The 57,671-nt window shown below is 71.0% G+C and carries 46 protein-coding genes and 4 tRNA genes (1 of these 50 running past the window's edge); 34 read left to right on the top strand and 16 right to left on the bottom strand.

The window, feature by feature from the left end:
* The 6 genes from gatC to AB0E98_RS07770 form a co-directional block, all read left to right on the top strand.
* Positions 1-84 carry the 3' end of an Asp-tRNA(Asn)/Glu-tRNA(Gln) amidotransferase subunit GatC gene (gene gatC / locus AB0E98_RS07795; RefSeq protein ID WP_361699689.1) on the top strand. It extends 213 nt beyond the left edge of the window, so the window shows 84 of its 297 coding nt (coding positions 214-297); the start codon falls outside the window, past its left edge; it ends in the stop codon at positions 82-84.
* Entirely contained in the window at positions 81-1,583 is a 1,503-nt protein-coding gene (gatA, locus tag AB0E98_RS07790) for an Asp-tRNA(Asn)/Glu-tRNA(Gln) amidotransferase subunit GatA (RefSeq protein WP_361700517.1), read from the top strand. The genes gatC and gatA overlap by 4 nt, the downstream gene beginning before the upstream one ends.
* The gene (locus AB0E98_RS07785; protein WP_361699687.1) at positions 1,580-1,840 is read left to right on the top strand and encodes a hypothetical protein; all 261 of its coding nucleotides are present in this window, start codon (positions 1,580-1,582) and stop codon (positions 1,838-1,840) included. The genes gatA and AB0E98_RS07785 overlap by 4 nt, the downstream gene beginning before the upstream one ends.
* Positions 1,841-1,865: 25 nt before the next feature.
* Entirely contained in the window at positions 1,866-3,374 is a 1,509-nt protein-coding gene (gene gatB / locus AB0E98_RS07780) for an Asp-tRNA(Asn)/Glu-tRNA(Gln) amidotransferase subunit GatB (protein ID WP_361699685.1), read from the top strand.
* 251 nt (positions 3,375-3,625) lie between these two features.
* Positions 3,626-4,171, top strand: a complete 546-nt coding sequence (locus tag AB0E98_RS07775) for a hypothetical protein (protein WP_361700515.1) — start codon at positions 3,626-3,628, stop codon at positions 4,169-4,171.
* Positions 4,172-4,393: 222 nt separating this feature from the next.
* Positions 4,394-6,691 (top strand): MMPL family transporter, encoded by a 2,298-nt coding sequence (locus AB0E98_RS07770; protein WP_361699683.1) that lies wholly within the window; start codon positions 4,394-4,396, stop codon positions 6,689-6,691.
* 369 nt (positions 6,692-7,060) lie between these two features.
* On the opposite strand, the gene AB0E98_RS07765 is transcribed toward AB0E98_RS07770, so the two are convergent.
* The 3 genes from AB0E98_RS07765 to AB0E98_RS07755 form a co-directional block, all read right to left on the bottom strand.
* Positions 7,061-7,225: a DUF6191 domain-containing protein gene (locus AB0E98_RS07765; RefSeq protein WP_361699680.1), complete on the bottom strand. Its 165-nt coding sequence runs from the start codon at positions 7,223-7,225 to the stop codon at positions 7,061-7,063.
* A 31-nt stretch (positions 7,226-7,256) separates the two neighbouring features.
* A complete protein-coding gene (locus tag AB0E98_RS07760; RefSeq protein ID WP_361700513.1) occupies positions 7,257-8,423 on the bottom strand; it encodes a PQQ-dependent sugar dehydrogenase in 1,167 nt (388 codons plus the stop codon).
* A gap of 76 nt (positions 8,424-8,499) precedes the next feature.
* Positions 8,500-9,510, bottom strand: coding sequence for an aldo/keto reductase (locus AB0E98_RS07755; protein WP_361699678.1), 1,011 nt, complete (start codon positions 9,508-9,510; stop codon positions 8,500-8,502).
* A 73-nt stretch (positions 9,511-9,583) separates the two neighbouring features.
* Here AB0E98_RS07755 and AB0E98_RS07750 point away from each other — a divergent pair, with 73 nt between their 5' ends.
* The 7 genes from AB0E98_RS07750 (at position 9,584) to AB0E98_RS07720 (ending at position 20,439) form a co-directional block, all read left to right on the top strand.
* The gene (locus AB0E98_RS07750; protein ID WP_361699676.1) at positions 9,584-10,546 is read left to right on the top strand and encodes a 2-hydroxyacid dehydrogenase; all 963 of its coding nucleotides are present in this window, start codon (positions 9,584-9,586) and stop codon (positions 10,544-10,546) included.
* Between the two features lie 332 nt (positions 10,547-10,878).
* Positions 10,879-13,800 carry an EAL domain-containing protein gene (locus AB0E98_RS07745; RefSeq protein ID WP_361699674.1) on the top strand — a complete coding sequence of 974 codons (2,922 nt, stop codon included), beginning with the start codon at positions 10,879-10,881 and terminating at the stop codon, positions 13,798-13,800.
* A gap of 220 nt (positions 13,801-14,020) precedes the next feature.
* Entirely contained in the window at positions 14,021-15,910 is a 1,890-nt protein-coding gene (locus tag AB0E98_RS07740) for an acetolactate synthase large subunit (protein ID WP_361699672.1), read from the top strand.
* A 70-nt stretch (positions 15,911-15,980) separates the two neighbouring features.
* The gene (gene ilvN, locus AB0E98_RS07735) at positions 15,981-16,505 is read left to right on the top strand and encodes an acetolactate synthase small subunit (RefSeq protein WP_189451234.1); all 525 of its coding nucleotides are present in this window, start codon (positions 15,981-15,983) and stop codon (positions 16,503-16,505) included.
* A 107-nt stretch (positions 16,506-16,612) separates the two neighbouring features.
* A complete protein-coding gene (gene ilvC, locus AB0E98_RS07730; RefSeq protein ID WP_361699670.1) occupies positions 16,613-17,614 on the top strand; it encodes a ketol-acid reductoisomerase in 1,002 nt (333 codons plus the stop codon).
* A 266-nt stretch (positions 17,615-17,880) separates the two neighbouring features.
* On the top strand, positions 17,881-19,488 hold the full coding sequence (gene serA / locus AB0E98_RS07725) for a phosphoglycerate dehydrogenase (protein ID WP_361699668.1): 1,608 nt from the start codon (positions 17,881-17,883) through the stop codon (positions 19,486-19,488).
* Between the two features lie 123 nt (positions 19,489-19,611).
* On the top strand, positions 19,612-20,439 hold the full coding sequence (locus AB0E98_RS07720) for a GntR family transcriptional regulator (RefSeq protein ID WP_361699666.1): 828 nt from the start codon (positions 19,612-19,614) through the stop codon (positions 20,437-20,439).
* 8 nt (positions 20,440-20,447) lie between these two features.
* Here AB0E98_RS07720 and AB0E98_RS07715 read toward each other — a convergent pair whose 3' ends face one another.
* Positions 20,448-22,001: an MFS transporter gene (locus AB0E98_RS07715; protein WP_361699664.1), complete on the bottom strand. Its 1,554-nt coding sequence runs from the start codon at positions 21,999-22,001 to the stop codon at positions 20,448-20,450.
* A gap of 96 nt (positions 22,002-22,097) precedes the next feature.
* Between AB0E98_RS07715 and AB0E98_RS07710 the strand changes: the two genes are divergently transcribed.
* The 3 genes from AB0E98_RS07710 to AB0E98_RS07700 all read left to right on the top strand — a co-directional run bounded on the left by AB0E98_RS07710 (position 22,098) and on the right by AB0E98_RS07700 (position 24,226).
* Entirely contained in the window at positions 22,098-22,688 is a 591-nt protein-coding gene (locus AB0E98_RS07710) for a TetR/AcrR family transcriptional regulator (RefSeq protein ID WP_361699662.1), read from the top strand.
* Positions 22,689-22,788: 100 nt separating this feature from the next.
* Entirely contained in the window at positions 22,789-23,994 is a 1,206-nt protein-coding gene (locus AB0E98_RS07705; RefSeq protein WP_361699660.1) for a cytochrome P450, read from the top strand.
* A gap of 43 nt (positions 23,995-24,037) precedes the next feature.
* Positions 24,038-24,226 (top strand): ferredoxin, encoded by a 189-nt coding sequence (locus AB0E98_RS07700; protein ID WP_361699658.1) that lies wholly within the window; start codon positions 24,038-24,040, stop codon positions 24,224-24,226.
* Here the strand turns inward: AB0E98_RS07700 and AB0E98_RS07695 are convergent.
* The gene (locus AB0E98_RS07695) at positions 24,223-25,467 is read right to left on the bottom strand and encodes a helix-turn-helix domain-containing protein (RefSeq protein ID WP_361699656.1); all 1,245 of its coding nucleotides are present in this window, start codon (positions 25,465-25,467) and stop codon (positions 24,223-24,225) included. The two genes, AB0E98_RS07700 and AB0E98_RS07695, sit on opposite strands and share 4 nt — an antisense overlap.
* A 179-nt stretch (positions 25,468-25,646) precedes the next feature.
* Here AB0E98_RS07695 and AB0E98_RS07690 point away from each other — a divergent pair, with 179 nt between their 5' ends.
* The 3 genes from AB0E98_RS07690 (at position 25,647) to AB0E98_RS07680 (ending at position 28,712) form a co-directional block, all read left to right on the top strand.
* On the top strand, positions 25,647-26,573 hold the full coding sequence (locus tag AB0E98_RS07690) for a proline dehydrogenase family protein (protein ID WP_361700511.1): 927 nt from the start codon (positions 25,647-25,649) through the stop codon (positions 26,571-26,573).
* Positions 26,574-26,616: 43 nt separating this feature from the next.
* The gene (gene pruA, locus AB0E98_RS07685; protein ID WP_361699654.1) at positions 26,617-28,248 is read left to right on the top strand and encodes an L-glutamate gamma-semialdehyde dehydrogenase; all 1,632 of its coding nucleotides are present in this window, start codon (positions 26,617-26,619) and stop codon (positions 28,246-28,248) included.
* A gap of 311 nt (positions 28,249-28,559) precedes the next feature.
* Positions 28,560-28,712, top strand: coding sequence for a hypothetical protein (locus AB0E98_RS07680; RefSeq protein WP_361699652.1), 153 nt, complete (start codon positions 28,560-28,562; stop codon positions 28,710-28,712).
* Here the strand turns inward: AB0E98_RS07680 and AB0E98_RS07675 are convergent.
* Positions 28,706-30,370, bottom strand: a complete 1,665-nt coding sequence (locus AB0E98_RS07675) for a metallophosphoesterase family protein (protein WP_361699650.1) — start codon at positions 30,368-30,370, stop codon at positions 28,706-28,708. The genes AB0E98_RS07680 and AB0E98_RS07675 overlap by 7 nt on opposite strands.
* Positions 30,371-30,500: 130 nt before the next feature.
* On the opposite strand from AB0E98_RS07675, the gene AB0E98_RS07670 reads away from it, so the two are divergent.
* The 4 genes from AB0E98_RS07670 (at position 30,501) to cimA (ending at position 36,211) form a co-directional block, all read left to right on the top strand.
* Positions 30,501-31,556 (top strand): 3-isopropylmalate dehydrogenase, encoded by a 1,056-nt coding sequence (locus AB0E98_RS07670; protein WP_361699648.1) that lies wholly within the window; start codon positions 30,501-30,503, stop codon positions 31,554-31,556.
* 193 nt (positions 31,557-31,749) lie between these two features.
* Positions 31,750-32,856: a branched-chain amino acid aminotransferase gene (locus AB0E98_RS07665; RefSeq protein ID WP_361699646.1), complete on the top strand. Its 1,107-nt coding sequence runs from the start codon at positions 31,750-31,752 to the stop codon at positions 32,854-32,856.
* A gap of 101 nt (positions 32,857-32,957) precedes the next feature.
* A complete protein-coding gene (locus AB0E98_RS07660; protein WP_361699644.1) occupies positions 32,958-34,295 on the top strand; it encodes an MFS transporter in 1,338 nt (445 codons plus the stop codon).
* A 281-nt stretch (positions 34,296-34,576) separates the two neighbouring features.
* Complete coding sequence (gene cimA / locus AB0E98_RS07655; RefSeq protein WP_361699642.1) at positions 34,577-36,211, top strand: citramalate synthase; 1,635 nt, start codon at positions 34,577-34,579, stop codon at positions 36,209-36,211.
* Positions 36,212-36,349: 138 nt separating this feature from the next.
* On the opposite strand, the gene AB0E98_RS07650 is transcribed toward cimA, so the two are convergent.
* Positions 36,350-36,982, bottom strand: a complete 633-nt coding sequence (locus tag AB0E98_RS07650) for a TetR family transcriptional regulator (RefSeq protein ID WP_361699640.1) — start codon at positions 36,980-36,982, stop codon at positions 36,350-36,352.
* Positions 36,983-37,064: 82 nt separating this feature from the next.
* On the opposite strand from AB0E98_RS07650, the gene AB0E98_RS07645 reads away from it, so the two are divergent.
* Positions 37,065-38,567 (top strand): FAD-dependent monooxygenase, encoded by a 1,503-nt coding sequence (locus tag AB0E98_RS07645; RefSeq protein WP_361699638.1) that lies wholly within the window; start codon positions 37,065-37,067, stop codon positions 38,565-38,567.
* A gap of 12 nt (positions 38,568-38,579) precedes the next feature.
* Here the strand turns inward: AB0E98_RS07645 and AB0E98_RS07640 are convergent, their stop codons facing one another.
* Entirely contained in the window at positions 38,580-39,203 is a 624-nt protein-coding gene (locus AB0E98_RS07640; RefSeq protein WP_361699636.1) for a YceI family protein, read from the bottom strand.
* A gap of 191 nt (positions 39,204-39,394) precedes the next feature.
* Between AB0E98_RS07640 and AB0E98_RS07635 the strand changes: the two genes are divergently transcribed.
* The 3 genes from AB0E98_RS07635 (at position 39,395) to AB0E98_RS07625 (ending at position 43,853) form a co-directional block, all read left to right on the top strand.
* Complete coding sequence (locus AB0E98_RS07635; protein ID WP_361699634.1) at positions 39,395-41,839, top strand: polysaccharide lyase 8 family protein; 2,445 nt, start codon at positions 39,395-39,397, stop codon at positions 41,837-41,839.
* A 198-nt stretch (positions 41,840-42,037) separates the two neighbouring features.
* On the top strand, positions 42,038-43,621 hold the full coding sequence (locus AB0E98_RS07630; RefSeq protein WP_229350509.1) for an acyl-CoA carboxylase subunit beta: 1,584 nt from the start codon (positions 42,038-42,040) through the stop codon (positions 43,619-43,621).
* A gap of 34 nt (positions 43,622-43,655) precedes the next feature.
* A complete protein-coding gene (locus AB0E98_RS07625) occupies positions 43,656-43,853 on the top strand; it encodes an acyl-CoA carboxylase subunit epsilon (RefSeq protein ID WP_361699632.1) in 198 nt (65 codons plus the stop codon).
* Between the two features lie 135 nt (positions 43,854-43,988).
* On the opposite strand, the gene AB0E98_RS07620 is transcribed toward AB0E98_RS07625, so the two are convergent.
* The 8 genes from AB0E98_RS07620 to AB0E98_RS07585 all read right to left on the bottom strand — a co-directional run bounded on the left by AB0E98_RS07620 (position 43,989) and on the right by AB0E98_RS07585 (position 53,909).
* Positions 43,989-44,570 (bottom strand): ATP/GTP-binding protein, encoded by a 582-nt coding sequence (locus AB0E98_RS07620; RefSeq protein ID WP_311615495.1) that lies wholly within the window; start codon positions 44,568-44,570, stop codon positions 43,989-43,991.
* The gene (locus AB0E98_RS07615; protein ID WP_311615496.1) at positions 44,551-45,075 is read right to left on the bottom strand and encodes a DUF742 domain-containing protein; all 525 of its coding nucleotides are present in this window, start codon (positions 45,073-45,075) and stop codon (positions 44,551-44,553) included. Before AB0E98_RS07615 ends, AB0E98_RS07620 begins: the two co-directional genes overlap by 20 nt.
* Before the next feature lie 84 nt (positions 45,076-45,159).
* Complete coding sequence (locus AB0E98_RS07610; protein WP_126918236.1) at positions 45,160-45,573, bottom strand: roadblock/LC7 domain-containing protein; 414 nt, start codon at positions 45,571-45,573, stop codon at positions 45,160-45,162.
* Positions 45,574-45,583: 10 nt separating this feature from the next.
* Complete coding sequence (locus AB0E98_RS07605) at positions 45,584-48,580, bottom strand: nitrate- and nitrite sensing domain-containing protein (RefSeq protein WP_361699629.1); 2,997 nt, start codon at positions 48,578-48,580, stop codon at positions 45,584-45,586.
* A 422-nt stretch (positions 48,581-49,002) separates the two neighbouring features.
* Positions 49,003-49,584 (bottom strand): ATP/GTP-binding protein, encoded by a 582-nt coding sequence (locus AB0E98_RS07600; protein ID WP_311615498.1) that lies wholly within the window; start codon positions 49,582-49,584, stop codon positions 49,003-49,005.
* Positions 49,565-49,972, bottom strand: coding sequence for a DUF742 domain-containing protein (locus tag AB0E98_RS07595; protein ID WP_126916258.1), 408 nt, complete (start codon positions 49,970-49,972; stop codon positions 49,565-49,567). The genes AB0E98_RS07600 and AB0E98_RS07595 overlap by 20 nt, the downstream gene beginning before the upstream one ends.
* 103 nt (positions 49,973-50,075) lie before the next feature.
* Positions 50,076-50,489 carry a roadblock/LC7 domain-containing protein gene (locus AB0E98_RS07590; protein WP_126918237.1) on the bottom strand — a complete coding sequence of 138 codons (414 nt, stop codon included), beginning with the start codon at positions 50,487-50,489 and terminating at the stop codon, positions 50,076-50,078.
* Positions 50,490-50,498: 9 nt separating this feature from the next.
* Positions 50,499-53,909 carry a nitrate- and nitrite sensing domain-containing protein gene (locus AB0E98_RS07585; protein ID WP_361699626.1) on the bottom strand — a complete coding sequence of 1,137 codons (3,411 nt, stop codon included), beginning with the start codon at positions 53,907-53,909 and terminating at the stop codon, positions 50,499-50,501.
* Between the two features lie 495 nt (positions 53,910-54,404).
* Here AB0E98_RS07585 and AB0E98_RS07580 point away from each other — a divergent pair, with 495 nt between their 5' ends.
* The 7 genes from AB0E98_RS07580 to AB0E98_RS07550 all read left to right on the top strand — a co-directional run bounded on the left by AB0E98_RS07580 (position 54,405) and on the right by AB0E98_RS07550 (position 57,668).
* Positions 54,405-54,608 carry a hypothetical protein gene (locus AB0E98_RS07580; protein ID WP_361699624.1) on the top strand — a complete coding sequence of 68 codons (204 nt, stop codon included), beginning with the start codon at positions 54,405-54,407 and terminating at the stop codon, positions 54,606-54,608.
* Between the two features lie 119 nt (positions 54,609-54,727).
* Positions 54,728-55,510, top strand: coding sequence for a fumarylacetoacetate hydrolase family protein (locus AB0E98_RS07575; protein WP_361699622.1), 783 nt, complete (start codon positions 54,728-54,730; stop codon positions 55,508-55,510).
* A complete protein-coding gene (gene gltX, locus AB0E98_RS07570; RefSeq protein WP_361699620.1) occupies positions 55,503-56,978 on the top strand; it encodes a glutamate--tRNA ligase in 1,476 nt (491 codons plus the stop codon). Before AB0E98_RS07575 ends, gltX begins: the two co-directional genes overlap by 8 nt.
* A 222-nt stretch (positions 56,979-57,200) precedes the next feature.
* A tRNA-Gln gene (locus tag AB0E98_RS07565) sits at positions 57,201-57,272 on the top strand.
* Positions 57,273-57,369: 97 nt separating this feature from the next.
* Positions 57,370-57,442: transfer RNA gene (locus AB0E98_RS07560), tRNA-Glu, on the top strand.
* 40 nt (positions 57,443-57,482) lie between these two features.
* A tRNA-Glu gene (locus AB0E98_RS07555) sits at positions 57,483-57,555 on the top strand.
* A 40-nt stretch (positions 57,556-57,595) separates the two neighbouring features.
* Positions 57,596-57,668 (top strand) — tRNA-Glu (locus tag AB0E98_RS07550).
* The last annotated feature ends 3 nt before the right edge of the window (positions 57,669-57,671 follow it).

Raw genomic sequence — 57,671 nt, 5'->3', positions numbered from 1 at the left:
CTGACCCCCCAGGAGGCGCTCTCCGGCGCCCCCGCCCAGGAGCAGCAGCGTTTCAAGGTGCCGCAGATCCTGGGGGAGGACTGACCACGATGGCAGACCTGATCAAGCTCACCGCGGCCGAGATCGCCGAGAAGATCGCCTCTGGCGAGCTCACGGCCGTCGAGGTCACCGAGGCCCACCTGGCCCGTATCGAGGCCGTCGACGAGAAGGTGCACGCCTTCCTCCACGTCGACCGCGAGGGCGCGCTCGCCCAGGCCCGTGAGGTGGACGCCAAACGCGAGCGCGGCGAGAAGCTCGGCCCGCTGGCCGGCGTCCCGCTGGCGCTGAAGGACATCTTCACCACCAAGGGCGTCCCCACCACCGTCGGCTCCAAGATCCTCGAAGGCTGGATCCCGCCGTACGACGCGACGCTCACCAAGCGTCTGAAGGACGCCGACGTCGTCATCCTCGGCAAGACCAACATGGACGAGTTCGCCATGGGGTCCTCCACCGAGAACAGCGCCTACGGCCCCACCGGCAACCCCTGGGACCTCACCAAGATCCCCGGCGGCTCCGGCGGCGGCTCCTCCGCCGCCCTCGCGGCCTTCCAGGCGCCCCTCGCCATCGGCACGGACACCGGCGGCTCCATCCGCCAGCCCGCGTCCGTCACCGGCACCGTCGGCGTCAAGCCCACCTACGGCGCGGTCTCCCGCTACGGCATGGTGGCGTTCTCCTCCTCCCTCGACCAGGGCGGCCCCTGCGCCCGTACGGTCCTGGACGCGGCCCTGCTGCACGAGGTGATCGCCGGCCACGACCCGCTCGACTCCACCTCCATCGACGCCCCGGTCCCGCCGGTCGTCGAGGCGGCGCGGAGCGGCTCCGTCGCCGGTATGCGCGTCGGTGTCGTCAAGCAGTTCCGCGGCGAGGGCTACCAGGCCGGTGTGCTCCAGCGCTTCGACGAGTCCGTCGAGCTCCTCAAGGAGCTGGGCGCCGAGATCGTCGAGCTGGACTGCCCGTCCTTCGACCTCGCGCTGGCCGCGTACTACCTGATCGCGCCGTCCGAGTGCTCCTCCAACCTGGCCCGCTTCGACGCCATGCGCTACGGCCTGCGGGTCGGCGACGACGGCACGAAGTCGGCCGAGGAGGTCACCGCCCTCACCCGTGAGGCCGGCTTCGGCCCCGAGGTCAAGCGCCGCGTGATGCTCGGCACCTACGCGCTCAGCTCCGGCTACTACGACGCGTACTACGGCTCCGCGCAGAAGGTCCGTACGCTCATCACGCGCGACTTCGAAGCGGCGTTCGAGCAGGTCGACGTGATCGTCTCGCCGACCACGCCCACCACCGCCTTCGCGATCGGCGAGCGCGTCGACGACCCGATGGCGATGTACCTCGCCGACCTGTGCACCATCCCGACCAACCTGGCGGGCAACGCGGCCATGTCGCTGCCCTGCGGCCTCGCCCCCGAGGACGGCATGCCGGTCGGTCTCCAGATCATCGCTCCCGCCATGAAGGACGACCGGCTCTACAAGGTCGGTGCCGCGGTCGAGGCCGCGTTCACCGAGCGCTGGGGCCACCCGCTGCTGGAGGAGGCACCGTCGCTGTGAGCATCGAACAGAGCAAGTCGGGCGCGCTGAAGAAGGCCAAGGGCTTCAAGAAGTCCAAGGCCGGCACGTATCTGTCCATCGGCACCACGCTGTTCGGCGCCATCAGCGTCGCCAAGCAGGCCAAGAAGGCGCGCGGCGAGCAGGACACCCTCCAGCTCGTCGACGCGGTGGTCTCCGCCGCCGCCATCGTCACCGGCGTCGCCCTGCTCGTCCGCGAGCTGCGCCGTATGTCCAGCGACGACGTCCTCGCGGGCTGAGCAGGGACTGAGAGGTTAGTTTTCCGTGACCGTCACTGAACTGGTGTCGTACGACGAGGCGCTTGCCACCTACGAGCCCGTCATGGGTCTCGAGGTGCACGTCGAGCTCGGCACCAAGACCAAGATGTTCTGTGGGTGCGCCACCGAGCTGGGCGCCGAGCCCAACTCGCAGACGTGCCCCACCTGCCTCGGCCTGCCCGGCTCCCTCCCGGTCGTCAACGGCATCGCCGTCGAGTCGGCCGTCAAGATCGGTCTCGCGCTGAACTGCGAGATCGCCGAGTGGTGCCGCTTCGCCCGGAAGAATTACTTCTATCCGGACATGCCGAAGAACTTCCAGACCTCCCAGTACGACGAGCCCATCGCCTTCAACGGCTACCTGGACGTCCAGCTGGAGGACGGCGAGATCTTCCGCGTGGAGATCGAGCGCGCCCACATGGAGGAGGACACCGGCAAGTCCACTCACGTGGGCGGTGCCACCGGCCGTATCCACGGCGCGCAGCACTCCCTGCTGGACTACAACCGCGCCGGCATCCCCCTCATCGAGATCGTCACCAAGCCGATCACCGGTGCGGGCGAGCGCGCCCCCGAGGTCGCCAAGGCGTACGTCGCCGAGCTGCGCGAGCTCATCAAGGCGCTCGGCGTCTCCGAGGCCCGTATGGAGATGGGCCAGATGCGCTGCGACGTCAACCTCTCGCTGATGCCCAAGGGCGCCGAGAAGTTCGGCACGCGCTCCGAGACGAAGAACGTCAACTCGCTGCGCTCCGTCGAGCGTGCCGCCCGCTTCGAGATCATGCGGCACGCCGCGGTTCTCAACGACGGCGGCACGATCATCCAGGAGACCCGTCACTTCCACGAGGAGGACGGCTCCACGACGTCGGGCCGGGTCAAGGAGGAGGCGGAGGACTACCGCTACTTCCCCGAGCCGGACCTGGTGCCCGTGGCCCCCGCGCGCGAGTGGGTCGAGGAGCTGCGCAAGGGCCTGCCCGAGCTGCCGCGCGTGCGCCGCAACAGGCTGCGCGAGGAGTGGGGCGTCTCCGAGCACGACATGCAGTCGATCCTCAACGCCGGTGCCGTCGACCTGATCACCGTCACCATCGAGGCGGGCGCGGACGCCACGTCGGCCCGTAAGTGGTGGATGGGCGAGCTGTCGCGCATCGCCAACGAGGAGGGCATCGGCCTCGGCCTGCTGCCGATCACGCCGGCCCAGGTCGCCCGGATCGCCACGCTGATCGCCGAGGGTTCGCTCAACGACAAGCTGGGCCGTGAGGTCATCAAGCACGTCGTCAACGACGAGGGCGAGCCCGACGAGATCATCGAGAAGCGCGGTCTGAAGATCGTCTCCGACGAGGGCGCGCTGGGCACCGCCGTGGACGAGGCCATCGCGGCCAACGCCGGTATCGCGGACAAGATCCGCTCGGGCAAGGTCGCGGCGGCGGGCGCGCTCGTCGGCGCGGTCATGAAGGCCACGCGCGGCCAGGCGGACGCGGCCCGCGTCCGGGAACTGATCCTGGAGAAGCTCGGCGTCGAGGGCTGAGCCCACAGAGCTCTCCCCGCGTCAACGCGTCACGACGGCCGTCCCTCCCCGGAGGGGCGGCCGTCGCCGTGTCCGCTACCGGCGATGGGCCCCCGTTGGCCGGAATTCGCCCGTACGCCCCCCATCGGGCGAAACGGTCCGGCATGATCCCCGTCAGTGGGCCGGTCGGCGTGCCCGCACTCGAGGGCTGGGGGTTCTCCATGCGACGGTCGCGTACCGGACTGGCCGCTTTCCTGCTGGTGGGAGCGGGTATGACGATGGGGGTGGCGCCGGGCGGGACGGCCGTGGCGGCACGGGCCGCCACCCCGCCCGCGGCCGGGTGCGCGGCCGTGGACTGGGGGAGCCTGCCGAAGGACAGCGCCGTCGCCTGGCACAAGCCGCTGCGGGACATCAGAGCCGGCAGCCACGACTGCTACGACCGCGTCGTCTTCGACCTCCTCGGGCCCGGGACCGGCCGCCCGATCGGCTTCCACGTCCGCTACGTCGACCAGTTCCACCAGGACGGCTCGGGCGACGTCATCCCCGTGCGCGGCGGCGCGATCCTCGAGGTCCGCATCGCCGCGCCGAGCTACGACCCCAATACGATGCAGCGGACGTACGACGGGAAGGCCGGGCAGCCGCTGCCGGAGGTGGACCTCGGCGGCTACCGCACCTTCCAGGACACCCGCTTCGGCGCCAGCTTCGAGGGCGACACCCAGGTGGCCGTCGGGGTGCGCGAGCGACTGCCGTTCCGGGTCTTCCAGACCGGGAACCGCCTGGTCGTGGACGTCGCGCACAGCTGGCGCGGCTTCCGCTGACCCGGCCGTCCGGTCTCACCGGTCCGGGCGTAGGAGGGCATAATCCCGGGTCGTATGTGGTATAGCCCACAAAAGAGACAAAGGATCTTTTCCTGCTGTCACAGTGGTCGGCCGGAGGCCCCCTCGGTTGGGGCCTTTGCCAGATCCCCCCTCTGCTCAGCGGTCGACATGCACGGGTCGTCTCTCCCCGGCCAGATCGTCGCGATACCCGGGAAGCAGGTCATGACCTCACTTGCCCGGTGGTGTCTCCGCCGCCGCTTCACCGTCATCGTGCTGTGGCTCGTGGCCCTCGCGGGGACCACCGCCGCGGCGACACTGAGCGGTTCCGCCTACTCGAACGACTACGGCGTTCCCGGCACGGAGTCCTCCCGCGCGACCGCCCTGCTGGAGAAGGCCTTCCCCGGCGAGAGCGGCGACGACAAGATCGTCTGGCACACCGCCCGGGGCACGGTCCGCGCGAACGACGTCCAGCAGCGGATGACCGCGACGCTCCATGAGATCGCCCGGCTGCCCGGGGTGGCCGCCGTCGAGAGCCCGTACGGCAGCGGCGGAGCCACCCGGATCAGCCAGGACCGGCACACCGCCTATGCCTCGGTGACCTTCGTCGCCAAGGGCGGAGAGCCGGACAAGGCCCGGGTGAAGCGGGTCGTGGAGACCGCACGCGCGGCCGCCTCGGACAACCTCCAGGTGGCCCTCGGCGGCAGCGGCGTCGCCGGCACCGAGACCGCGAGCGGCCATCTCAGCGAGATCATCGGCGTGGCGGTCGCGGCCGTGGTGCTCTTCGTCGTCTTCGGCTCGCTCGCCGCGAGCCTGCTGCCCATAGCGACGGCCCTGGTGGGCGTGGGCACCGCCGCCATGGGCACGGTGCTGCTCGGCCATCTGATGAAGGTGGCCGATTTCGCCCCCATGCTGGGCACGCTCATCGGCCTCGGCGTCGGCATCGACTACGCCCTCTTCATCGTCACCCGCCACCGCAAGGGGCTCCGTCAGGGGCTGCCCGTGGCCGTCGCGGCGGAACGGGCGGTCGCCACGACCGGGCGCGCCGTGGTCTTCGCCGGCGGCACCGTGTGCGTGGCGCTGCTGGGCATGCTCATCCTGCGCCTGGGCTTCCTCAACGGCGTGGCGATAGCCGCCTCGCTGACCGTCGTCCTCACCGTCGCCGCCTCCGTCACCCTGCTCCCCGCCCTGCTGGGACTGATAGGCCCCCGGGCCCTCGGCCGCCGAGAGCGCCGCCGCCTCGCCCACGAGGGCCCCCGGACGGAGGAGCACCCCAAGGGCCTGGCCGCCCGCTGGTCCGCCTTCGTCGAGCGCCATCCGAAGCTGCTGGGCGCGGCGGCCGCCGCCGTGATGCTGATCCTGGCCCTCCCGACGCTCTCCCTCCACCTCGGCACCTCCGACCAGGGCAACAACCCGGCGAGCTCCACCACCCGCCAGGCCTACGACATGCTGGGCCGCGGCTTCGGCCCCGGCGTCAACGGGCCGCTGACGCTCGTCGCCCCCCTCGACAGCGCCGCCGACAGCCTCGCCTTCAACAAGCTGCCGGACACCCTCCGCCACACCCCCGGCGTCGCCTCCGTGACCCCCTCGGTCCTCAGCGGCGGCGGTGACACGGGCGTCATCACCGTCGTGCCCACGACGTCCCCGCAGTCCCGTGCCACCAGCGACCTCGTCGACCGGCTCCGGACGACCGTGCTGCCCAAGGCCACCGAGGGCACCGGCCTGGACGTCCGCGTGGGCGGCATGACCGCGGCGTACGACGACTTCGCCGCGGTCATCCTCGGCAAGCTGCCGGTGTTCGTGGGCACCGTGGTGGGGCTGGGCTGTCTGCTGCTCCTGCTGGCCTTCCGCAGCATCGGGATACCGCTGAAGGCCGCCGCGATGAACATCGCGGCCGTGGCCTCCTCCTTCGGCCTGATCGTCGCCCTCTTCCAGTGGGGCTGGGGCAGCGAGCGGCTGGGCCTCGGCGGCGCGGGCCCGATCGAGCCGTTCCTGCCGGTGGTCATGGTCTCGGTGCTGTTCGGGCTGTCGATGGACTACCAGGTGTTCCTGGTCAGCCGGATGTACGAGGAGTGGCTGGCCACCCGGGACAACCGCCGGGCCGTCCGCGTGGGCCTGGCGGAGACCAGCCGGGTGATCAACTCGGCGGCCGTGATCATGATTTCGGTGTTCCTGGCCTTCGTGCTGAGTGGCGACCGGGTGATCGCCATGTTCGGCGTCGGCCTGGCCGCCGCGGTGGCCCTGGACGCCTTCGTCCTGCGGACGCTGCTGGTCCCGGCCCTGATGCACATGCTGGGCGGCGCCAACTGGTGGCTGCCGGCCTGGCTGGAGCGCGCCCTGCCGCGCATCAGCATCGAGCCGCCCGAGCCGGTGCCCGCCTTCGCGGGGTCGGGCGAGGGGTCAGAGCCTGGTGATCACGTACAGGAGATCGATGGGCGGGTCGAAGACGACCTGTCGGCCCTTCTCGATGTGGATGGGCGTCCCGCCGAACGTCGTGCAGGCGAGGACGTCGTAGTCGCCTGAGCTGATCTCCGACACCTTGGTGCCGCTCGCGAAAGAGTGCACGCCCGGGCTGTAGAAGCAGAAGATCGTGGATCCGCTCCGGATTCCGGCCCCGCTCCCGCAGAGGGGCGGGACGTCCCGTACGGGCGCCACCGGGCCCGTACGGGCCCGGTGGTCCACCGGTGTCGCGGACGCCGTCGGCGCGAGCACGACCGTGCCGGCGAAGGCGGCGCCCACGAGCGTCGCCGCGAGGGATCTGCGCATGTGTCTCTCCCCGAACGTTTCCCGGTAGTGCTCCGACGCCTTCGATGGTGGGGAGTGCGGGGGAGCGGCGCACGCGTATTCGGGCGCGGTCGAAACCGCCCGGCGGCGCCCCGGGCGCCCGGCGCGTCAGCCCCGCCGGGCCCGGATGACCACGACGCCGGAGTCGAGGTCTATCGGGCCCTTGGCCGGGTCCGCGTCCCCGGTGTCGTCGCGCGTGAGCTCCAGCCGCTCCCGCTCCTCGTGGGTGTGTTTCCGACCGGGGGTGAAGATCTCCTCGAAGACGCTGAACATGTCGGTCCCTCCGTCGGCCGTCCGGCGACCGTCAGGTCACCTTCAGCCGCAGCAGCCGGTCGTCGTCGGCCGTCGGCCGGCCCCGTCCGTCGGTGTTGCTCGTCGTCAGCCACAGCCCGCCGTCGCCCGTTGGAACAACCGTGCGCAGCCGCCCGTAGTTCCCCTTGAGGAAAACCTTCGGGGCGGCGGCGGGCGCGGCGCCGCGGAGGGGGATCCTCCACAGGCGCTCGCCGCGCAGCCCGGCCATCCACAGGGAGCCCGCCGCGTAGGCGAGCCCGCTGGGGGAGGCGTCGGCGGGCTTCCACTGCTCCACGGGGTCCGTCAGGCCCGCCCTGTGGGCCTTCCCCTCGGCCACGGGCCAGCCGTAGTCGCGGCCCGGTTCGATGAGGTTGAGCTCGTCCCAGGTGTCCTGGCCGAACTCCGAGGCCCACAGCCGTTTGTCCGCGTCCCAGGCCAGGCCCTGCACATTGCGGTGGCCGTAGCTGTAGACGAGCGAGTCCGGGAAGGGGTTGCCGGGGGCCGGGCGGCCATCGGGGGTCATCCGCAGGATCTTGCCGCCGAGCGAACCCTTGTCCTGGGCGGGGTCGCGCTGCCCGGCCTCGCCCGTGCCGGCGTAGAGCATCCCGTCGGGGCCGAACGCGATCCGGCCGCCGTTGTGGATCTGGCCCTTGGGGATGCCGCGCAGGATGGTGTCGGGCGCGCCGAGCCGCTGTCCCTCCGGCCGTTTCTCGTCGACCAGCAGCCGGGCGACGCGATTGTCCGAATCCGTCGTGAAGTAGGCGTAGAGCAGATGGTCGGAGGCGTAGCCGGGGGAGAGGGCCAGGCCCAGCAGCCCGCCCTCGCCCGCCGCCGCGACGCCCGGGACGGTGCCGAGCGGGGTCTGCCGGCCGTCCTTCGCCGCGACCCGCGCGATCCGGCCGGTGTTCCGCGAGCCGACCAGCAGATCGCCGTCCGGCAGCGGGGCCACGCCCCAGGGCGAGTCCAGCTTGCGGGCGACCGTGCGGACGACCTCGGCGGAGCCCTGTGCGGGCGCGGCGGACGCGGTGCCCCCGCCCGCGCCGGAGGGCGAGCCGGCCCCGCCGGAGGGCGAGCCGCCGGAGCAGCCCGTGACGATGAGCAGCGCGGAGACCGTCAGCGCCGCCGTGAGGGCGGCGCGGCGGGGGACGTGACGTGGTCCGGGGAGGCGTCCGACGAACAGGTGCACGACAAAAGGTTCCTCTCGGGTGAAAGGTTTCCTCTCGGGTGAGTGGGACACCCCTCCTTGATACACCCCGTCAGTACCAGGACCCCATCGCCTGGGGCAGTGCCGTGATCTCCGCCAAGTCCTCGGCGGTCAGCCGCAGTCCGGCGGCCGCCGCGTTCTCCACCGCCCACGCGGCCTTCTTCGTGCCCGGCACCGGCACCACATGGCGGCCCTGCGCCAGCACCCAGGCCAGGGCCACCTGCGCCGCCGTGGCGTCGTGCCGTTCCGCGACACGCCGAAGGCCCGCGACTATCGGCTGATTGGCGGCCATCATCTCCGCCGTGAAGCGCGGGTGACGGGCCCGCAGGTCATCCGGCTCGAAGCCCTGGCCGGGGGTGAGCGTGCCGCTGAGGAAACCGTTCCCCAGGGGCATCGCCGCCAGCAGCCCCACCCCCCGCGAGGACAGCCACGGCATCAGCCGGTCCAGCGCCTCCCGCGACCAGACCGACAGCTCCGCCTGGACACAGCTGACCGGGAAGACCTGCTGCACCCGCTCCAGCTGGGCGATCGTCGTGTCGTACATGCCCGCACGGGGGCCTGCCGAGGAGCCGAACCTGCGCCTGGCCCGTGCGTCGATGGCGCACCAGCCCAGCGCCCGGACCTTGCCCGCGGAGACCAGCTCGGCCATCGCGCCCCAGGTCTCCTCGACGGGTATCTCGGGGTCGGGGCGGTGGAGCTGGTAGAGGTCGATGACATCGGTCTGGAGCCGGCGCAGCGAGGCGTCGCACGCCCGCTTCACATAGCCCGGGCGGCCGTTGGCGACGACGTGCTGGTCGCCCACCAGCAGTCCGCACTTGGTCGATATGAACGCCTCCGAGCGCCGCTCCCGCAACACCCGCCCCACCAGCAGTTCATTGGTGAACGGCCCGTACATGTCGGCCGTGTCCAGGAGGCTGGCACCGGCGTCCAGGGCCGCGTGGACCGTGCGCAGCGCGCCCTCCCCGCTCTGCTGGGAGGCGGTGTACGCCCAGTGCATCGGCATGCACCCCAGGCCGATCGCGCCCACCTCGAGCGCCGTCGCACCGATTGTCCTGCGCTCCACCCGCGGTTCCCCTCCCGTTCCTCGCCCCCAAACTAACCTCTGGCGTCGGGGCCCCTTCGCATAGCCTCCAGACATGAGTGCAGATCACAGCGGTTCCCCCGAGCGCCCCCTGGCCTGGTTGCCGATTCCCCCGGAGGAGATCGACGACCTGCCCCGGGGCCTGGAATACGCCCACTGGGACGGCGGGCCCGACTTCCCCACCGACCCCGCGCGTTGCGCCTTCTACTGCGTTCCGTACATGAAGGGCACCGAAGTGTCGATCCGGCCGCTGTCGCGGATGAGCGGGGTGCGGGTGGTCCAGGCGCTCACCGCCGGTGTGGAGCACCTGCTGCCGGAGTTCCCCTCGCTGCCGTCCGGCACCCGGCTGTGCAACGCGCGCGGGCTGCACGACGCGAGCACCGCCGAGCTGGCCCTGACCTTGACGCTCGCCGCGCTCCGGGGCGTTCCCGGCTTCGTCCGGGCGCAGGACGCGGGGGAGTGGCGGCCGGAGTTCCGCCCGGCGCTCGCGGACAAGTCGGTGCTCATCGTCGGCTACGGCTCGATCGGCGCCGCCATCGAGGACCGGCTCGCGCCCTTTGAGTGCGCGCGGGTCGTGCGCGTCGCGCGCTCTTCGCGCGTGGTGGCCCGCGGCCCGGTCCATCCGGTGGCGGACCTGCCGGAGCTGCTGCCCGACGCCGATGTGGTGATCCTCTCGACGCCCCTCACCCCCGAGACCGCCAGGCTCGCCGACGCCCGCTTCCTGGCCCGGATGAAGGACGGCGCGCTCCTGGTGAACGTCGCCCGGGGCGGCGTCGTCGACACCGGGGCGCTCCTGGCCGAGCTGGAGAGCGGCCGGCTGATCGCCGCCCTGGACGTCACCGACCCCGAGCCGCTGCCCGACGGCCACCCGCTCTGGAAGGCGCCCGGAGTGCTCGTCACCCCCCATGTGGGTGGGCCTTCTTCGGCCTATCTGCCCCGGGCCAAGGCCCTCTTGCGCGATCAACTGGCCAGATTCGTACTGGACGAGCCTCTACGGAATGTCGTAGCCACGGCGTAGTCGTCACAGGCCGGTAGCACGCAGAGACAGCATTTGGATGCGCTGCGTATCCGTAATCCGTCAGCTGGTTACGCTATGTATATGAGCTATGTCCCTGAGTGACGACTCTGGTGTATCGTCCCGACGGGGGCCGCTCCGGGCACGACACGGGGGCGGCGAAGGACCGGAACTCGAGGGGGGCGACGGGCGATGGACGGCCAATGGACGATCTACCCGACGCGACGGGGCCACCGATCACAGCTTCTCCGGCGACCGCGCCGGCCGTGGGCCCGCCGCCTGGCCGCCGTGCTACCACGGCTCCCCCTGTTCGGTCCGCTGAGGGCGGCGGCGCGGTGAGCGCCCCCGGAGCGGCGCTCCCGCGCCGGCCCGCCTCCGTCAGGGGGCCGGGCGTGCTCCCACAGCTCCTCCTCGCCGTCGTCTGCGGGGGCTACGCGACGGGCGCGGCCCTCGGCTGGGGCTCGCCCGAGCTCGCCGCCACCATGGGCGACTTCGGGCTGAGCGGCGCCGCCGGCCTCGCCGCGACCTCCTGCTTCTGGTACGGGCGGACCCGCAGCACGCGGTTCCGCCCCGCCTGGCTGCTGTTCGCCGCCTCGTCCGCCATGGCGGGCTTCGGCAACTTCGTCTGGGGCTGGTACGAGGTGGTGCTCGGCCGGCACGTGCCGAGTCCGTCCCCGGCCGACTTCTGCTTCCTGCTCTTCGCGCCGCCCGCCATCATCGGCCTGCTGGTGCTCGCCCGCCGCCCGGTCACCCGGGCCGGCTGGGTCTGCCTCGGGCTGGACTCCTGGCTGATCGGCGGCTCGCTGCTGACCCTCTCCTGGAGCCTGGCCCTCGCCCACACCGCGCACTTCGCGGGCGAGACCGTCGCCCACGCCGCGCTCTCGCTCGCCTATCCGCTGCTGGACATCGTCCTGGTGTCCATGGTTCTGGCGCTGCACTTCAAACGCTCCTCGGCCAACCGCTCCGCCATCAACACCGCCATCGCGGCCCTCGCGCTGACCGTCCTGTGCGACGCCCTGTTCACCTCGCCACTGCTCCAGGCCAACTACCGCTCCGGGCAGATCCTCGACGCCGGCTGGTTCGCGGGCTACATGCTGATGGCCTACGCGCCCTGGGTCGCCCGCGAGGAGCGCGAGAGCGCGGCCCGGCCCGGCCGCCCGCAGGCCCCGCCCGCCGGCCGGCCCATCGCCGGCTCCCTCGCCGCCCTCACCCCGTACCTCGCGGCCGCCGTCTGCACCCTGGGCATCCTCTACAACGTCCTCGACGGCCACCACGTCGACCGCGTCGTCCTCTTCACGGGCTGCACGGTCGTCCTGGCGCTCGTCGTACGCCAGGGCATCATGCTCCTCGACAACATCTCCCTCACCCAGGAGCTGGCGCAGAAGGAGAACCACTTCCGCTCCCTGGTGCAGGGCTCCAGCGACGTCATCATGATCGCCGCGCCCACCGGGATACTGCGCTACGTCAGCCCGGCCGCCGCCGGGGTCTACGGGCGCGACGCGGAGGAGCTCGTCGGCTCCGAGCTCGCCTCGCTCATCCACCCCGAGGACCTGGGCCGCGTCGTCCACGAGGTACGCCGCTTCCTGGCCGCGCCCCCAGCCGAGGAGCCCACCACCCGCATCGAGTGCCGCTTCCGCTCCGGCAGCGGCGACTGGCTCAACGTCGAGTCCACCGTCAACCGCCACCACGGCGGCCTGATCTTCAACAGCCGCGACGTCACCGAACGGGTCCGGCTCCAGGCCCAGTTGCAGCACACCGCCGAGCACGACCCGCTCACCGACCTGCCCAACCGCGCCCTGTTCACCAAGCGCGTCCAGCGGGCGCTCGCCGGCCGGAGAGTCACCGACGCCGGCACGGCCGTGCTCTTCATCGACCTCGACGGCTTCAAGGCCGTCAACGACACCGTCGGCCACCAGGCGGGCGACGAACTGCTCATCCAGGCCGCCCGTCGGCTCCAGGACTCGGTGCGCGCCGGGGACTCCACCGCCCGCTTCGGCGGCGACGAGTTCGCGGCCCTCATCATCGGCGACGGCACCCGCGACCCCGCCGCCCGCGAGTACCGCATCCTGGAGGTCGCCGACCGGCTGCGGCTCACCCTCTCCCAGCCCTATCTCGTCGAGGGCGGCACCGAGGTGCGCGTCGCCGCCAGCATCGGCGTCGCCTTCGCCGAGCCCGACATCACCCCCGGCACCCTGATGCGCAACGCCGACCTCGCCATGTACCGGGCCAAGCAGGCCGGAAAGGGCCGCGTCGAGCTCTACGCCCCCCAGATGCAGGCCGACGTGGTGCGCCGCACCGAGCTCGCCACCCGGCTGCGCACCGCGCTGCACGACGGCGAGTTCGCCCTCCTCCACCAGCCGGTCGTCGAGCTGGCCACCGGCCGGATCACCGCGGTCAGCGCCCAGGCCCGCTGGCGCTCCGCCCAGGGCATCCTCTTCACCCCGGACGAATTCCTCCGCGTGGCCGAAATGGACCGGGGCGACGAGAGCGCCCGCACCGCCGAGCTCGGCCGCTGGACGCTGGAGCGGGCCGCCGAGCAGGCCGGCCGGCGCCGCCTCGCGGGCCACGCCGTCCCCGTGCACGTCCGGATGTCCGCCGCCCGGCTGCTGGACAAGTCACTGCCCCCCAAGAACGTCGAGGCCCTCATCCTGCGCCACGGGCTGCCCTCCGGATCTCTGGTCCTGGAGCTCTCCGGCAGCGATCCGCGCGTCCCCCTCGACGAGCTGGAGCGCCGGCTGATCTCCCTGCGCCGCTTCGGCGTACGCATCGCCCTCGACGGCTTCGGCACCGGCTACGCCGCCATGAGCGCCCTGCGCCGCCTCCCCATCGACGTGCTCAAGCTCGACCGCGGCCTCGTCGACGGAGTGGCCGAATCCGCCCGCCTCCACAAGATCACCGCCGGGCTGCTCCACATCGCCGGGGACCTCGGCATGGAGTCCGTCGCCGACGGCGTGGACGACCTGGAGCAGGCCCGCGCCCTGCTCGCCATGGGCTGCACCCACGGTCAGGGCATGGCCTTCGCGGGCGCGCTCGACGAGCACCGGCTGCGACACGCCCTCGACCGGGGCCCCTACCCCCTGCCGGGTCTGGTCCCCGACACCCTGCCCGACACCCTTCCGGGTGATCCCACGGACGGCGGAAACCAGGTGCTCGTCGGGGGCGCCCTGCCCGTACGCTCCGGAGTGGTGGGGGGCGCGGGAGCTCTCGCCCATGCTCCATTGCGCTCAAATAATGAGACGCCCGTCCCACCCACTTGACACCTCAGGTGCACCGGAGGGAGGGTCGACCTCATGCGCACCCGAATTCTCGTACTTGGAAAGCGCGTCGGCTGAAGCAGGCCGCCCATGAGGCCCTGCTGACCACACCGGCGCGCTCCCCTCGCTTGCCTCACGGCACGAGGGGTTTTTTGTTTTCCGAATCACCCAGTCATCCGTCGTCATCCGTCGAAACCGTCGAACCAGAGCCTTCGAGAAGAGAATGTCGATGACAGAGCAGGCCAACGGGGCCCACCATCATCCGCAGCCGCGGCCCCGCAGCGGCGCGGCACAGCAGCCCGTCACCGTCGAGCACGTCACGGGCGCGCAGTCCCTCATCCGGTCGCTGGAGGAGGTGGGCGCCGAGATCGTCTTCGGCATCCCGGGCGGCGCGATCCTGCCGGCGTACGACCCGATGATGGACTCCTCGAAGGTCCGCCACGTCCTCGTCCGCCACGAGCAGGGCGCCGGCCACGCCGCGACGGGCTACGCCCAGGCCACCGGGAAGGTCGGGGTGTGCATGGCGACGTCGGGTCCGGGGGCCACCAACCTCGTGACCCCCATCGCCGACGCCCACATGGACTCGGTGCCGCTGGTGGCCATCACCGGCCAGGTCGCCTCCAAGTCCATCGGCACGGACGCCTTCCAGGAGGCGGACATCTGCGGCATCACCATGCCGATCACCAAGCACAACTGGCTGGTGACCGACCCGGCCGAGATCCCGCGCACCATCGCCGAGGCGTTCCACGTGGCCTCCACCGGCCGCCCCGGACCGGTGCTCGTCGACATCGCCAAGGACGCCCTCCAGGCCCGGACGGTCTTCTCCTGGCCGCCCCACACCGACCTGCCCGGCTACCGGCCCGTCACCAAGCCGCACGCCAAGCAGATCCGCGAGGCCGCGAAACTCCTCACCCAGGCGCGGCGCCCGGTCCTCTACGTCGGCGGCGGCGTGCTCAAGGCCCAGGCCACCGGCGAGCTGAAGGTCTTCGCCGAACTGACCGGCGCCCCGGTGACCACCACGCTGATGGCGCTCGGCGCCTTCCCCGACAGCCACCCGCAGCACCTGGGCATGCCCGGCATGCACGGCTCGGTCGCCGCCGTCACCGCGCTCCAGAAGGCCGACCTGATCATCGCGCTCGGCGCGCGCTTCGACGACCGGGTGACGGGCAGGCTGGACTCCTTCGCACCCCACGCGAAGATCGTCCACGCCGATATCGACCCCGCCGAGATCGGCAAGAACCGCACCGCGGACGTGCCCATCGTGGGCGACGCCCGGGAGGTGCTGGCCGATCTGATCGTGGCCGTCCAGGCGGAGCAGGCCGAGGGTCACGCGTGCGAGTACACCGAATGGTGGACCGACCTCAACCGCTGGCGCGACACCTACCCGCTGGGCTACGAGCAGCCCGGCGACGGCAGCCTCGCCCCGCAGCAGGTCATCCAGCGCATCGGCGAGCTCGCCCCCAAGGACACCATCTTCACCGCCGGCGTCGGCCAGCACCAGATGTGGGCCGCCCACTTCATCCACTACGAACAGCCCCGCACCTGGCTCAACTCCGGCGGCGCGGGCACGATGGGCTACGCGGTGCCCGCCGCCATGGGCGCCAAGGCCGGCGCCCCGGACCGCACGGTGTGGGCCGTCGACGGGGACGGCTGCTTCCAGATGACCAACCAGGAGCTGGTCACCTGCGCGCTCAACAACATCCCCATCAAGGTCGCCATCATCAACAACGGCGCGCTGGGCATGGTCCGCCAGTGGCAGACCCTCTTCTACAACCAGCGCTACTCCAACACCGTGCTCCACACCGGGCCCGCGGTGTCCGACGGCGGCTCCGCCGAGGGGGCCGGCACGGAGCCGTGCGCCGGGACCCGGGTGCCCGACTTCGTCAAGCTCTCCGAGGCGATGGGCTGCGTGGGTCTGCGCTGTGAGGACCCTGCCGACCTCGACAAGGTGATCGCCGAGGCCAACGCCATCAACGACCGCCCGGTCGTGGTGGACTTCATCGTCCACCAGGACGCCATGGTCTGGCCGATGGTCGCCGCCGGGACCTCCAACGACGAGATCCTCGCCGCGCGCGGGGTCCGCCCGGACTTCGACGGCATCGACGACGACTGACACGACGACGTCCGACACGACGACCGACCGCCATCGCCCCACGAGACGAGAGGCTCACGAGGCCGATCCCATGACCAAGCACACGCTCTCCGTCCTGGTGGAGAACACCCCCGGCATCCTCGCCAGAGTCGCCGCGCTGTTCTCCCGCCGCGGTTTCAACATCGACTCCCTCGCCGTCGGGGTGACCGAGCACCCCGACATCTCCCGCATCACCATCGTCGTCAACGTCGAGTCGCTGCCCCTGGAGCAGGTCACCAAGCAGCTCAACAAGCTCGTCAACGTGCTGAAGATCGTGGAGCTGGAGGACAGCGCCGCCATCCAGCGCGAACTCGTCCTGGTGAAGGTCCGCGCCGACAACGAGACCCGCTCCCAGATCGTCGAGATCGTCCAGCTCTTCCGCGCCAAGACCGTCGACGTCTCCCCGGAGGCCGTCACCATCGAGGCCACCGGAGGCAGCGACAAGCTCGGCGCGATGCTCAAGATGCTGGAGCCCTTCGGCATCAAGGAACTGGTCCAGTCCGGGACCATCGCGATAGGGCGTGGCGCGCGGTCCATCACGGACCGCAGCCTGCGCGCGCTCGACCGTTCCGCTTGATTCAGTCTTTCGGTATTCCGAATACCGATCCCTCGAACCCTTTCCCCGCCCACCCGTCATACGGTGGGACGTACCACCGGAACACCGGAATCAAGGAGATATCCCACGTGGCTGCCGAGCTCTTCTACGACAACGACGCCGATCTGTCCATCATCCAGGGCCGTAAGGTCGCGGTTCTCGGATACGGCAGCCAGGGCCACGCCCACGCGCTGTCCCTGCGCGACTCGGGCGTCGACGTCCGCGTGGGCCTCCACGAGGGCTCGAAGTCCAAGGCGAAGGCCGAGGAGCAGGGCCTGCGCGTCGTCACCCCCGCCGAGGCGGCCGCCGAGGCCGACGTCATCATGATCCTGGTCCCGGACCCGATCCAGGCCAAGGTCTACGAGGAGTCCGTCAAGGACAACCTCCAGGACGGCGACGCCCTCTTCTTCGGCCACGGCTTCAACATCCGCTTCGGCTTCATCAAGCCCCCGGCCGGCGTCGACGTCTGCATGGTCGCCCCCAAGGGCCCCGGCCACCTGGTGCGCCGTCAGTACGAGGAGGGCCGCGGCGTCCCGTGCATCGCGGCCGTCGAGCAGGACGCCTCCGGCAACGCCTTCCAGCTCGCGCTGTCCTACGCCAAGGCCATCGGCGGCACCCGCGCCGGCGTCATCAAGACGACCTTCACCGAGGAGACCGAGACCGACCTCTTCGGCGAGCAGGCCGTCCTCTGCGGCGGCGCCTCGGCGCTGGTGAAGGCCGGCTTCGAGACACTGGTCGAGGCCGGCTACCAGCCGGAGATCGCCTACTTCGAGTGCCTCCACGAGCTCAAGCTCATCGTGGACCTCATGTACGAGGGCGGCCTGGAGAAGATGCGCTGGTCGGTCTCCGAGACCGCCGAGTGGGGCGACTACGTCACCGGCCCGCGCATCGTCACCGACGCCACCAAGGCCGAGATGAAGAAGGTCCTCGGCGAGATCCAGGACGGCACCTTCGCCAACAACTGGATGAAGGAGTACCAGGCCGGTCTGCCCAAGTACAACGAGTACAAGAAGGCCGACCAGGACCACCTCCTGGAGGCCACCGGCAAGAAGCTGCGCAAGCTGATGAGCTGGGTCGACGACAAGGAGTAGTTCTCCTTGGTGGTGCCGGGCCGGAGTGCCCGGCCCGGCACCACCCGCTTTGCCCGCAGTTCTGTCCGCGGCTTTGTCCACCGCGTACAGCGGCGACGGGTGACGTTTTACGCAACGGCGCTGGCCGGGGCCGTCGCCACCGATACACTGCGGAGCACAAACGCGTCAGGCTCACAGCGTCGTGCGTCTTCCACGCGGCTGCCCCCTTCACCGCCTTCGGCCGTCGGGACGGCCGTCCGCGAAGGACTAGTGAGGACTGAGACCACGTGAGCACTCGTACCCCGGCACACAAGCCCGTCGTACTCATCGCCGAAGAGCTCTCTCCCGCCACCGTCGACGCCCTCGGGCCGGACTTCGAGATCCGGCACTGCGACGGCGCCGACCGCGCGCAGCTGCTGCCCGCTCTCGCCGACGTGGACGCGGTACTGGTGCGCTCCGCCACCCGGCTCGACGCCGAGGCCATCGCCGCGGCGAAGCGGCTGCGGGTCATCGCGCGCGCCGGCGTCGGCCTGGACAACGTCGACGTCTCCGCCGCCACCAAGGCCGGTGTGATGGTCGTCAACGCGCCGACCTCCAACATCGTCACCGCCGCCGAGCTCGCCTGCGGTCTGCTCGTCGCCACCGCCCGCAACATCCCCCAGGCCAACGCGGCGCTGAAGAACGGCGAGTGGAAGCGCTCCAAGTACACCGGTGTGGAGCTGTCCGAGAAGACCCTCGGTGTGGTCGGCCTCGGCCGGATCGGGGTGCTCGTCGCTCAGCGGATGTCCGCCTTCGGTATGAAGGTCGTCGCCTACGACCCGTACGTACAGCCCGCGCGCGCCGCCCAGATGGGCGTCAAGCTGCTGACGCTGGACGAGCTGCTCAAGGCCTCCGACTTCATCACCGTCCACCTCCCCAAGACCCCCGAGACGCTGGGGCTCATCGGCGACGAGGCACTGCGCAAGGTCAAGCCGTCGGTGCGGATCGTCAACGCCGCGCGCGGCGGCATCGTGGACGAGGTGGCGCTGGCCGCCGCGCTGAAGGAAGGGCGTGTCGCGGGCGCCGGCCTGGACGTGTACGCGTCCGAGCCGTGCACCGACTCGCCGCTCTTCGAGTTCGACAACGTCGTGGCCACGCCGCACCTGGGTGCCTCCACGGGCGAGGCCCAGGAGAAGGCCGGGATCGCCGTCGCCAAGTCCGTGCGACTGGCGTTGGCGGGGGAGCTCGTGCCGGACGCGGTCAACGTCCAGGGCGGTGTGATCGCCGAGGACGTCAAGCCGGCGCTGCCGCTGGCCGAGAAGCTCGGCCGGATCTTCACCGCGCTGGCGGGCGAGGTCGCGGTGCGCCTCGACGTCGAGGTGTACGGGGAGCTCACCCAGCACGATGTGAAGGTGCTCGAACTGTCCGCGCTCAAGGGCGTGTTCGAGGACGTCGTCGACGAGACCGTCTCGTACGTCAACGCGCCGCTGTTCGCGCAGGAGCGCGGGGTCGAGGTGCGGCTGACCACGGGCTCGGAGTCGCCGGACCACCGCAACGTGGTCACCGTGCGCGGCACGCTCGCCGGGGGCGGCGAGGTGTCGATCTCCGGCACGCTGGCCGGGCCGAAGAACCTCCAGAAGATCGTCGCGGTGGGCGACCACGATGTGGATCTGACGCTCGCGGACCACATGGCCTTCCTGCGGTACATGGACCGGCCGGGTGTCGTGGGCACGCTGGGGCGCATCCTCGGTGAGGCGAGCATCAACATCGCGGGCATGCAGGTGTCGCGCGCGACGGAGGGCGGGGAGGCGCTCGTCGCCCTGACGGTGGACGAGTCGGTGCCGTCGTCCGTGCTCGCGGAGATCTCGGAGGAGATCGGCGCGGCGTCGGCGCGGGCGGTCGACCTGACGGCCTGACCTGTTCGTCGGGGGTGGGCCGGGGGCACCTCCCAGCGGTAGCCGGGGGAGGGTGGGCGAAACCCCGCGCCGTCAGGCGCGGGACACCCCGCGGCGGGGCAGCCGGAAAGCTACCCTCGCCCTATGGGCATACCCCCATACCTCCGCATCGCCGCCGAACTCCGCACCCGCATCGCCTCCGGCGAACTCCGCGCGGGCGAGCGGGTCCCGTCCACTCGTGGGATCACCGAGGAGTGGGGAGTGGCCCTGGCCACCGCCACCAAAGCCCTCGCCGTACTACGGCAGGAGGGCTTGGTGCGGCCGGTGCCCGGCGTCGGCACCGTCGTGGTGCCCGGCCCGCCCGCCCGGCGGACAAGGCGTCGCGACCCCGCCCCCGCGCTCACGCGCGACCGCGTCGTGCGAGTGGCGATCGCCGTGGCCGACGCGGGCGGTTCCGGCGCGCTCTCCATGCGCGCGATCGCCGCCGAACTCGGCGTCTCCACCATGGTGTTGTACCGCCACGTGCCGGGCAAGGACGAGCTCCTCGCGCTGATGGCGGACACCGTCTTCGGTGAGACCCGGATCGTGGTGTGCGCGCCGGACGGCTGGCGGGCGCGGCTGGAGGCGTCGGCCCGCGCGCAGTGGGCGCTCTACCGGCGCCACCCCTGGCTGGCGAAGTCCGCTTCCCTCACCGGGCTGTTGTCGTCCCCGAACGCGCTGGGACTGCTGGAGTGGACCGTCGCCCCCGCCGTGGAACGGCTCGGCGCGGCCGAGTCGCTGCGTACCGCCGTCACGCTCGCCGCCTTCGTGCGTGGCGTCGCGGTCGATCTGGAGGAACCCGTCGACGAACGGTTTCCCGGTCTCGGTCTGGGCCTCGACGCCATGCTCGAGTTCGGGCTGGCCCGGCTGCTCGACGGGCCGGCCCCGCGCATGCCGGAGCGGCGCCCCCGGGAGGGGCGCCGCTCCGGCTGACGTGTCGTTCACCGTCCGGCGGTGACCGCCGGTTCCGGATGGTCCGTTCGTTCCGTGGAGCGGGCGCCGCGCAGGGCGGCCACCGCCGCGGCCGCGCCCAGGGCCAGGACGGCCGTGGCGCCGACGGCGGCGACGTGCATCCCGTGGACGAACGCGTCGCGGGCCGCGGAGGCCAGGACCTCGCCCGTCCGGCCGGGCAGCCCGGCGGCTGTGGAGACGGCTCCCACCAGGGTCTCCCGCGCCGCCTCCAGCGCGCCGTGCGGCAGGCCGGCGGGGGCGTCCCGGGTGACGTCGTGGCGGTAGACGGCCATGCCGACGCTTCCGAAGGCGGCCATGCCCAGGGCGCCGCCGAACTCCTGGCCGGCCTCCACCAGGGAGGCGGCCGAACCGGCCTTCTCCGCGGGGGCGGAGCCGAGCGCCATGTCGGAGACGAGGGCCATCACGGTGACGATGCCGCAGGCGATGACGGCGCAGGCCACCAGTGTCAGGGCCAGTGAGTCCGTACCGGTGCCCAGGAGGACGGCGAAGCCGGCCGCGGCGGTGAGGAAGCCCGTGGCGATCACATAGGCCTTGTTCACCTTCTGGCCCATGACGGTGGCCACCGGCCCGGCGACGCCCACGGCGAGGGAGGGCAGCGTGCCCCACAGCGCCGCCTCCAGCGGGCCCTTGCCCAGCACCGCCTGGAGGTACTGCGTGGTGAAGTAGGTGGAGCCCATCATGCCGAACATCGCCAGGGCGTTGAGCGCGATGCCCGCTCCGAAGGCGCGGTGCCGGAACAGCTCACGGCTGATCATGGCGTCCCGTGTGCGGCGCTGACGGAGGACGAAGGCCGCGCCGACCGCCAGGCCGGCCAGGACGCAGAGCAGCAGGGGGACGCTGAAGCCGTCGGCCGCCATGCGCTTGACGCCATAGATCACGGGGAGGACCGCGCCCATCGACAGCGGCACGCTCAGCAGGTCGAACCGGCCGGGCCGGGGGTCCTTGAACTCGGGCACCAGCAGCGGCACGAAGACGAGCAGCAGAAGCATCGCGGGGACGTTGACCAGGAAGACCGAACCCCACCAGAAGTGCTCCAGCATGATTCCGCCGAGCACCGAACCGAGCGCGATGCCACCGGCCATGGCGCCGGACCAGATGCCGATGGCCTTGGTGCGCTGCGCGTCGTCCCGGAACATGTTGCGGACCAGCCCCATGGTGCTGGGCATCAGCGTCGCGCCGCCTATGCCCAGGACGAAGCGTGCCGCGATGAGCATCTCCGCGTTCTGGGCGTAGGCGGCCGCGATCGAGGCGGCGCCGAAGGCGGTGGCCCCCAGCATCAGGAGCTTGCGGCGGCCGATCCGGTCGCCGAGCGACCCCATCGTGATCAGCAGCCCGGCCAGGGCGAAGGCATAGCTGTCGAAGATCCACAGCTGCTGGGTGCTGGTGGCCGCCAGGTCCTCGGTGATGGCCGGCACGGCGAAGAAGAGGACGGAGACGTCCATCGAGACGAGGAGGAGGGGCAGCAGGAGGACGACGAAGGCCGTCCACTCCTTGCGCCCGGCACGGGTGCTGGGGTGCGTCATGACGGTGACTATACGGGCGTCTTAAACGCTTGTCTATGACGGTTGTTTAAGACGTGCGTCTGGGACGGGCGTATGGGGGCGCGTTAGGGTGCCCGTATGGGACATCGCGAAGATCTGCTCGAAGGCGCCAAGCGCTGCCTGCTGGAGAAGGGCTGGGTGCGCACGACCGCGCGCGACATCGTGGCGGCCTCCGGCGCCAACCTCGCCTCGATCGGCTACCACTACGGGTCCAAGGACGCGCTGATGATGGAGGCCTTCCTGAAGGTGACCGAGGACTGGGGGGAGAAGCTCACCGACACGCTGGCGGCCGCCGTCGGGGCCGCCGCCTCGCGCGAGGAGCGGCTCGCCGCCGTCATCGACGGCATCGTCGCCAACTTCCCGGAGGACGAGCGGTTCTGGGCGGCGCAGCTGGAGGTGATGGGTCAGCTGGGCAACCACCCCGAGCTCAAGAAGCGGTTCGCCGAGATGCTGCCGTACGGGCGCGAGGGGCTGGTCGCGGTGTTCGAGGGCGTCGACGACACGGAGGTCCCCGACGAGGCCACGCGGACCAGCGGCCACGTGTACTACTCCCTCTTCACCGGGCTGTGGGTGCTGTGGCTGGTCGACCCCCGGCAGGTGCCGGCGGGCCGGGATGTCGTCGAAGGTATGAACCGGGTGGTCTCGGGCACCGTGCTGGCGCCGAAATAGCTTTGCGCGGGGGTGCGTTGAGGGAGCGTACTGGACGTAACCGGAGGTATCCGGTGTACTGGTTGCCCGAGGATACTAGTTCCCGTCTGGGAGGTCGCCCATGTCCGTGACCAGCTCCCCCGCCACCGCCTTCCCGCAGCCCCGCACCTGTCCGTACCACCCGCCGGCCGCCTACCCGGAGATGGCCGCCCAGGGCCCCCTGTCCCGGGTGACGCTCTACGACGGCCGTGAGGTGTGGGCCGTCACCGGGCATGCCGAGGCCCGGACCCTGCTGACCGACCCCCGGATCTCCGCCTACCGGCAGAATCCTTCCTTCCCGGTCCTCGTGCCCCGCGCCGAGCGGCAGGACGACGTCGAGCTGCCCCTCCTCGGGGTCGACGACCCGCGCCACGCCCGGCAGCGCCGGATGCTGATCCCCGCGTTCGGCCTCAAACGCATCGCCGAGATGCGCCCCTGGATCCAGCGGACCGTGGACGGCCTCCTGGACGCGATGCTCTCCGCGGGGCCCGGCGCCGAGCTCGTCTCCGCCTACGCCCTGCCCGTGCCGTCGATGTCCATCTGCTACCTGCTCGGCGTGCCCTACGCCGACCACGACTTCTTCGAGAGCGCCTCCCGCGAGCTGATCGGCGCGCCGGGCCCGGCACAGGCCCGCGCCGCCCGCGACAAGCTCACCGCGTATCTCCATGGGCTCGTCGCCGACAAGGAGAACGGGACCGGCGGCCCCGACGGCCTGCTCGACGAGCTCGTCGCCGGACCGCTGGCCGAGGACCGGCTCGACCGCGACGAACTCGTCATGCTCACCCTGCTCCTGCTGGTCGCCGGGCACGAGACCACGTCAAACATGATCTCCCTCGGCACCTACACCCTGCTCGAACACCCGGACCAGCTCGCCGCGTTGCGCGCCGACCCCGCCCTGCTGCCCGGCGCCGTCGAGGAGCTGATGCGCTATCTGTCCGTCGCGGACGGGATGGTGCGCGTCGCCACGGAGGACATCGAGGTACACGGCGAGACGATCCGGGCCGGCGAGGGCGTCGCCTTCCCCCCGTCGGTGGTCAACCGCGACGCGGCCGTCTACGCGGACCCCGACGTCCTCGACGTCCGGCGCTCGGCCCGCCACCACATCGCCTTCGGGTTCGGCGTCCACCAGTGCCTGGGACAGAACCTGGCCCGCGCCGAGCTGGAGATCGCTCTCGGCACCCTCATCACCCGTATCCCCACCCTGCGGCTGGCCGTTGCTCCCGATGAGGTGCCCATCAAGCCCGCGGGCACCCTCCAGGGGCTCTACGCCCTTCCGGTCACCTGGTGACCGGCCCTACTGTCGGCACCCCACCGAAGAACGGAGCACCGCCATGCGCGTCAGTATCGATTCCGGCATCTGTATCGGTTCGGGCATGTGCGCCCTGACCGCGCCTTCCGTCTTCGAGCAGGACGACGACGGCTTCGGCGTCGTACGGGACGGCCGCGAGGACGGCGCGGGCGATCCGCTCGTGAAGGAGGCCGTCCGGGGCTGTCCGGTGCAGGCCATCCAGATGGATTAGGCGCGCCGCAGCCGGGACGCCTTGAGCGTCATGTGGAGCAGCAGCCGGTCCTCGCCGTCGTCCAGGTCGAGGCCCGTCAGCTGCTCCACCCGGCCCAGCCGGTAGTAGAGCGTCTGCCGGTGGATGCCCAGGGCCGCGGCCGCGCGCCCCGCCTGGCCCGCGCAGTCGAGGTACACCTCGGCCGTACGGGCCAGCTCGGTGTGCGCGCGCTCCAGCAGCGGCAGCACCGCCGGGTCCGCCGCGCGCTCCGGGACGAGCCCCGTCAGCACCCGGTACGGGCCGATGCCGGCCCACTCCGCCACCGGGCCCAGCCGGCGCTCCGCCGCGGCCGCGCGGGCCGCGGACAGCGCCTCCGACCAGGCCTCCGGCAGTTCCACCAGGCCGCGGCGGGGCGTGCCCAGGCCGGCCGCCGCGAGCCCGGCCGGTGTGCCGGCGGCCGTGTCGGCCGGCACGGGCCGTCCCGCGCGCGGCGAGCGCAGCAGCCGGTCGGCGGCGGCCCGGGCCGGGGCCGGCGAGGAGGTGGCCCGCAGCCGGATCAGGGCCGCGAGGGCAGCCGAGCCGTCGGGGAGCGAGCCCGGCACCGCGCACATCGCGGCCACCCCGGACTGCGCCGCGAGCGCCGAGCCCGAACCCTCCGGGCCCGTTTCGCCGTCACCCGTCTGCCACGGTGCGACCGCGACCACCGCCAGCGGCCCGTCCGCCGCCGGGCCCAGGGCCTCCCGCAGCGCGCCGCGCGCCGCCTCCACCGCCGCCGGCCGGGCGGTCAGCAGATCCCGCAGCAGCTCGCCCAGCTCCGCGCCCGCCCGGGCCTCCGCCGCCAGCAGGGCGCCGATCCGGTTGGTCGTCTCCACCGCCTGGGCGAGCCGGGGGTCGGCGAACGGGACGCCGAGGTCCAGCCCCGCCAGATGCTCGTCGTCCAGCAGCCAGACATAGCCGTGCACCACCCCGCCGTGGCGCACCGGCAGGCAGATGCGGCCGGTGAACACCCCCGCCGCCGGGTCCGGCGGGATGCGCAGCGGGGCCTGCGCGCGGGCGATGCCGAACGCCTCGAACCACGCCCGTACCGCCGCCGTGGAGCGGCGCTGGAGGATCGAGCGGGTGCGCACCGGGTCCATCATCAGGTCGTCGTCGTCGCCGTGGGCGCCGAAAGCGATCAGGCCGAAGTCGCGGTCCTCAAGCGTCGCGGGCACGCCGAGCGCCGCCGAGATCTCGTCCACGAGGTGCTGATACTCGCCACGCATGCCGCGCCCTGCTCCCTTCGGGTATTCGTCGGTCATCATTGTCATACATCTGTCTGAGATCCCGGCCACGAATGCGTGACAGGTGTCGATGGCCGCAAGATGGCGTGAACTCTACGTTTCACGATGAGTCACTTATGCCGTCTCCCCAGGTGGGGACGGCCTTCATCGTGGAGGTGCCCATGCTGGGTCCCGTGATCCTCGCCGCGTCCCGCAGCGACAAGATGCGCCGTTTCGTCTCGGCCGCTCCGGGCACCAAGCAGGTCGTCGACCGGTTCATCGCCGGCGAGACCGTCGGCCAGGTCGTCCCGATCGTGGAGGACGCCGCGGCGAAGGGCCTTGAGGTCACGCTGGACGTGGTGGGCGAGGACATCACCACGGTCGAGCAGTCGTACGCGGCGCGTGACGCCTATCTGGAGCTGATCGACCGGCTCAAGGAGCTCGGTCTGGGCGCGAAGGCCGAGATGTCGGTCAAGCTGTCCATGTTCGGCCAGGCCCTGGAGAACGGCCACGAGCTGGCCCTCGCCAATGTCCGCCCGGTCGTCGAGGCCGCCGACGCCATAGGCACCACGGTCACCCTCGACGCCGAGGACCACACGACCCTCGACTCGATGTTCGCCATCCACGAGGAGCTGCGGAAGGACTTCCCGAAGACCGGCTGCGTCATCCAGGCGTACCTCTTCCGCACCGAGGACGACGCCCGCCGGCTCGCCGCGGCCGGCAGCCGGGTGCGTATCGTGAAGGGTGCGTACAAGGAGCCCGCCTCCGTCGCGTACCAGGACAAGGCCGAGATCGACAAGGCGTTCGTGCGGATCGTCAAGATCCTCATGGCGGGCTCGGGCTATCCGATGATCGGTTCGCACGACCCCCGTCTGATCGCCATCACCCAGGAGCTGGCCAGGCAGGCAGGTCGCAATCTGGACGAGTACGAATTCCAGATGCTCTACGGCATCCGCAGTGAAGAGCACATCCGCCTGGCGGCCGAGGGCCACCGTATGCGTGTCTACACCGCGTATGGCACCGACTGGTACGGCTACTTCATGCGCCGCCTCGCCGAGAAGCCGGCCAACCTGCTGTTCTTCGCGCGCTCGATCCTCACCAAGGGCTGAGCCCCCCTACACCCCCGTCACGCCCCGAAGGAGACACGGAATCATGGACGCAGTGACCCAGGTCCCCGCGCCGGTCAACGAGCCGGTGCACGCCTACGCCCCCGGTTCCCCCGAGCGCGCCCGGCTGGAGGCCAAGCTCAAGGAGCTGGCGGCCAACCCCATCGACCTGCCGATGACGATCAACGGCGAGAAGCGGATGGGCGGCGGCGAGGCCTTCAAGGTCGTCCAGCCGCACAACCACGCCGCCGTGATCGGCACCTACCACAACGCCACCGAGCAGGACGCCCAGGACGCGGTCGACGCGGCCCTGGCCGCCGCCCCGGCGTGGCGCGCGATGTCCTTCGACGACCGCGCCGCGATCATCCTGCGCGCCGCCGAGCTGCTGGCCGGCCCCTGGCGCGAGACGCTGGCCGCCTCCACCATGCTCGGCCAGTCCAAGACCGCCCAGCAGGCCGAGATCGACACGCCCTGCGAGCTCGTCGACTTCTGGCGCTTCAACGTGCACTTCGCGCGTCAGATCCTCGCCGAGCAGCCGGTCGCCAACTCCGCCGGCGTGTGGAACCGCAGCGACCACCGGCCGCTGGAGGGCTTCGTCTACGCGATCACGCCCTTCAACTTCACCGCCATCGCCGGCAACCTGCCGACCGCCCCGGCCCTCATGGGCAACGTGGTCGTCTGGAAGCCGTCCCCGACGCAGACCCACTCCGCCGTGCTGCTGATGAAGCTGCTGGAGGAGGCCGGCCTGCCCAAGGGCGTCATCAACCTGGTGACCGGCGACGGCATCGCCGTCTCCGAGGTGGCCCTGAACCACCCCGAGCTCGCGGGCATCCACTTCACCGGCTCGACCAAGACCTTCCAGTACCTCTGGAAGACGGTCGGCACCAACATCGAGAAGTACCGCTCCTACCCGCGCCTGGTCGGCGAGACCGGCGGCAAGGACTTCGTCGTCGCCCACCCGAGCGCCGACCGCGCCATCCTGAAGACCGCGCTGACCCGCGGCTCCTTCGAGTTCCAGGGCCAGAAGTGCTCCGCCTCCTCCCGCGCCTACGTCCCGCGCTCCATCTGGGAGGACGGCTTCAAGGAGGAGTTCGCGGCCGAGGTCGACGGCATCACCATGGGTGACGTCACCGACCTGTCGCACTTCATCGGCGCCGTCATCGACGAGCGTGCCTTCGCCAAGAACAAGGCCGCCATCGACCGCGCCAAGGAGGACTCCACCTGCACGATCGTCGCCGGTGGCACCTACGACGACTCGGTGGGCTACTTCGTCCGCCCGACCGTCATCGAGTGCACCGACCCGGAGAACGAGGTCTTCACGACCGAGTACTTCGGCCCGATCCTCGCCGTCCACGTCTACGAGGACGCCGACTTCGACGCGATGCTCGCCCAGATGGAGTCCGTCTCGGCCTACGCCCTGACCGGCTCGATCATCGCGCAGGACCGCGCCGCGGCCGCCGACGCGATGGAGAAGCTCCGCTTCGCCGCGGGCAACTTCTACATCAACGACAAGTCGACGGGCGCCGTCGTCGGCCAGCAGCCCTTCGGCGGCGGCCGCGCCTCCGGCACCAACGACAAGGCCGGTGCCGCGAGCAACCTCCAGCGCTGGGTGTCGACCCGGTCGATCAAGGAGACCCTGGTCCCGCCGACCGACTACCGCTACCCGCACATGGGCTGATCCACGGCCCGTAGCTGATCCCCGCCCCCGCCCGGCACCCCAGCCGGACGGGGGCGGCGTCGTGTCGCGGGCGGTGTCGCCGTCTCAGATAGTAGGAAGTCCGAGTAATAGTGGAGACACCACGCCCGGCCCTGACCTAGCGTGGAGGGAGCCGAACGCCCCGCTCGATCGAGCGACGGCGGACGCGGCCCGGTGCCCCGCGCAGGTGACCCCTGCGGCACCCCGGCCCCCGCCCCCTCTCCCGGCTTCGATCCTTTCTCGCTTCCCGCTCGCCCGCCCCTGCCCGGGGCCCAGCAGAGGAGACGTGACCCATGGCCGAGACCGCCACCCGTTCCGCCCGCCGGATCCGCCGCGCCGCCCGCGCGGCCGACGACGCCGCCCGTCGGACCGACCGGGCCAACGCCGCCGCCGCGCTCCAGCGCGCGCTCGACCGCCGCGACAACGGCGGCGTGACCGGTCACTGAGCCGATTCGCCCTCGTCCTCCTGTCCCGGACGGGTGATGACACTGTGCTCGTCCTTCTCGGCTCCGCTCCGCGTCACCTCGAAGTGGTCCACCCGGGCGCCGCTCTCCGCCAGCGCCGTCACCGTCAGCCGCGGGCGCCGGCCGGGCTCGGACTCGACCGCCAGGAACGAGTAGCCCGTGAAGCGCACCCGCGACCACTCCACCGTCTCCTTGGCCTTCACCCGGCCCTTGGCCCAGTGATAGCTGGCGACGCTGTCCACGTCCTTCACATGGCCCTCGTAGCTGTCGGGCGCCGGGAAGTCGTAGAGCGACTTCCCGGCGCCGCCCGCGGTGACGTACACGATGCCGTCCCGCGAGGAGTCGACGGACTCGCCGATCGGCACCCGCTTCGCCACCTTGCCGTGCTTTATCGCGTCGGTGCGCTCGTAGACGTGGTTGTGGCCGTTGATCACCAGATCGACCCGGTGCTTCTCGAACAGCGGTACCCACAGGTCGCGGACCCCGCCGTCCGAGGCGTGGCCGTTGGTCGTGGAGAAGGCGCAGTGGTGGAAGAAGACCACGATGAAGTCGACGTCGCGCCGCTCGCGCAGCTCCCGCAGCCGCCGGTCGAGCCACCGGGTCTGCCGGCCGCCGCTGTAGCCGGTGTTGGCGGTGATCTCGTACGAGACGTCGTTGGCGTCCAGCGCGACGACGCCCACGTTGCCGTAGACGAAGGAGTAGACGCCCGGCGAGTTCCGGGCATCGAAGCCGTTGTCCGGCAGCGTCCAGCGGGCGCTCTGGCCGCCGTAGCCGTTGGGGGAGTACCAGGCCTCCATGTCGTGGTTGCCCGTGGTCACCATCCAGGGCACCCGCGAGGCCACGGTCTCGGTCTGGGCGAGGAACTGGTCCCACGTCCGGGCGTCGTAGACGTCCGTGGTCTGGCCGGATCCGCTGTCGTCGGCGTAGCAGATGTCGCCCGCGTGGAGGTGGAAGACGGGGTTCTGACCGAGGATCAGCTGGTCGTTGGCGAGGGCGTGGTAGCTGACGCCCTGGTCGCCGAAGGCCGTGAAGACGAATCGTTCCGCCCGCTCGGGGGCCGTGCTGAAGGTGCCCACGGTGGCGAAGTGCCGGGTGTCGGCGGGGTCGAAGCCGTCGTGGCCGACGCCGTAGTAATAGGTCTGCCCGGGGGCCAGGCCGTCCAGGGCCGCGTGGAGATAGACCTGGTCGACGGCCGGGAGCTTCTTGTTCAGGGGCGGGGTGTGCAGCGTTCGGACCTCGGCGGGGATGCGCCGGCTGAGGTCCCAGGGCTTGAGGCCGACGCGGAGGAACGGCCGCTTGACCGCGAACGGCACCTGCCAGGAGATCCGCATCTGTGTCCGCGGGTCGGCCCCGAAGGCCAGGTGCCGCCCGAACGGCGCGACGAGCGAGCCGTCGACTCTCGCGGTCGCCGGCGTGGTGATCAGCGTGGGGGAGAGGGGCCGCGCGGTGCCACCGCCCCCCGCGAACGCCGCCGGGGCGCCCGCCCCCAGCAGACCCGTTCCGGCGACCGCGCCGGCCGTCACCGCGCTCGCGCGCAGCAGCCCGCGCCGGGTGAACCTGCCGCGCAGGTACTCGTGCTGCTCCGCCATCGTCATATCGCGCGCGAGACGGTCAGGGATGCCTACCCGTGGTGTGTCCATGTCGGAAAAAGTGCCAGGAGTGAGCGGCGAGGACACGTACTTTCGGTGAATGTGGCCTGTCCGGCTGGCAATGTGTCCATATCGCGGACGGGCCGTGTCATTCTGCGGGACGCAGGGGTACGGTCCCGGTATGTCTCGCAGCATTCGTCTCGCAGTGATCCCCGGTGACGGCATCGGCCCCGAGGTCGTGGCCCAGGGCCTCAAGGCCCTGACGGCCGCGCTCCCTTCGGACGTCAAGCTGGAGACCCGGGAATACGACCTCGGTGCCCGCCGCTGGCACGCCACCGGCGAGACCCTGCCGGACGCCGAGCTGGAATCCCTCAAGCAGCACGACGCGATCCTGCTGGGCGCGATCGGCGACCCGTCGGTGCCCTCCGGCGTCCTGGAGCGCGGGCTGCTGCTCAAGCTGCGCTTCGCCTTCGACCACTACGTCAATCTCCGCCCGTCGAAGCTGTTCCCCCACACGGCTACCCCACTCGCCGGCCGGCCCGAGATCGACTTCGTCGTCGTCCGCGAGGGCACCGAGGGCCCCTACACCGGCAACGGCGGCTCGTTGCGCACCGGCACCCCCGCCGAGGTCGCCACCGAGGTCAGCGTCAACACGGCCTACGGCGTGGAGCGCGTGGTCCGCGACGCCTACGAGCGCGCCCAGGCCCGCCCCCGCCGCAAGCTGACCCTCGTCCACAAGAACAACGTCCTCGTCCACGCCGGGCACCTCTGGAAGAGCGTCTTCGACCGCGTCGGCCGCGAGTACCCCGAGGTCACCACCGACTATCTGCACGTCGACGCCGCGACGATCTTCTTCGTCACCCAGCCGGAGCGCTTCGACGTCATCGTCACCGACAACCTCTTCGGCGACATCCTCACCGACCTGGCCGCCGCCGTCACCGGCGGCATCGGCCTCGCCGCCTCCGGCAACATCAACCCCACCGGGGCCTTCCCCTCGATGTTCGAGCCGGTTCACGGCTCCGCGCCCGACATCGCGGGCACCGGAAAGGCCGACCCGACCGCCACGGTCCTCTCGGTGGCGCTCCTGCTGCGCCACCTCGGGTACGAGGCGGAGGCGGTACGCGTCGAGAAGGCCGTCGCCGAGGACATCACCGGGCGCGGCAGCGCGGTACGCACCACCGACCAGGTCGGCGACGCGCTGGTATCGCGCGTACTCGCATCCGTACAAACCGGCTGATACCGGTACGCGTTTTTGCGCGCGGCCGGCTGTCACAGTCGAATACCGGCCGCGCGCACGTTTTCCGTCAGGCCCCTCACGAGCGATAATCGAACGTGGGGCCGCGAATGAGGCGAAGAAGCTCGGACGTCCCGATGCCCTCGGGGTGACGTGAGCGCGGTCCGCCACATACCAAGGTGAAGGACACGCATTCATGACGACGCCCACGATCGAGCTCAAGCCCTCCTCGCACCCGCTGTCCGACGCGGAGCGCGAGCGGATCCTGGCGAATCCCGGATTCGGCCGCCACTTCACCGACCACATGGTCACCATCAAGTGGACCGAGGGCCGCGGCTGGCACGACGCCCAGCTCACCCCGTACGCGCCGCTGTCCATCGACCCGGCCAACATGACCCTCCACTACGCGCAGGAGATCTTCGAGGGGCTCAAGGCCTACCGCCGCCCCGACGGCTCCGTCGCCACCTTCCGCCCCGACGCCAACGCCCGGCGCTTCCAGTCCTCCGCCCGCCGGCTCGCCATGCCCGAGCTGCCGGTCGAGACCTTCATCGAGGCCTGTGACGCCCTGGTCCGGCAGGACAAGGCATGGGTCCCGGCGCACGGCGGCGAGGCCTCCCTCTATCTGCGCCCCTTCATGATCGCGACCGAGGTCGGCCTGGGCGTGAAGCCCGCCAACGAGTACCTCTTCATCGTGATCGCCTCCCCGGCCGGCCCGTACTTCCCCGGCGGCGTCAAGCCCGTCTCCGTGTGGCTGTCCGAGAACTACGTCCGCGCCGTCCCCGGCGGCATGGGCTTCGCCAAGACCGGCGGCAACTACGCGGCCTCGCTCCTCGCCCAGGCCGAGGCGGCCGAGAAGGGCTGCGACCAGGTCGTCTGGCTGGACGCGCTGGAGCACAAGTGGGTCGAGGAAATGGGCGGCATGAACCTGTACTTCGTGTACGGGGGCCGCGACGGCGAGAAGCCCCGGATCGTCACGCCCGAGCTGACCGGTTCGCTGCTGGCCGGCGTCACCCGTGACTCGCTGCTGACCATCGCCAAGGACCTCGGCTACGTGTCCGAGGAGGGCCGGATGTCCACCGACCAGTGGAAGCGCGACACCGAGAACGGCACCCTCACCGAGGTCTTCGCCTGCGGCACGGCCGCGGTGATCACCCCCGTCGGGCATGTGAAGTCCGCGGGCGGCGAGTGGACCCAGTCCGGCGGCGAGCCCGGCGAGGTCACCATGAACCTCCGCAAGGCGCTGCTGGCGGTCCAGACCGGCGTCACCGAGGACGCCCACGGCTGGATGCACCCGCTGGGCTGAGGCCGACCCGTGTGCGTTGGACACAACGCACGCAAGTCCATGCGATCGTTGCCGGCCGGACCCTTGTCCGAAACCGGGCCGTTCCGCCACCGTGAACCCTCATGGAACAGGCACAGACACGGCACTGGAAGAAGATCTGGGTCGGTTCGGCCGGCAACATGGTCGAGTGGTTCGACTGGTTCGTCTACGCCAGCTTCGCCACCTACTTCGCGGGCTCCTTCTTCCCGAAGGGCAACGACACCGCGCAGCTCATGAACACCGCCGGCATCTTCGCCGTCGGCTTCTTCATGCGGCCCGTCGGCGGCTGGCTGCTCGGCCGGGTCGGCGACCGGCGCGGCCGCAAGGCGGCGCTCACCCTGACCGTCAGCCTGATGTCGGCGTCCGCCGTGCTCATAGCCGTCGCCCCGACCTACGCGGTCGCCGGCTACGGCGGCGCCTTCGTCCTCCTCGTCGCCCGGCTGCTCCAGGGCCTGTCCGTCGGCGGCGAGTACGCGGCCAGCGCCACCTACCTCACCGAGGCCTCCGCGCCCGGCCGCCGCGGCTTCGCCTCCAGCTTCCAGTACGTCTCCATGACCGCCGGCCAGATCCTGGGCCTGGGACTGCTGATCATCCTCCAGCACACCCTCACCGGCGATGAACTCCACAGCTGGGGCTGGCGCATCCCCTTCGCCGTGGGCGCGCTCGGCGCCGCCGTCATCTTCTACCTGCGGCGCAACATGCTGGAGACGGAGGCCTACGCCGAGGACAGCGCCGACGACAGCGGCACGGGGGCCGACGACCGGGGCACGATCCGGGCGCTCCTGCGGCACAAGCGCGAGGCGCTCCTCGTCATAGCCCTGACCATGGGCGGCACGGTCGCCTACTACACGTACACCACATATCTGACGAAGTACCTCTCCAACAGCGCGGGCCTGCCCAAGCAGACGGCGACGCTCGTCAGCTTCTGCGCGCTGATCGTCTTCGCCGCCCTCCAGCCGCTGGCGGGCGCTCTCTCGGACCGGATCGGCCGCCGGCCCCTGCTGATCACCTTCGCCGTGGGCTCGACCTTCCTGACCGTGCCGATCCTGACGATGCTCAAGCACGCGGGATCCTTCTGGCCGGCCCTCGGCCTGTCCCTGCTGGCGCTGGTGGTGGTCACCGGCTACACCTCGATCAACGCCTGTGTGAAGGCCGAGCTGTTCCCCACGGGCGTACGGTCGCTGGGCGTGGCCCTGCCCTACGCCATCGCCAACGCGCTCTTCGGCGGCACGGCCGAGTACGTGGCCCTCTGGTTCAAGAAGGCCCACCTGGAGTCCGGCTTCTACTGGTACGTCGCGGGCTGCGCGGCCGTCTCCCTCGTCGTCTACCTCACCATGCGCGAGACGCGCGACATCGACCTGAAGCGCGTCGGGGCCACACCCCAGGGGCGTACGGAGACGGACACGGTGCCCGCATCCTGAGACTCACCCGCGTCGTGGACCGGTCCTGTGGCAGTATGCCGCCATGCTCCCGTTCGCCATGATTATGGGCAACAGGCGCGCCGGTCCGCAGTGAACGCTCCCGTACCACCCGTACGAAGCGGACACCGTCGCCTCAGACCCGCGCGCAGACCTCTCGCACCCGCGAGAGGTTTTTGCGTTTTCCGGCCCACCTCCGCCGGAGGCGCAGGGCGCGGGCCCACCGGAGGCGGCGGTACCGGTCATCCCGGCAGACCGACATCCTCACAGGAGTCAGACCAGCAATGACGGACGCAACCGACGGCCGCGAGCCCTTCGAACCCGCCGCCCCCGTCGACGACGCCTTCCACGTCTTCGACACGACGCTGCGCGACGGCGCGCAGCGCGAGGGCATCAGTCTCACCGTCGCGGACAAGCTCACCATCGCCCGCCATCTGGACGACTTCGGCGTCGGCTTCATCGAGGGCGGCTGGCCGGGCGCCAACCCCCGCGACACCGAGTTCTTCCAGCGCGCCCGCGCGGAGATCAGCTTCCGGCACGCCCGGCTCGTCGCCTTCGGCGCCACCCGCAAGGCGGGCGTGCGCGCCGAGGACGACCGGCAGGTCGCCGCCCTCCTGGACTCCGGGGCCCCCGTCATCACCCTCGTCGCCAAGTCGCACGACCGGCACGTGGAACTCGCCCTGCGCACCACGCTCGAGGAGAACCTCGCGATGGTGCGCGAGACGGTCGCGTACCTGCGCTCCCACGGCCGCCGCGTCTTCGTCGACTGCGAGCACTTCTTCGACGGCTACCGCGCCAACGCCGGCTACGCCACCCAGGTCGTGCGGACCGCCTACGAGGCCGGCGCCGACGTCGTCGTCCTGTGCGACACCAACGGCGGCATGCTGCCCGCCCAGATCGACGCCGTCGTCCGGACCGTGCTCAACGACACCGGCGCGCGCCTGGGCATCCACGCCCAGGACGACACGGGCTGCGCCGTCGCCAACACTCTCGCCGCGGTGGACGCCGGTGCCACCCACGTCCAGTGCACGGCCAACGGCTACGGGGAGCGCGTCGGCAACGCCAACCTCTTCCCGGTGGTCGCCGCCCTGGAGATCAAGTACGACCGGCGGGTGCTGCCACCCGGCAGACTGGCCGAGACGACCCGGATCTCGCACGCCATCGCCGAGGTCGTCAACCTCACGCCGTCCACGCACCAGCCGTACGTGGGGGTCTCCGCCTTCGCCCACAAGGCCGGGCTGCACGCCTCGGCGATCAAGGTGGACCCGGACCTCTACCAGCACATCGACCCCGAGCGGGTCGGCAACACCATGCGGATGCTCGTCTCCGACATGGCCGGGCGCGCCTCCATCGAGCTCAAGGGCAAGGAGCTCGGCGTCGACCTCGGCGGCGACCGCGAGCTGATCGGGCGCGTCGTCCAGCGGGTCAAGGAGCGCGAGCTGGCGGGCTACACGTACGAGGCCGCCGACGCCTCCTTCGAGTTGCTGCTCCGCGAGGAGATCGAGGGCCGGGCGCGGCGCTATTACCGCGTGGAGTCCTGGCGGGCCATCGCCGAGGACCGCCCGGACGGCACCCACGCCAACGAGGCGACCGTGAAGCTGTGGGCGAAGGGCGAGCGCATCGTCGCCACGGCCGAGGGCAACGGCCCGGTCGACGCCCTCGACTGCGCGCTGCGGGTGGCGCTGGAGCGCATCTACCCCCAGCTGGCCGGCATCCGCCTGACCGACTACAAGGTCCGCATCCTGGAGGGCAACCTGGGCACGGGCTCGACGACCCGGGTCCTGGTCTCCACGAGCGACGAGAGCGGCGACTGGTCCACGGTCGGCGTGGCGGAAAACGTCATCGCGGCGTCGTGGCAGGCTCTGGACGACGCGTACGCGTATGGGCTGCGGAGGGCAGGGGTGGACCCGCAGGAGTGACCTTGTTCGTGGGCGATCGCTCCGCGGGGCCGGGGGCACCTCCCAGCGGTAGCCGGGGGAGGGTGGGCACGAACCGGCCCACCGGCCCGCACCACCCCGGGGCTCCGGGGCGCGGCCCCGGTTACGGGAAGGGGCGGGTCAGGGGAAAGAAACCCCCAGCCCCGCCCCCAACAGGTCAAAGGCCCGATCCGCATCGCCATGCGCTTCGGCCAGTGCGTCGCCGATCGCCGACCCCTCGGCAAGCTTCCGCCAATTCTCCTGCGCCAACCGCTGATGCACAGTGATGATCTGCGCCGCCGCGAGCCTGGCGATCAGCGCGTCGCCGCCCGTCTCCAGCAGCACCCCCGCCAGCAGCTCCTCGTCCCGCTCGGAATAGCGGACGAGCCGTGCGAGCAGGCTGGGCGTTCCGTAGAGCATGTCGTTGAACGCCCGCACCACGGCGTGGTCGTTGAGACCCGTGACGGGATCGTGGGCGTCCAGCCGCGCGTGGTAGTGCGCGCGGAGCGCGCCCAGCGGGGACTGGCCGGCCGCCCTGCCGGCGACGACACGCGCCGCCTCGCCCTGATGGTCGGCGATGCGGTGCAGCGCCAGGTCCTCCTTGGCCGGGAAGTAGCGGAAGAGCGTCGGCTTGGACACCTCCACCGCCGCCGCGACGTCCGCGACGGACACCTGGTCGAATCCGTGCTTCAGGAACAGCTCGATGGCCGTGTCGGACAGCGCCTGGCGTGTGCGCTGCTTCTTCCGTTCCCGCAGTCCCGTCTCATCGGTCACGAAGTCACTCTAGCAGGTGACGTTACCCAGGATCTTTTGTTACTCGGTTGCGTTTTCGTCCAAGCGGGTCTTTCATGGACGTATGACTTCGCCAGACGTAACGACCGACGTACTGATCGTGGGCGCCGGCCCCACCGGCCTCACCCTCGCCTGCTCGCTCGCCCGCAGCGGCGTGGGCGTCCGCATCATCGACAAGTCCCCGGAATTCCACGGCTCTTCCCGCGGCAAGGGCCTCAACCAGCGCAGCCGCGAGCTCTTCGACGACCTCGGGGTGGGGGAGCGGGCGGCGGCGTCCGGCACCGAGCACATCGCCCTGCGCAAATACCGCGACGGCGTCGCCGTGGCGGACCATGTCGCTTTCGAGGACCGGGCCCCCACGCCCGACACCCCCTACGCCAGCGGCCTGCTCATCCCCCAGTGGCGCACGGAGGAGATCCTGCGCGAGGGGCTCGCCGAGCACGGCGTCCAGGTCGAACTCGGCTGTGAGCTGGCCGGGTTCACCCAGGACGCGGACGGTGTCGTGGCGACGCTCGCCGACGGCCGGCGGATCGCGGCGTCCTATCTCGTGGGCTGCGACGGCGGCCACAGCCCCGTGCGCAAGGCGCTGGGCGTGGCCTTCGAGGGGGAGACCGACGCCGAGGAGAGCATGGTGGTCGGCGACGTCCGTGCCGACGGGCTCGATCCCGCCTACTGGCACCAGTGGTTCGACGAGGACGCGGCCCTTCTGCTCTGTCCCTTCCCGGGCAGCTCGCACTGGCAGTTGCAGGGCTCGCCCGAGCGCGACGCCGACGGCCGGCCGCTGCCGCCGACGCTCGAATCCTTCCAGCGGCTCTTCGAGCGGTGCGCCCGGATACCGGGCGTGCGGCTGACCGACCCCACCTGGTTCTCCGTCTACCGCGTCAACGTCCGTATGGCCGACCGCTTCCGGGTCGGGCGGGTCCTCCTCGCCGGGGACGCGGCCCACGTCCACTCGATCGCCGGCGGCCTGGGAATGAACACCGGCATCCAGGACGCCTTCAACCTGGGCTGGAAGCTGGCCTTCGTGGTCCGCGGTCTGGCCGGTCGAGGGCTGCTGGACACCTATGAGGAGGAGCGGCTGCCGGTCGCGGCGTGGACGCTGGACCTCACCAACGAGCGGCTGCGCGCGGTCCTGGAGGGCGTCCGGGAGGCGGGCGTCGGCACCGAGGCCGTGGTCACCGACGACATCACCACGCTGGGCGTCGGCTACCGCTGGAGCTCGCTGGCGTGGGGCGGGCCCAAGGCGGGGGAGCGGGCACCCGACGCGCCCTGCCGGGATGCCGTGACCGGCGCGGGGATACGGCTCTTCGAGGTCTTCGCCGGGCCGCGCTTCACCCTCATCGGTGTCGGGCCGACGAGTGCGAAGGCTCTCGTGGAGGCGGGGGAGAGGTATGAAGGGATGCTGACCGCGTGCCACGTCGACGACCACGAGGGGCACGTGCGGCGGGCGTACGGGATCGAGGGCGACGGGCTCGTGCTCGTACGGCCCGACAACCACATAGCGCTGAGCGTGGCGGCGGACCGGGGCGCGGAGGTCATGGACCGTCTGGCGCGCCTCGGTCGCTGATCCGCACGGAGGTCAGGCCTGGGCGGCGGCGGTCTTCACCGCGGAGATGTCGAAGGTCAGCTTCACCTTGTCGCTGACCATCACACCGCCGGCCTCCAGGGCCGCGTTCCAGGTCAGGCCCCAGTCGGAGCGCAGGATCTCGGCGCTGCCCTCGAAGCCGACGCGCTCGCTGCCGTAGACGTCCGTGGCCGAGCCGTTGAACTCCAGGTCGAGGGAGAGGGGCCGGGTGACGTCCTTGATGGTGAGGTCGCCGGTGAGGCGGTAGCGGTCGCCGCCGACGCGCTCGGCGGCGGTGGAGCGGAAGATCATCAGGGGGAAGGTCCCGGCATCGAAGAAGTCGCCGCTCAGCAGGTGGGCGTCGCGGTCCTTGATACCGGTGTCGACGCTGTCGATCCTGACGTCGATGGCAGCGGTGGAACGGGAGGGGTCGGAGCCGTCGAGGTGGAGGGTGCCCTCGTGCTGGAGGAAGGAGCCCTTGACGTTGGTGACCATCGCGTGGCGCACGGTGAAGCCGATGCTGCTGTGGGCCGGGTCGATGGTGTAGTCGCCGGTCAGCGCGGCGAGGGCCGGGTCGGCGTCGAGGACGGCGGTGGCGGTCGCGGCGGCGGTGTCCCGCTTGCGGGTGAAGAGGCCCATGACTGCTCCTGGGGGTGAGATGAGGGGAAGGGGATCAACGAACATGGTTGAACGTTGAACAAGATTGACGATAGACCTATCTGGTTCAACTTTCAACATGCCGTCCCGAGGGATTTCTCGGAGGGATTTCCGGCCGGTTGTCCACGGAGGCGTCATTGCCTCCCACCCGCCCCCGTGCCACCGTGTGCGCCGTGCCGTCGTCCACCCCCGCATGGACCCGCCGTGGCTTCCTCGCCGCCTCCGCCCTCGGCGCCCTCGGGCTGGGCGCCGTGCTCCCCGAAGCCGCCGTCGCCGGACCCGTCCCCGACGGTGACGACTTCGCCGGTGACGACTTCGCCGGGCCGCGCCGCCGCTGGCGCGAGCTGACGCTCGGCACCGGCTTCGACCCCGCCGCCGAGCCCTACGCCACCGTCCTGCGCCGCACCGGGGACCAGGCCCGCACCCATCGCGCGAGCATGCGCCCCGCCGCCGGCTCGCTCTGGCCCGACGCGCCCTTCGACCCGCCCGCCGGGATCACCCTCGGCTACGCCCGGCTGTTCACCATGGCCCAGGCCCACGCCCAGCCCGGCACGGGCCTCACCGGGGACCCCGGCCTCGCCGCCGACGTCCTCGCCGGGCTGGACCACCTCCACGAGCGCGTCTACCACCCGGGGACCGTCCGCTACGGGAACTGGTGGGAGTGGCAGATCGGCAGCCCCCGGCTGCTGCTGGACACCGCCGCCCTCCTCCACGACGCGGTGGGCCCGGACCGGCGCGCCCGGCTGCTGGCCGCCGTCGACCACTTCGTCCCCGACTCGGCGATCGGCCCCTACACGGGCACCAGCACCGGCGCCAACCGCGTCGACCTGTGCCGGGTCGTGGCCCTGCGGGGCGTCCTGGGGGAGGACGCCGCCAAGGTCGCGCTGGCCCGCGACGCCCTCTCCCCGGTCTTCCCCCACGTCCTCAAGGGGGACGGGCTCTACGCCGACGGCTCGTTCATCCAGCACACCTGGGTGGCCTACTCCGGCACCTACGGCTGTGTGCTCCTCGACGGGCTCGGCCGGCTCTTCGCCCTGCTGCGCGGCTCGCGCTGGGAGGTCACCGACCCCAATCGGCGGATCATCCACGACAGCGTGGAGAACGCCTTCGCGCCACTGGTCCACGACGGCCTGGTGATGGACTGCGTCTCCGGCCGCGCCATCAGCAGGGGCGTACGCGCGGCCGACCCGGACGGGCCCGTCCAGAGCGACCACCAGCGCGGCCACGCCCTCATGGCCGCCATCGCCCTGCTCGCGACGGGCGCGAGCCCGGCCGAGCGGGAGCGATGGCACGCCATGATCAAGGGCTGGATCGCCCGGGACACCACCAGCCCGGTGCTCACCGACCCCCAGTTCGGCGTCGCCGACCTCGCTCGCCTCGCCGCGATCGCCGCCGGACCCGCGCCCGCCGCCCCCGAGCCCGTGGGCCACCGGCTCTTCCCCGCCATGGACCGGGCCGTCCACCGCCGCCCCGACTGGACCGCCGCCATCGCCATGGCCTCCGACCGCGTCACCCACTACGAGAACGGCAACGGCGAGAACCCGCGCGGCTGGCACACCGGCGCCGGAATGCTCACCTGGTGGGCCGCCGGTCGCACCGGCGACCAGCACACAGGCGGCCAGTACACCGACGCCTTCTGGCCCACCGTCGACCCCTACCGGTTGCCCGGCACCACCGTCTCCGCCGTCCTCCTCGCCGACAACCAGGGCGGCGGCTGGGGCGCCCCCAGACCGGCGGCGCGCTGGGTCGGCGGCGTCACCGACGGGGAGTACGCGGCCGTAGGGCAGCACCTCAAAGGGCTCGGCTCCACCCTGGAGGCCCGTAAGTCCTGGTTCTGCGCGGACGACGCCGTCATCTGCCTGGGCGCCGGGATCACCGCCCGGGACGGCACCGACGTCGAGACCGTCGTCGACAACCGCAACCTCGGGGCCACCGGCACCCCCGTCCTCACCGTGGACGGCGAGACCCAGCCCGCCCACGACGGCTGGACCGAGTCCTACGACCGGGCCCACTGGGTCCACCTCGCCGGGCACGGCGGCTACGTCTTCCCCGGCGGGGCCCCGCTCACGGCCCTGCGCGAGGCCCGCACCGGAGCCTGGCGCGACATCAACGCCGACGGGTCGCCCACCCCCCTCACCCGGCGCTACCTCACCCTCCTGCACCCCCATGGCATCGACCCCGAGGACGCCTGCCACGTCCACCTCCTGATGCCCGGCGCGAGCCCCGGCGTCCTCGCCGACCGCGCCGCCGACCCCGGCCGGCTCACCGTCCTCGCCAACAACCGGGACCTCCAGGCCGTCCACGTTCCCTCCCTCGGCCTGACCGCCGCCAACTTCTGGGCCCCCGGCACCGCCGGCCCCCTCACCGCCGACGCCCCCGCCTCCGTACTTCTGCGCCACAATGGCTCCACCGCGACCCTCCATATCGCGGGCCCCCTGCGCACCGGCGACCCCATCGAGCTCATATGGCATTACCCTGTGAGGAACGTCACATCGCATGACCCCACCGTGGAGGTGCTGGAAGCGGGGTCCCTGGTGCGGCTGAGGATCCGGCCGGGTACCGTCTGCGCCTCGCACGGCTGCCGGCTGGCGCTCCGGCCCGCCCGCCGACCCGGGTGAAGATCCCTGGTCAAGGCACCCGGATGACGGCAGGGCCGGGCCATATTTGTGGGGTGTTCACAGCGTGGGACCCGTCCTCGCATCAGGGGAGCTGATAAGACCCCTGCGGCGTTCTGTGCCGCCTGCCCACGAAAACACGCGCGACGTTGTGTGGAACCGACATGATGTTCCGGGCGGCCCGCCACGTACCGTCTTTCCATGAGCAATCTCGAAGGTGCGCCCGTAGAGGCGAGTGACGTCCGTGGGCGCGTCGCCGAGCTGCACGCCATCCGCGAGCAGGTCCGGCGAGGTCCGAGCGAGCGGGCGACCCAGGCGCAGAAGGCCAAGGGGAAGCTGACCGCCCGCGAGCGCATTGAACTCCTGCTCGACGAGGGCTCCTTCACCGAGGTGGAGCCGCTGCGGCGGCACCGCGCCACCGGGTTCGGGCTGGAGGCCAAGCGCCCGTACACCGATGGTGTGATCACCGGGTGGGGAACCGTGCACGGCCGGACGGTGTTCGTCTACGCGCACGACTTCCGGATCTTCGGCGGCGCGCTGGGCGAGGCCCACGCCACCAAGATCCACAAGATCATGGACAAGGCCATCGCGGCCGGCGCCCCGCTGGTCTCCCTGAACGACGGCGCCGGCGCCCGTATCCAGGAGGGCGTCTCCGCCCTCGCCGGCTACGGCGGCATCTTCCAGCGCAACACCAAGGCCTCCGGCGTCATCCCGCAGATAAGCGTGATGCTCGGCCCCTGCGCGGGCGGCGCCGCCTACTCCCCGGCGCTCACGGACTTCGTCTTCATGGTCCGCGACACCTCCCAGATGTTCATCACCGGTCCCGACGTCGTGCGCGCGGTCACCGGCGAGGAGATCACCCAGAACGGCCTCGGCGGCGCGGACGTCCACGCCGAGACCTCCGGCGTGGCCCACTTCGCCTACGACGACGAGGAGACCTGCCTGGAGGAGGTCCGCTACCTCCTCTCGCTGCTCCCGCAGAACAATCGTGAGAACCCGCCCCGCGTGGAGAGCGAGGACCCCGCCGACCGGCTCGGCGAGGCCCTGCTGGACCTGGTCCCCGCCGACGGCAACCGCCCGTACGACATGCGCAAGGTGATCGAGGAGATCGTCGACGACGGCGAGTACCTCGAGATCCACGAGCGCTGGGCGACCAACATCATCTGCGCCCTGTCCCGGCTGGACGGCCGGGTCGTCGGCATCGTCGCCAACCAGCCGCAGTCCCTCGCGGGCGTCCTCGACATCGAGGCGTCGGAGAAGGCCGCACGGTTCATCCAGATGTGCGATGCCTTCAACATCCCGATCATCACTCTTTTGGACGTACCCGGTTTCCTTCCGGGCGTGGATCAGGAGCACGGTGGGATCATCCGGCACGGTGCGAAGCTGCTGTACGCCTACTGCAACGCCACCGTGCCCAGGATCTCGGTGATCCTGCGCAAGGCCTACGGCGGTGCGTACATCGTGATGGACTCGCAGTCGATCGGCGCGGACCTCACCTACGCCTGGCCCACGAACGAGATCGCGGTCATGGGCGCCGAGGGCGCGGCCAACGTCATCTTCCGCAAGCAGATCGCGGAGGCGGACGACCCCGAGGCCATGCGCGCCCGCATGGTCAAGGAGTACAAGGCCGAGCTCATGCACCCGTACTACGCGGCCGAGCGCGGCCTGGTCGACGACGTGATCGACCCCGTCGAGACCCGGTCGGTGCTGATCCGGTCGCTGGCGATGCTCGCGAACAAGCACGCGGACCTGCCGGCGCGCAAGCACGGCAACCCGCCCCAGTAAGCCGTCCCGTACTTCAGCAATCGGAGACATTCGCATGAATGACACGCTCGTACGCGTCGAGAAGGGCACGGCCGACGCCGAGGAACTGGCGGCCGTCACCGCCGTCCTCCTCGCCCGTGCCGCCGCCGGCAACAACGCCGCCGCCCCCGTCCGCCCCCGCCGCAGCACGGCCCCCTGGCGCCGCCTGGAGCGCAGCTCCGGCTTCAAGGCGCCGCACAGCTGGCAGGGCTGACGGCGAACGCGCGCAAACGCGACGGAGGGCCCCTCACCGACCGGTGAGGGGCCCTTTCGCGTTCCGTGAGCGGTGCCGGGAAAGCGACGAGGTCCCCGCACTCCCCGGGAGTGGGGGGACCTCTTCGCATCCGAACTAGCGGAGCCGCGCCATCAGCGCGTGCTCGACGAGCGTGATGAGGGCGCTCTTCGCCTCGTTGCGGTGCCGGGCGTCCGTGATGATGATCGGCGCGTCCGGACCGATCTGGAGGGCCTCGCGGACCTCCTCCGGGGTGTACGGCTGGTGCCCGTCGAAGCCGTTGAGGGCGATGACGAAGGGCAGACCGCTGTTCTCGAAGTAGTCGACCGCGGGGAAGCAGTCGGCGAGACGGCGGGTGTCGACCAGGACTACGGCGCCGATGGCGCCGCGGACCAGGTCGTCCCACATGAACCAGAAGCGGTCCTGACCCGGCGTACCGAAGAGGTAGAGGATCAGGTCCTGGTCCAGGGTGATACGACCGAAGTCCATGGCCACGGTGGTCGTGGTCTTGTCCGGCGCATGGGTCAGGTCGTCGATCCCCGCCGAGGCGGAAGTCATCACGGCTTCGGTGCGCAGCGGGTTGATCTCCGAGACCGCGCCGACGAACGTGGTCTTGCCCACGCCGAAGCCACCCGCGACCACGATCTTCGCGGAGGTGGTGGAGCGGGCTGCCTCGCCGCTAGAGGTTCCGAAGTCCACTGAGCACCCTTTCGAGCAGTGTCACGTCAGGCTGACCGCCGGCGGACGCATCGCCGCCGGGCTGATGAATGGCGACGAGTCCGGCCTCCGCCAGATCGGCGACGAGGATTCGGGCGACGCCGAGCGGAATGGAGAGGAGTGCCGAGATCTCGGCGACCGACTTGATCTCACGGCACAGATGGCAGATGCGCTGGTGTTCCGGCAACTGCCCCTGGAGCTGGGACGGCTGGGCCGTGGTGTGCACCAGCGCCTCGATGGCGAGCTGGTACCGCGGCCTGGTCCGGCCGCCGGTCATCGCATAGGGACGGACCAGCGGGTTGTGCTTGCCGCCCGAGGGGGACGACGACGCGCGCCGGTGTTGCTGGGGCGGAGGCGGTACGTGCGCGGCGCGCTGCTGCTCCGGCATGGCACGGTGGCTTGGCGAGGAGGGGAAGTCGAAGCGGTTCAACGGGGGTTGAGCCTGCTGGTCACTGCCATACGGGTAACCGCCGGGGGGCGTTGCCACGTTTCCTCCTCCAACTTGCCTGTCTGCTGCCGGTCGCGCCACCGCACCCTACGGCGCGGTGGCGCGAAACGCACTGCCTCTTGATTAGTTGAGAAGGCTTCCCTGGAGTTCGGACCGGAGTTCGGGGGTGAGTACATTGCCCGCTCGGTCCACCAGGAGGGCCATCTCGTAGCCCACGAGGCCGATGTCGCACTCCGGGTGTGCCAGCACCGCGAGCGCGGAGCCGTCGGAGACCGACATGATGAAGAGGAAGCCTCGCTCCATCTCCACCACGGTCTGGTTGACCGGGCCGCCCTCGAAGATGCGGGAGGCACCGGCGGTCAGTGAGGTCAGGCCGGAGGCGACAGCCGCCAGCTGGTCGGCGCGGTCCCGCGGAAACCCTTCGGACATCGCCAGAAGGAGTCCGTCGGCGGAGACCACGACGGTGTGGGACACCCCTGGGGTGTTGTCCACGAAACTGGTGATCAACCAGTTCAGGTTCTGCGCCGCCTGGCTCATCGGGCTCACACTAACGCTCCTGATCGTAGGTGCCGCCGGGGCCGAAGCCCTGGTCGTGTTGCTGATGCTGCTGATGCGCGGTGCCCGCCGGATACTCCGAGGAGTCCGTGCCGCGTTCGCGTCCCTGCTGGATGCCCCGGCGCAGGTTGGCCAACCTGCCGCGGACGTCCTCCGGGGCGCGGGAGACCTGCGGGCCACTCTGCGTGGTCTGTTCCGCCTTGCCCTCGACCAGATTGGCCTTGGGGACCCGGCGGGGGAGACCGGAGGGGGTCACGCCGCCGGCCTTCGGCTCCTTGAGCTGTCCGGCACGCTGCCAGCGCTCGTCGTTGGCCGACTTCCAGTCGGAGTTGTCGCCCTCCGCGGGTGGCGGTGGGACCTCCTGCCGGTACTGCTCCGGTTCTCCGACGTCCCTCGTGGCCTCCTCGCCCGTCCCGTCCTGCTGCCACCGCTTGTCGCGGCGGGGCAGACCGGACCCGGTCAGCGAGGGGGAGCCGCTCGAGGCGGGGCCCGGACGGTCGAACTCTACGCGCTCCGGCTGGGCCGTGTCAGCGGACGGCCGGGATTCCGGTTCCGCTGCGTAACCCTGTCCGTACTCATGCTGGTACGGACCTGGCTCGGTCCACTGCCCTTGGTTACCCGGGGCGTATGCGTCGCCGTAGGTCTGCTGGTCCGGTACCGCCGGATCCGCGTAGGCGGATTCCGGGTAGCCCGTCCCGTCGAACTGCCGCGGAGCCTGGGGCTCCATGGATATCGGCTCCTGCGGCTGCGCGTGCTGCGGCTGCTGGAACGCCTCGGGCCGCCCGAACGGGTCCGGCTGCTCGAAGCCCTGCTGCTGCGGCACCTCGTCGCGGAAGAGCGGACGGTTCTCGGCGGCCTGTCCCAGCGTCGCGCGGCGCTGGTCGCGCATCAGCGAACGGCCCACCGGGTCCATCCCCAGGGAGTCGTCGAAGCCGAGCTCGGCAGCGGTCGGGCCGTGGCCCACCGGCGCCTGCTGCACCTGCGGCTGCTGGTACTGCTCGGGCATCATCTGGGAGACCGTGAAGTCGTCCTCGGCCTGGTCCTCGCCACCGCCACCGTGGGTGATGAGGTCCGGCAGCATCACCAGCGAGGTGGTGCCCGCCTGCTCGCCCGAGGGGCGCAGCTGGACGCGGACGTCGTGGCGTGCCGCCAGGCGGCCGACCACGAACAGACCCATGCGCTGGGCGATCGCGACGTCCACGGTCGGCGGGTTGGCCAGCCGGTGGTTGATGTCCGCGAAGTCCTCGGCGGTCAGGCCGATGCCCTTGTCGTGGATCTCGACCATCACCCGGCCGTCGGGGAGACGGGTGGCGGTGACGCGCACCTTGGTGTGCGGGGAGGAGAACGAGGTGGCGTTCTCCAGCAGCTCCGCGAGCAGGTGCACGAGGTCGGTCACGGCCCGGCCGTGGATCTCGGCCTCGGGCAGCCCGCTGAGCTCGATGCGCTCGTACGCCTCCACCTCGGAGGTGGCGGCCCGAAGGACGTCCACCAGCGGGATGGGCTGGTCCCAGCGGCGGCCCGGCTCCTCGCCCGCGAGGATGAGGAGGTTCTCGCCGTTGCGCCGCATACGGGTGGCCAGGTGGTCCAGGCGGAAGAGGTTCTCCAGCTGGTCCGGGTCGGCCTCGTTGTTCTCCAGGTCGGTGATGAGGTCCAGCTGGCCCTCGATCAGCTTCTGGTTGCGGCGCGAGAGGTTGGTGAAGATCGCGTTGACGTTGCCCCGCAGACCGGCCTGCTCGGCGGCGAGCCGCACGGCCTCGCGGTGGACCTGGTCGAAGGCGCGGGCGACCTCGCCGATCTCGTCACGGGTGGTGATCGGGATCGGCTCGACCCGGGTGTCGACCTGACCGGGGTCGGTCCGCGAGAGCTGGTCGACCAGCGCCGGCAGGCGCTGCTCGGCCACGTCGAAGGCGGCGGTGCGGAGCCTGCGCATGCTGCGGCTCATCGAGCGGGCCATCCGGCCGGCGACGAAGAACGCGATCAGCAGGGCGAGGACCATGACCGAGGAGTTGACGATCGCGTCCTGCGTGGCCTGGGAGGCGATGCTCTCCGCCTCGTCCACGGCCTTGTCGATCTGGTGCTCCTCGACCGTGCGGTACGCGCTGAACTTCGCGGTGGAGGCCTGGAGCCACGCGTCGGGCGTGACCCCCTTGGCCTTCAGCTGGGCCGGGGTGGCGCCGGACATGATGGCGGCGGCCATCTTGTCCTGCTCCTCCACCTGGGCCTCGGTGGCCAGCGCGGCCTGGAGACGCTTGATGTCGTCCTCGGTACCGCCCTGCTCGTACTCGCCGCGGGCGATGTACTCGAGGAAGTTGTAGGAGGAGAAGGCCGTCTGGAGGGTCTTCTGGTTGGCGGCGTCACCGGGCTTGATCAGCAGATGGGCGCCGATGGAGCGCTGGAGCGACTCGGCGGCCTTCGCCAGGGAGACCGCGTAGACCATGCGGCCGTACGAGGTGACGTTGCCGGTGCCCAGGCCCAGCTCATTGGTGAAGGCCATGAGGGGACGCTGGATGGCGCCGTAGCCGTCCTCGGTCTTCGCGCCTTCCAGGGCAGGCGTGTACGCGGCCGAACGCAGTTTGGGCAGCGTCGGCTCGGCGTCCCGCACGGCCTTCAGACGGCGCTTGAGGCTCGGGGTGTCCGGCATCTTCTTCACGGCCGTGTCGAACTCGGCGCGCGCGTCGTCCGTCGTGGCCCGGGCCTTCTTGACGTTCGCGTCGTCGGTCTCGCCCGCGAGCAGCGGCTTGGCGCTGATGTCGCGCTCGTCGATCACGGCGTGGGCGTAGGTGGCCGCCGCCCGCACCAGACGCGCGGTGTTCGCCGCGTCCGCCGCCTCGCTCCAGGTGTCGACGCGGCTCTTCACATCGAGCCCGCCGAAGACCAGGGCCACGAGGACCGGGATCAGGAGGATCGCGTTCAGGCGCACCGGCACACGCCAGTTGCGGGGCGAGAATCTGCTGCCGCCGCCCGTGGGCCCGGCGGGGGAATCGGGCATGTCGGAAGGCGGCACCGCTGTGCGCGACGGCGGGGTGAAGTTACCCCGCGCGTCCCGCGTCTGCTGCGCGGCGCCCGTCTTTCTTCGCCTCACTCGACCAACAACCTCTCGGCGTCGGCACCTGATGCTGTGCCGTTCGTCTGCTGAGCCGTGACTGCTCAGTCCGGGAATTCCAGCACGTTGGACAGGTGCAATCCAAACAACGGACAGAGCCCATGAAGGCCGCGATTTGCCCGACATAAAACGGGCATTAAGGCCGAGCCACGCCAAATGGCGGGCGGGCCGTGCGCGGAGCGCAATCGGCCGGACGCGACGAGTGGTCGCGTCCGGCCGATTCTCTGTCGAAACGTTATGAACTCCGAAGTGCGCGCGTGGTCAATGCCACAACTTACGCACCGTCATAACCGGGTACCGGGACGGCGCTATTTCAGCCGTGCCATCAGCGCGTGTTCCACGAGCGTGATCAGAGTGCTCTTCGCCTCGTGCCGGTGACGCGCGTCGGTCGTGATGATCGGCGTGTCCGGGCCGATCTGGAGGGCCTCGCGGACCTCCTCGGGACCGTAGGGCTGATGTCCCTCGAAGCCGTTGAGGGCGACGACGAAGGGCAGACCGCTGTTCTCGAAGTAGTCGACCGCGGGGAAGCAGTCGGCGAGACGGCGGGTGTCCACCAGGACGACGGCGCCGATGGCACCGCGGACCAGGTCGTCCCACATGAACCAGAAACGGTCCTGACCCGGCGTACCGAACAGATACAGGATCAGGTCGTCATCGAGGGTGATTCGGCCGAAATCCATCGCCACGGTGGTCGTGGTCTTGTCCTGGACGTGACTCAGGTCGTCGATCCCCGCCGAGGCGGAGGTCATCACGGCTTCGGTGCGCAGCGGACTGATCTCCGAGACCGCTCCGACGAATGTGGTCTTGCCGACGCCGAAGCCGCCCGCCACCACGATCTTCGCGGACGTGGTGGAGCGGCCGACGCCTCCGCTAGAGCTTCCGAAGTCCACTGAGAACCCTTTCGAGCAGTGTCACATCCGGCGTACCGCCGGACTCCCCGCCGCCCGGCTGGTGGATCGCCACCATGCCGGCCTCCGCCAGGTCCGCCACCAGGATGCGGGCCACACCGAGCGGCATGTTCAGCAGCGCGGAGACCTCCGCGACCGACTTCACCTCACGGCACAGGTGGCAGATCCGCTGGTGCTCGGGCAGCAGCCCACCGAGGTGCGCCGGGTCGGCCGTGGAGCTGACCAGCGCCTCGATGGCGAGCTGGTAGCGCGGCCGGGTCCGGCCTCCCGTCATGGCGTACGGGCGGATCAGCGGCTGGTCGTCTTCTTCTTCCCCGTACGGCGCGTGGTGTGAAGCACCGTACGGGCCGGGCGAGACGGGCGGGGTCATGAATCCTCCGGACGGGACAGCAGGATGGCAATGATGCCGTCGTGTGGCGGCCGGTGGGGGGTTTTCGGCCGTACGGTCGGACGGAAATCGCGGTGTGCGGTGGTCAGTTCAACAGGCTTCCCTGGAGTTCGGACCGGAGTTCGGGGGTGAGCACATTGCCCGCTCGGTCCACCAGGAGGGCCATCTCGTAGCCCACGAGGCCGATGTCGCACTCCGGGTGTGCCAGCACCGCCAGTGCGGAGCCGTCGGAGACCGACATGATGAAGAGGAAGCCTCGCTCCATCTCCACCACGGTCTGGTTGACCGGGCCGCCCTCGAAGATGCGGGAGGCACCGGCCGTCAGCGAGGTGAGGCCGGAGGCCACCGCCGCCAGCTGGTCGGCACGGTCGCGCGGAAACCCTTCGGACATCGCCAGAAGGAGTCCATCGGCGGAGACCACCACCGTGTGGGACACCCCCGGGGTGTTGCCCACGAAGTTGGTGATCAACCAGTTCAGATTCTGCGCCGCCTGGCTCATCGGACTCAACTAACGCTCCTGCTGATAGGTGGGGCCAACATTGGTACTGCCGGTGGTCGGACCGTTGCCGGCCTGACGTCCCTGCTGGATGCCCCGGCGGAGATTGGTCAGCCGGCCACGCACGTCGTCGGGCGCGCGCGAGACCTGCGGACCGGTCGTCGAAGGGGACTGCTGCTCGGCGGTGCCCTCGACGAGGTTGGCGCGCGGCACGCGCCGCGGCAGCCCCGAAGTAGTGGTCCCGCCCGCCGCCGGCTCCCGGACCGCCTCGGCCCGGCGCCAGCGTTCGTCATTGGGGGAGCCCCAGGCGCCCTGGGAGGCTCCGTCGCCCCGGTCGGCCTGCTGCGGCCGCTCGGAGTCGGCCGGCTGGACGGGCACGCCCGCCGCCGGGGTCTCGCCGCGGAACCAGTTCGACTCCAGCTCCTCGAAGAGCGGGGACGGACCGGCGGCCGGCTGCTCGAACTGACCGGTCGTGCTGGTCAGCGGGTCCTCGGCGACCGGCTGGGCGAACCGGCCCGTGGTGCCGGACATGCCGTCACCGGCGGCCGGCAGGGCGTACTGGCCGGTCGTGCCCGACAGGTCGTCGCGAGGGGCGACGGCCCGCGGGAACTGGCCGGTGCCACCGGTCGCCAGGGCGTCCGGGGCGGGACGCCCGTACTCGCCGCTCGTGCTGCCCGGAGCCTCACCGGGGACGCCGGCGCCCGGGAGCGCGAACTGGCCCGTGCCCGACTGGGGCCGGCCCGAGGGGTCGAGCGCGGCGAACTGCGAGGTGTCGCCGGGACCGCCGCCGGGGCGCGGGGCGTTCGGGGCCGGCACGGAGAACCCGCCCGTGGCCTCGACGTCCTCGTGACCGCGCGGGGTCTCCTGGCCGGGGCGCTGCGAGCCGTCGGCGGACACCGGCCAGTCGTCGACCGGGCCCTTCTTCGGCTTGCCCTTGCGGGTCAGGCCCGACAGACCGTTCTTCGGGCCCGCCTGCGCGGCCGGACCGGCCGCCGGGGGCTGCTCGGTGCTCCAGCCCGGCGCCTGCCGCCCGGCGTCACCGGGGGCGGCGGCACCACGGGCCGGCAGCTGCGGACGCCCACCGGAGGCCGGCGGCGGCACGGCGGCGGGACCGCCGTTGCCGCGCGGCGGCAGCACGGGGCGGCCGGCGTCACCGGGGGCACCGGTGCGCGGAGAGGTGTCGAAGAGGCTGCCCGCGGCGGCACCGCCGCCGGGACCACCGGGGCCGCCGTTGCCGCGCGGCACGATCGCCGGGCGCGGGCCGCCGCCGGGCGGCGGCACCTGGCGGCGCTGCTGGCCCGCACCGGCGGCCGGGGCGCCACCGGGCACGCCCGGGGTGCCGGGGGCCGGCTGCTTGTGGCCCTGGGCGACGTCGACCGGGAGCATGACGAGCGCGGTCGTACCGCCGGAGTCGGACGGGCGGAGCTGGATGCGGATGCCGTGTCGCAGGGACAGGCGGCCGACCACGAACAGACCCATGCGCCGGGAGACGGAGACGTCCACGGTGGGCGGGGAGGCCAGCCGCTCGTTGATCGCCGCGAGGTCCTCGGGCGAGAGGCCGATGCCGGTGTCATGGATCTCGACCAGCACCCGGCCGTCGGGCAGGGCGTGACCGGTGACCTTGACCTTGGTCTGCGGGGAGGAGAACGACGTCGCGTTCTCCAGCAGCTCGGCGAGGAGGTGGACGAGGTCGTTGACGACGCGGCCGGCGACCTCGGTCGGCGGCACGCCGCTGAGCTCGATGCGCTCGTACTGCTCCACCTCGGACGCGGCGGCACGGAGGACGTCGACGAGGGGCACGGGCCGGGTCCACCGGCGGCCGGGCTCCTCACCCGCGAGGACGAGGAGGTTCTCACCGTTACGGCGCATACGGGTCGCGAGGTGGTCCAGGCGGAACAGCGAGGAGAGCTGGTCCGGGTCGGCCTCGCGGCTCTCGAGCTCGGAGATCAGGGACAGCTGACGCTGGATGAGGCCCTGGCTTCGGCGCGAGAGGTTGGTGAACATCGCGTTGACGTTGCCACGGAGCAGGGCCTGCTCGGCGGCGAGGCGGACGGCTTCCTGGTGCACGTGGTCGAAGGCCTTGGCCACCTGGCCGATCTCGTCCCGGCTGTGCACACCGACGGATTCCACGGACGTGTCGACGTCCTGCGGGTCGGTCTCGGACAGCTGCTTGACGAGCTCGGGCAGACGCTCCTGGGCGACCTTCTGGGCGGTGTCCTGGAGTCGCCGCAGCGACCGCACCATGGACCGGGCCACGACGAAGGCGCCGACGAGGGAGATGCCCAGAACGAGGACGATGAGGGCACCGTTGAGGATGGCTTCCTGGTTGGCCTCGTCGCGAAGCTCCAGGGCCTTCTGGTCCATCTGGGACAGCAGCGTCTGCTCGATCTTCGCCATCTCTTCGAGCTTGACGCTGTCCTGGTCGTACCAGTCGCGGTAACTGGTCTTCTCGCTCTTGAGCGCGTCGGCGTTGTTGCCGAAGGCGTGCTCGGCGAAGGTGTTGGCCGCGGTGACGTTGGTGTCGCCACCGTTGAGGGCCTTGAGCAGGTCCGCGGAGTCGCCGGCGCGGATGGCGGTGAAGCGGCGCAGGGCCTCTTCCTCGTTGTCCAGGGCCGACTTGCCGTAGAGGTGGTCGTTGGGCGACAGGCCCGCGCCCTTGGGGTTGGCGAGCGCGGCGCTGAGGACCGCTCGCTGGATGGAGGCGTACTCCTTGGCGGAGGAGAACGTCGCCAGCGCGCGGGTCGAGGTGATCATGTCGCTGTTGCTGGTGGCCTGGGCCATGTCCTGGGACAGCGACAGCAGCGAGGTGATCAGCGCGTTGTAGTTGTTGACCGTCTGCGAGATGGACGCGTCCTGGTACGCGGTGCCGCGAATGGCCTTGATCTTGTCGAGCTGCTTGCTGATGTCGACAAGGGTGGTCCGGACGCCGACCATCGTCGGGTCGTTCGGCTGGACCTTCGCGGTCGTGCTCTTGAACGCGTCGATGGCCCGGTCGGCCTTCAGCCGCGTCGCGACGATCTGGTCGTCCTTGGCGTTGTTGCTGACGATCGGGCCCGCCGACCGGTCGCGCTCCTCCTGGAGGGCGTCGGCGAGCTGGGTCGCCTTGCCCGTCATCTCCGTGAGGAGCTTCATGTGGTCGAGCTGGTCGACGTTGATGAGAGCGTCGTCGATACGCAGGGCGCCCAGCGTGGTCGCCGCGACGACGGGAAGGGCGAGCAGCGAGATCAGACGGGTGCTGATTCGCCAGTTGCGCAGGGCTATTCGCGAGCCCGGCCCCGTGGTGCCATCCTTCTTCGGTTGTTCGGCGGCATCGCCGCCGTTCGCCGTGTCGACCGGCGTGCCGGCGGGCGTGCCGCGGTCGGTCGCACCGCGCGGCTCCTGCTCCGCCGCAGCGCTGCCATCCCTCTTGAAACGTCCCTGCACTAGCGTCGCAACCTCTGGACCAGGCGTCCCGCCGGGTGAGCGGAGGGACGGTGTCGAGTCGTGGGGGGACCGCGGTGCCCCCCTGGCGGTCCCCGGAATTCCAGCACAGTGCCGGATCTCCCAACAAGGCCGGTGGGGCGGGTGGCATAGGCCGTGACCCAGGGTGAGGGGTGCGGTGACGGATCGTAGAAGATTGCGCCCTTTATGTCGGACTTATTGCCATGAGTCACACGGCTGACCTCGGGAGGGCCCGGCTGTCCCAGTCGCCATGATCAGGAGCGGAACGTCAGGTTCAGCATGGCAATGTCCGTTTCGTGGGGGTGAAATCGCTGTCCGCTATGCCGTATTTTTCGGTTGCTTCGTGAGCAAACTCACAAGGAGCTCATGACTTGTCCGGCCAGCGCCTGGGGATAGGCGCGCCGTAGCCTGGTCCTTTGCACAGGCGGCGAAAACGTCCAGTCAACGCCCCAGAGATCGATAACGCGAGGCCCCCAAGTGAAGACCGCACCGTCGGCGCGTCCGTCCCTGAAGACCGCCAACCCCCGTCGCACCACGCTCGCGCACCTGGCGGACGCCGAGTCGCTGCGCGTCTCCGACGGCGACCGCCGCGAGCACGTCCTGGAGCTGCCCGCCGTCACCGCCAACCCGCGCCGCACGGTCCTGATGACCGCGCCCGTGGCGGCCGTCCCCGCCGAGTGACCCCGTCCGGCGGCTGACCCCGCCCGGACCACGGCGGCGCACGGGTCGCGCACGCCCCCCGCGATAGCCTGGGGCGTCAGACTCCGGCTCATCACGACACAAAGGGGAAGAAGCTTCCCGTGCGCATCGCCAGGTTCTCCATCGACGGAAACGTCGCTTTCGGCGTCGTCGAGGGGGACGCCTCCACTGAAGGCGGCCCTGTTCTCGACATCATCAAGGGGCACCCCTTCGCGGAATTCGAGCGCTCTGGGCAGAAGATCCCGCTGAGCAAGGTGCGGCTGCTGCCGCCCGTCCTGCCCAACAAGGTCGTCGCCGTAGGCCGCAACTACGCCGAGCACGCCGCAGAGCTGGGCAACGCCGTTCCCGAGGCGCCCCTGACCTTCTTCAAGCCCTCGACGGCCGTCATCGGCCCCGGCGACGCCATCGCCTACCCCTCCTTCTCCAGCGAGGTCCACCACGAGGCCGAGCTCGCCGTCGTCATCGGCCGCATGTGCCGGGAGGTCCCGCGCGAGCGCGTCAAGGACGTCATCCTCGGCTACACCTGCGCCAACGACGTCACCGCGCGCGACGTCCAGGAGCGCGAGAAGCAGTGGGCCCGGGCCAAGGGCTTCGACACCTCCTGCCCGCTCGGCCCCTGGGTCGAGACCGAGCTGGACCCGAGCGACCTCGGGATCATGTGCACGGTCAACGGCCAGCAGCGCCAGCTGGGCCGCACGAGCGACATGATCCGCTCCATCGAGGACCTGATCGTCCACATCACCGAGGCGATGACGCTGCTCCCCGGCGACGTCATCCTCACGGGCACCCCGGCCGGAGTCGGACCGCTCAACGTCGGCGACGAGGTCGCCGTCACCATCGAAGGCATCGGCACTCTCACCAACAAGGTGATCAAGCGTGGCTAACGCGAACGTCCGCGTACGTTTCTGTCCCTCGCCGACCGGCAACCCCCACGTGGGCCTGGTCCGCACCGCCCTCTTCAACTGGGCGTTCGCCCGCCACCACGGCGGCACCCTGGTCTTCCGCATCGAGGACACCGACGCGGCGCGCGACTCGGAGGAGTCGTACCAGCAGCTGCTCGACGCCATGCGCTGGCTGGGCCTCGACTGGGACGAGGGCCCCGAGGTGGGCGGCCCCCACGCGCCCTACCGCCAGTCGCAGCGCATGGACCTCTACAAGGACGTCGCGAAGAGGCTGCTCGACGCCGGCCACGCGTACCACTGCTACTGCACCACCGAGGAGCTGGACGCCCGCCGCGAGGCCGCCCGCGCCGCCGGCAAGCCCTCCGGCTACGACGGCACCTGCCGTGAGCTGACGGCCGAGCGGAAGGAGGCGTACGAGCGCGAGGGCCGCGAGCCCATCGTCCGCTTCCGGATGCCCGACGAGCCGATCACCTTCACCGACCTGGTGCGCGGCGAGCTGACCTTCACCCCGGAGAACGTTCCGGACTACGGCATCGTCCGCGCCAACGGCGCCCCCCTCTACACGCTCGTCAACCCCATCGACGACGCGCTGATGGAGATCACCCACGTGCTGCGCGGCGAGGACCTGCTGTCCTCCACCCCGCGCCAGATCGCCCTCTACAAGGCGCTCGCCGAGATCGGCGTCGGCAACGGCACCACCCCGGCCTTCGGCCACCTGCCGTATGTGATGGGCGAGGGCAACAAGAAGCTCTCCAAGCGCGACCCGCAGGCCTCCCTCAACCTCTACCGGGAGCGCGGCTTCCTCCGCGAGGGCCTGCTCAACTACCTCTCGCTGCTCGGCTGGTCCCTCTCCGCCGACCAGGACATCTTCACGATGGACGAGATGGTCGCCGCCTTCGACATCGAGGACGTCAACGCCAACCCGGCGCGCTTCGACCTCAAGAAGTGCGAGGCGATCAACGCCGACCACATCCGCCGCCTCGACGTGAAGGCGTTCGCCGAGGCCTGCGAGCCCTGGCTGAAGGCCCCCCACGCCAACTGGGCCCCCGAGAACTTCGACCGGGCGGCCTGGGAGGCCATCGCGCCGCACGCCCAGACCCGCCTGACCGTCCTCTCGGACATCACGGCCAACGTCGACTTCCTCTTCCTGGACGAGCCCGTCGAGGACGAGGCGTCCTGGGCCAAGGCCATGAAGGAGGGCTCGGCCGCCCTGCTGCGCACGGCCCGCGAGAAGCTGGCCGAGGCGGAGTGGAACACGGACGCCCTCAAGGCCGCCGTCGTCGCGGCGGGCGAGGAGCACGGCCTGAAGCTCGGCAAGGCCCAGGCGCCCGTCCGCGTGGCCGTCACGGGCCGCACGGTGGGCCTGCCGCTCTTCGAGTCCCTTGAGATTCTGGGCCGCGAGCGCACCCTGGCCCGCGTGGACGCCGCCCTGGCCAAGCTGGCCGGCTGACGCCCGTTCGCCCTGCCGTGAGGGGCCCGGCAGCCTTCGACGAAGGCCGCCGGGCCCCTCACGTACGGGGTACGTACGGCCGCACGGGCACCAGGCGGCTTATCGATTTTGGACCCCAGTCCACCTTCGGGTAATGTTCTTCCTGCGCCGCCCGAGAGGGCCGAGAGGCCGGAGCGGACGGCGCAAGCCGAACAAGACCCCTCCCGGGGGGTGGAGTTACGGTGGGGTATGGTGTAATTGGCAGCACGAGGGTTTCTGGTTCCCTTAGTCTAGGTTCGAGTCCTGGTACCCCAGCAAGGAATTCTGAATTCTGAGAATTCTTCTTCGAAATTCTCTCGAAAAACCACTGATAAGGTGGGGCGGCGAGTGAATAAGCAGAAGCGCAGTGCGAGCCCCCGTTGTGTAGCGGCCTAGCACGCCGCCCTCTCAAGGCGGTAGCGCCGGTTCGAATCCGGTCGGGGGTACTGATTCCTGGAAGGGTAATCCCGGACAGGAGTCGCTAGGGCCCCCGTTGTGTAGCGGCCTAGCACGCCGCCCTCTCAAGGCGGTAGCGCCGGTTCGAATCCGGTCGGGGGTACTGATTCCTGGAAGGGGAAACCCGGACAGGAGTCGCTAGGGCCCCCGTTGTGTAGCGGCCTAGCACGCCGCCCTCTCAAGGCGGTAGCGCCGGTTCGAATCCGGTCGGGGGTACTG

It is taken from the genome of Streptomyces sp. NPDC037389 (assembly GCF_040636475.1).
Taxonomy (GTDB): domain Bacteria; phylum Actinomycetota; class Actinomycetes; order Streptomycetales; family Streptomycetaceae; genus Streptomyces; species Streptomyces hesseae.
This window is presented reverse-complemented; position numbering and strand designations above follow the sequence as displayed.

Coding starts and splice junctions, on each gene's coding strand:
- AB0E98_RS07775 (WP_361700515.1), top strand. CDS start 3,626: ATGACGATGGGGGTGGCGCCGGGCGGGACGGCCGTGGCGGCACGGGCC.
- AB0E98_RS07770 (WP_361699683.1), top strand. CDS start 4,394: ATGACCTCACTTGCCCGGTGGTGTCTCCGCCGCCGCTTCACCGTCATC.
- AB0E98_RS07765 (WP_361699680.1), bottom strand. CDS start 7,225: ATGTTCAGCGTCTTCGAGGAGATCTTCACCCCCGGTCGGAAACACACC.
- AB0E98_RS07750 (WP_361699676.1), top strand. CDS start 9,584: ATGAGTGCAGATCACAGCGGTTCCCCCGAGCGCCCCCTGGCCTGGTTG.
- AB0E98_RS07740 (WP_361699672.1), top strand. CDS start 14,021: ATGTCGATGACAGAGCAGGCCAACGGGGCCCACCATCATCCGCAGCCG.
- ilvN (WP_189451234.1), top strand. CDS start 15,981: ATGACCAAGCACACGCTCTCCGTCCTGGTGGAGAACACCCCCGGCATC.
- AB0E98_RS07720 (WP_361699666.1), top strand. CDS start 19,612: ATGGGCATACCCCCATACCTCCGCATCGCCGCCGAACTCCGCACCCGC.
- AB0E98_RS07715 (WP_361699664.1), bottom strand. CDS start 22,001: ATGACGCACCCCAGCACCCGTGCCGGGCGCAAGGAGTGGACGGCCTTC.
- AB0E98_RS07710 (WP_361699662.1), top strand. CDS start 22,098: ATGGGACATCGCGAAGATCTGCTCGAAGGCGCCAAGCGCTGCCTGCTG.
- AB0E98_RS07705 (WP_361699660.1), top strand. CDS start 22,789: ATGTCCGTGACCAGCTCCCCCGCCACCGCCTTCCCGCAGCCCCGCACC.
- AB0E98_RS07700 (WP_361699658.1), top strand. CDS start 24,038: ATGCGCGTCAGTATCGATTCCGGCATCTGTATCGGTTCGGGCATGTGC.
- AB0E98_RS07695 (WP_361699656.1), bottom strand. CDS start 25,467: ATGCGTGGCGAGTATCAGCACCTCGTGGACGAGATCTCGGCGGCGCTC.
- AB0E98_RS07690 (WP_361700511.1), top strand. CDS start 25,647: ATGCTGGGTCCCGTGATCCTCGCCGCGTCCCGCAGCGACAAGATGCGC.
- pruA (WP_361699654.1), top strand. CDS start 26,617: ATGGACGCAGTGACCCAGGTCCCCGCGCCGGTCAACGAGCCGGTGCAC.
- AB0E98_RS07680 (WP_361699652.1), top strand. CDS start 28,560: ATGGCCGAGACCGCCACCCGTTCCGCCCGCCGGATCCGCCGCGCCGCC.
- AB0E98_RS07675 (WP_361699650.1), bottom strand. CDS start 30,370: ATGGACACACCACGGGTAGGCATCCCTGACCGTCTCGCGCGCGATATG.
- AB0E98_RS07670 (WP_361699648.1), top strand. CDS start 30,501: ATGTCTCGCAGCATTCGTCTCGCAGTGATCCCCGGTGACGGCATCGGC.
- AB0E98_RS07665 (WP_361699646.1), top strand. CDS start 31,750: ATGACGACGCCCACGATCGAGCTCAAGCCCTCCTCGCACCCGCTGTCC.
- AB0E98_RS07660 (WP_361699644.1), top strand. CDS start 32,958: ATGGAACAGGCACAGACACGGCACTGGAAGAAGATCTGGGTCGGTTCG.
- cimA (WP_361699642.1), top strand. CDS start 34,577: ATGACGGACGCAACCGACGGCCGCGAGCCCTTCGAACCCGCCGCCCCC.
- AB0E98_RS07645 (WP_361699638.1), top strand. CDS start 37,065: ATGACTTCGCCAGACGTAACGACCGACGTACTGATCGTGGGCGCCGGC.
- AB0E98_RS07640 (WP_361699636.1), bottom strand. CDS start 39,203: ATGGGCCTCTTCACCCGCAAGCGGGACACCGCCGCCGCGACCGCCACC.
- AB0E98_RS07630 (WP_229350509.1), top strand. CDS start 42,038: ATGAGCAATCTCGAAGGTGCGCCCGTAGAGGCGAGTGACGTCCGTGGG.
- AB0E98_RS07625 (WP_361699632.1), top strand. CDS start 43,656: ATGAATGACACGCTCGTACGCGTCGAGAAGGGCACGGCCGACGCCGAG.
- AB0E98_RS07610 (WP_126918236.1), bottom strand. CDS start 45,573: ATGAGCCAGGCGGCGCAGAACCTGAACTGGTTGATCACCAGTTTCGTG.
- AB0E98_RS07605 (WP_361699629.1), bottom strand. CDS start 48,580: ATGCCCGATTCCCCCGCCGGGCCCACGGGCGGCGGCAGCAGATTCTCG.
- AB0E98_RS07595 (WP_126916258.1), bottom strand. CDS start 49,972: ATGACCCCGCCCGTCTCGCCCGGCCCGTACGGTGCTTCACACCACGCG.
- AB0E98_RS07590 (WP_126918237.1), bottom strand. CDS start 50,489: ATGAGCCAGGCGGCGCAGAATCTGAACTGGTTGATCACCAACTTCGTG.